This is a genomic window from Streptomyces platensis (assembly GCF_008704855.1).
Taxonomy (GTDB): Bacteria; Actinomycetota; Actinomycetes; order Streptomycetales; family Streptomycetaceae; genus Streptomyces; species Streptomyces platensis.
This window is the reverse complement of record NZ_CP023691.1, coordinates 3,609,980-3,667,650: the sequence shown is the minus strand read 5'-3', so window position 1 is coordinate 3,667,650 and position 57,671 is coordinate 3,609,980. Positions and strand designations below refer to the sequence as shown.

The 57,671-nt window shown below is 71.8% G+C and carries 45 protein-coding genes, 2 tRNA genes and 1 riboswitch (2 of these 48 running past the window's edge); of the genes, 26 read left to right on the top strand and 21 right to left on the bottom strand.

Annotation, left to right across the window (positions count from 1 at the left end):
• The 4 genes from galT to CP981_RS15945 form a co-directional block, all read left to right on the top strand.
• Nucleotides 1-684: the 3' portion of a galactose-1-phosphate uridylyltransferase gene (gene galT / locus CP981_RS15960; protein ID WP_085926444.1), read on the top strand. 387 nt of this gene lie to the left of the window's left edge; only the last 684 of its 1,071 coding nucleotides appear in the window; its start codon lies beyond the left edge, outside the window; it ends in the stop codon at nt 682-684.
• On the top strand, nt 681-1,655 hold the full coding sequence (galE, locus tag CP981_RS15955) for a UDP-glucose 4-epimerase GalE (RefSeq protein WP_085926443.1): 975 nt from the start codon (nt 681-683) through the stop codon (nt 1,653-1,655). The genes galT and galE overlap by 4 nt, the downstream gene beginning before the upstream one ends.
• Nucleotides 1,655-2,851, top strand: a complete 1,197-nt coding sequence (galK, locus tag CP981_RS15950; RefSeq protein WP_085926442.1) for a galactokinase — start codon at nt 1,655-1,657, stop codon at nt 2,849-2,851. Before galE ends, galK begins: the two co-directional genes overlap by 1 nt.
• A gap of 270 nt (nt 2,852-3,121) precedes the next feature.
• Entirely contained in the window at nt 3,122-3,892 is a 771-nt protein-coding gene (locus tag CP981_RS15945) for a response regulator transcription factor (protein ID WP_085926441.1), read from the top strand.
• A gap of 69 nt (nt 3,893-3,961) precedes the next feature.
• On the opposite strand, the gene CP981_RS15940 is transcribed toward CP981_RS15945, so the two are convergent.
• The 3 genes from CP981_RS15940 to CP981_RS15930 form a co-directional block, all read right to left on the bottom strand.
• A complete protein-coding gene (locus CP981_RS15940) occupies nt 3,962-5,986 on the bottom strand; it encodes a beta-galactosidase (RefSeq protein ID WP_085926440.1) in 2,025 nt (674 codons plus the stop codon).
• 88 nt (nt 5,987-6,074) lie between these two features.
• Nucleotides 6,075-6,869 (bottom strand): SDR family NAD(P)-dependent oxidoreductase, encoded by a 795-nt coding sequence (locus CP981_RS15935; RefSeq protein ID WP_085926439.1) that lies wholly within the window; start codon nt 6,867-6,869, stop codon nt 6,075-6,077.
• 183 nt (nt 6,870-7,052) lie between these two features.
• Complete coding sequence (locus CP981_RS15930; protein ID WP_085926438.1) at nt 7,053-7,550, bottom strand: MarR family winged helix-turn-helix transcriptional regulator; 498 nt, start codon at nt 7,548-7,550, stop codon at nt 7,053-7,055.
• Between the two features lie 164 nt (nt 7,551-7,714).
• On the opposite strand from CP981_RS15930, the gene CP981_RS15925 reads away from it, so the two are divergent.
• Nucleotides 7,715-8,539 (top strand): trans-aconitate 2-methyltransferase, encoded by an 825-nt coding sequence (locus tag CP981_RS15925; protein WP_085926494.1) that lies wholly within the window; start codon nt 7,715-7,717, stop codon nt 8,537-8,539.
• A 114-nt stretch (nt 8,540-8,653) separates the two neighbouring features.
• Here CP981_RS15925 and CP981_RS15920 read toward each other — a convergent pair whose 3' ends face one another.
• Together CP981_RS15920 and CP981_RS15915 are read right to left on the bottom strand one after the other, a co-directional pair.
• A complete protein-coding gene (locus tag CP981_RS15920) occupies nt 8,654-9,337 on the bottom strand; it encodes a TetR/AcrR family transcriptional regulator (RefSeq protein ID WP_085926437.1) in 684 nt (227 codons plus the stop codon).
• Nucleotides 9,338-9,358: 21 nt separating this feature from the next.
• Nucleotides 9,359-10,372: an acyl-CoA desaturase gene (locus tag CP981_RS15915; protein ID WP_085926436.1), complete on the bottom strand. Its 1,014-nt coding sequence runs from the start codon at nt 10,370-10,372 to the stop codon at nt 9,359-9,361.
• Nucleotides 10,373-10,675: 303 nt separating this feature from the next.
• On the opposite strand from CP981_RS15915, the gene ppc reads away from it, so the two are divergent.
• A complete protein-coding gene (gene ppc, locus CP981_RS15910) occupies nt 10,676-13,438 on the top strand; it encodes a phosphoenolpyruvate carboxylase (RefSeq protein WP_425282135.1) in 2,763 nt (920 codons plus the stop codon).
• A gap of 73 nt (nt 13,439-13,511) precedes the next feature.
• Here ppc and CP981_RS15905 read toward each other — a convergent pair whose 3' ends face one another.
• The 6 genes from CP981_RS15905 to CP981_RS15880 form a co-directional block, all read right to left on the bottom strand.
• The gene (locus tag CP981_RS15905; RefSeq protein ID WP_085926435.1) at nt 13,512-14,033 is read right to left on the bottom strand and encodes a hypothetical protein; all 522 of its coding nucleotides are present in this window, start codon (nt 14,031-14,033) and stop codon (nt 13,512-13,514) included.
• A gap of 80 nt (nt 14,034-14,113) precedes the next feature.
• Entirely contained in the window at nt 14,114-14,701 is a 588-nt protein-coding gene (pth, locus tag CP981_RS15900) for an aminoacyl-tRNA hydrolase (protein ID WP_085926434.1), read from the bottom strand.
• A gap of 143 nt (nt 14,702-14,844) precedes the next feature.
• On the bottom strand, nt 14,845-15,441 hold the full coding sequence (locus CP981_RS15895; RefSeq protein WP_085926433.1) for a 50S ribosomal protein L25/general stress protein Ctc: 597 nt from the start codon (nt 15,439-15,441) through the stop codon (nt 14,845-14,847).
• 206 nt (nt 15,442-15,647) lie between these two features.
• Nucleotides 15,648-16,622, bottom strand: coding sequence for a ribose-phosphate diphosphokinase (locus CP981_RS15890; RefSeq protein ID WP_018091057.1), 975 nt, complete (start codon nt 16,620-16,622; stop codon nt 15,648-15,650).
• Nucleotides 16,623-16,694: 72 nt separating this feature from the next.
• Nucleotides 16,695-18,152, bottom strand: coding sequence for a bifunctional UDP-N-acetylglucosamine diphosphorylase/glucosamine-1-phosphate N-acetyltransferase GlmU (gene glmU, locus CP981_RS15885; RefSeq protein WP_085926432.1), 1,458 nt, complete (start codon nt 18,150-18,152; stop codon nt 16,695-16,697).
• 132 nt (nt 18,153-18,284) lie between these two features.
• Nucleotides 18,285-18,356 (bottom strand) — tRNA-Gln (locus tag CP981_RS15880).
• A 208-nt stretch (nt 18,357-18,564) separates the two neighbouring features.
• Here CP981_RS15880 and CP981_RS15875 point away from each other — a divergent pair.
• Nucleotides 18,565-20,019, top strand: coding sequence for a sensor histidine kinase (locus tag CP981_RS15875; protein ID WP_244329668.1), 1,455 nt, complete (start codon nt 18,565-18,567; stop codon nt 20,017-20,019).
• 27 nt (nt 20,020-20,046) lie between these two features.
• Here CP981_RS15875 and CP981_RS15870 read toward each other — a convergent pair whose 3' ends face one another.
• Both CP981_RS15870 and CP981_RS15865 read right to left on the bottom strand, forming a co-directional pair.
• Nucleotides 20,047-20,610, bottom strand: a complete 564-nt coding sequence (locus CP981_RS15870; protein WP_085926430.1) for an SUKH-3 domain-containing protein — start codon at nt 20,608-20,610, stop codon at nt 20,047-20,049.
• A gap of 8 nt (nt 20,611-20,618) precedes the next feature.
• Entirely contained in the window at nt 20,619-21,131 is a 513-nt protein-coding gene (locus tag CP981_RS15865; RefSeq protein ID WP_085926429.1) for a YwqJ-related putative deaminase, read from the bottom strand.
• A gap of 320 nt (nt 21,132-21,451) precedes the next feature.
• On the opposite strand from CP981_RS15865, the gene CP981_RS15860 reads away from it, so the two are divergent.
• From CP981_RS15860 to CP981_RS15845, 4 genes are all read left to right on the top strand, one after another.
• Entirely contained in the window at nt 21,452-22,459 is a 1,008-nt protein-coding gene (locus CP981_RS15860; RefSeq protein WP_042156374.1) for an SMI1/KNR4 family protein, read from the top strand.
• Nucleotides 22,460-22,464: 5 nt separating this feature from the next.
• Entirely contained in the window at nt 22,465-25,221 is a 2,757-nt protein-coding gene (locus tag CP981_RS15855) for an SUKH-4 family immunity protein (RefSeq protein WP_208853063.1), read from the top strand.
• A 446-nt stretch (nt 25,222-25,667) separates the two neighbouring features.
• Nucleotides 25,668-26,603, top strand: a complete 936-nt coding sequence (locus CP981_RS15850) for an LCP family protein (protein WP_085926307.1) — start codon at nt 25,668-25,670, stop codon at nt 26,601-26,603.
• A gap of 162 nt (nt 26,604-26,765) precedes the next feature.
• On the top strand, nt 26,766-27,770 hold the full coding sequence (locus CP981_RS15845) for a coiled-coil domain-containing protein (protein ID WP_085926308.1): 1,005 nt from the start codon (nt 26,766-26,768) through the stop codon (nt 27,768-27,770).
• A 73-nt stretch (nt 27,771-27,843) separates the two neighbouring features.
• On the opposite strand, the gene CP981_RS15840 is transcribed toward CP981_RS15845, so the two are convergent.
• Nucleotides 27,844-29,475 carry an MFS transporter gene (locus tag CP981_RS15840; RefSeq protein ID WP_425282134.1) on the bottom strand — a complete coding sequence of 544 codons (1,632 nt, stop codon included), beginning with the start codon at nt 29,473-29,475 and terminating at the stop codon, nt 27,844-27,846.
• Nucleotides 29,476-29,683: 208 nt separating this feature from the next.
• On the opposite strand from CP981_RS15840, the gene mfd reads away from it, so the two are divergent.
• A complete protein-coding gene (gene mfd / locus CP981_RS15835; RefSeq protein WP_085926309.1) occupies nt 29,684-33,256 on the top strand; it encodes a transcription-repair coupling factor in 3,573 nt (1,190 codons plus the stop codon).
• 496 nt (nt 33,257-33,752) lie between these two features.
• Here the strand turns inward: mfd and CP981_RS15830 are convergent, their stop codons facing one another.
• Entirely contained in the window at nt 33,753-35,294 is a 1,542-nt protein-coding gene (locus CP981_RS15830; RefSeq protein WP_085926310.1) for a DUF2079 domain-containing protein, read from the bottom strand.
• Nucleotides 35,295-35,641: 347 nt separating this feature from the next.
• On the opposite strand from CP981_RS15830, the gene CP981_RS15825 reads away from it, so the two are divergent.
• Nucleotides 35,642-36,280, top strand: coding sequence for a SurA N-terminal domain-containing protein (locus CP981_RS15825; protein WP_085926311.1), 639 nt, complete (start codon nt 35,642-35,644; stop codon nt 36,278-36,280).
• A 146-nt stretch (nt 36,281-36,426) separates the two neighbouring features.
• On the top strand, nt 36,427-37,491 hold the full coding sequence (locus tag CP981_RS15820; RefSeq protein WP_425282133.1) for a nucleoside triphosphate pyrophosphohydrolase: 1,065 nt from the start codon (nt 36,427-36,429) through the stop codon (nt 37,489-37,491).
• A 94-nt stretch (nt 37,492-37,585) separates the two neighbouring features.
• Here CP981_RS15820 and CP981_RS15815 read toward each other — a convergent pair whose 3' ends face one another.
• Complete coding sequence (locus CP981_RS15815) at nt 37,586-38,878, bottom strand: MFS transporter (RefSeq protein ID WP_085926313.1); 1,293 nt, start codon at nt 38,876-38,878, stop codon at nt 37,586-37,588.
• A 140-nt stretch (nt 38,879-39,018) separates the two neighbouring features.
• Here CP981_RS15815 and CP981_RS15810 point away from each other — a divergent pair, with 140 nt between their 5' ends.
• The 8 genes from CP981_RS15810 (at nt 39,019) to CP981_RS15775 (ending at nt 47,512) form a co-directional block, all read left to right on the top strand.
• Complete coding sequence (locus CP981_RS15810; RefSeq protein WP_085926314.1) at nt 39,019-39,894, top strand: LysR family transcriptional regulator; 876 nt, start codon at nt 39,019-39,021, stop codon at nt 39,892-39,894.
• A gap of 59 nt (nt 39,895-39,953) precedes the next feature.
• Entirely contained in the window at nt 39,954-41,273 is a 1,320-nt protein-coding gene (locus CP981_RS15805) for a cytochrome P450 family protein (RefSeq protein ID WP_085926315.1), read from the top strand.
• Between the two features lie 254 nt (nt 41,274-41,527).
• On the top strand, nt 41,528-42,580 hold the full coding sequence (locus tag CP981_RS15800) for a LysM peptidoglycan-binding domain-containing protein (protein WP_085926316.1): 1,053 nt from the start codon (nt 41,528-41,530) through the stop codon (nt 42,578-42,580).
• A 251-nt stretch (nt 42,581-42,831) separates the two neighbouring features.
• A riboswitch (cyclic di-AMP (ydaO/yuaA leader) is annotated at nt 42,832-43,001 on the top strand.
• 7 nt (nt 43,002-43,008) lie between these two features.
• Nucleotides 43,009-43,662: a LysM peptidoglycan-binding domain-containing protein gene (locus tag CP981_RS15795; protein WP_280116710.1), complete on the top strand. Its 654-nt coding sequence runs from the start codon at nt 43,009-43,011 to the stop codon at nt 43,660-43,662.
• Between the two features lie 338 nt (nt 43,663-44,000).
• Nucleotides 44,001-45,287 (top strand): phosphopyruvate hydratase, encoded by a 1,287-nt coding sequence (gene eno, locus CP981_RS15790; protein ID WP_244329666.1) that lies wholly within the window; start codon nt 44,001-44,003, stop codon nt 45,285-45,287.
• 157 nt (nt 45,288-45,444) lie between these two features.
• Complete coding sequence (locus CP981_RS15785) at nt 45,445-45,897, top strand: FtsB family cell division protein (RefSeq protein WP_085926318.1); 453 nt, start codon at nt 45,445-45,447, stop codon at nt 45,895-45,897.
• 104 nt (nt 45,898-46,001) lie between these two features.
• Complete coding sequence (locus CP981_RS15780; RefSeq protein ID WP_085926319.1) at nt 46,002-46,562, top strand: DUF501 domain-containing protein; 561 nt, start codon at nt 46,002-46,004, stop codon at nt 46,560-46,562.
• A complete protein-coding gene (locus CP981_RS15775) occupies nt 46,559-47,512 on the top strand; it encodes a Ppx/GppA phosphatase family protein (protein ID WP_085926320.1) in 954 nt (317 codons plus the stop codon). The genes CP981_RS15780 and CP981_RS15775 overlap by 4 nt, the downstream gene beginning before the upstream one ends.
• Before the next feature lie 110 nt (nt 47,513-47,622).
• Here the strand turns inward: CP981_RS15775 and CP981_RS15770 are convergent, their stop codons facing one another.
• Together CP981_RS15770 and CP981_RS15765 are read right to left on the bottom strand one after the other, a co-directional pair.
• Nucleotides 47,623-47,892 carry a type II toxin-antitoxin system RelE family toxin gene (locus CP981_RS15770; protein WP_084771559.1) on the bottom strand — a complete coding sequence of 90 codons (270 nt, stop codon included), beginning with the start codon at nt 47,890-47,892 and terminating at the stop codon, nt 47,623-47,625.
• The gene (locus CP981_RS15765; RefSeq protein WP_084771558.1) at nt 47,889-48,161 is read right to left on the bottom strand and encodes a type II toxin-antitoxin system Phd/YefM family antitoxin; all 273 of its coding nucleotides are present in this window, start codon (nt 48,159-48,161) and stop codon (nt 47,889-47,891) included. The genes CP981_RS15770 and CP981_RS15765 overlap by 4 nt, the downstream gene beginning before the upstream one ends.
• Nucleotides 48,162-48,463: 302 nt before the next feature.
• Here CP981_RS15765 and CP981_RS15760 point away from each other — a divergent pair, with 302 nt between their 5' ends.
• The 3 genes from CP981_RS15760 (at nt 48,464) to CP981_RS15750 (ending at nt 52,475) form a co-directional block, all read left to right on the top strand.
• Nucleotides 48,464-49,090, top strand: coding sequence for a hypothetical protein (locus CP981_RS15760; protein WP_143658957.1), 627 nt, complete (start codon nt 48,464-48,466; stop codon nt 49,088-49,090).
• Nucleotides 49,091-49,576: 486 nt separating this feature from the next.
• Nucleotides 49,577-50,968: an NAD(P)/FAD-dependent oxidoreductase gene (locus CP981_RS15755; RefSeq protein ID WP_085926322.1), complete on the top strand. Its 1,392-nt coding sequence runs from the start codon at nt 49,577-49,579 to the stop codon at nt 50,966-50,968.
• 199 nt (nt 50,969-51,167) lie between these two features.
• Entirely contained in the window at nt 51,168-52,475 is a 1,308-nt protein-coding gene (locus tag CP981_RS15750; protein WP_085926323.1) for an SAM-dependent methyltransferase, read from the top strand.
• Between the two features lie 143 nt (nt 52,476-52,618).
• On the opposite strand, the gene CP981_RS15745 is transcribed toward CP981_RS15750, so the two are convergent.
• Together CP981_RS15745 and CP981_RS15740 are read right to left on the bottom strand one after the other, a co-directional pair.
• Entirely contained in the window at nt 52,619-55,153 is a 2,535-nt protein-coding gene (locus CP981_RS15745; RefSeq protein ID WP_085926324.1) for an ABC transporter permease, read from the bottom strand.
• A 47-nt stretch (nt 55,154-55,200) separates the two neighbouring features.
• Nucleotides 55,201-56,013, bottom strand: a complete 813-nt coding sequence (locus CP981_RS15740; RefSeq protein ID WP_085926325.1) for an ABC transporter ATP-binding protein — start codon at nt 56,011-56,013, stop codon at nt 55,201-55,203.
• Between the two features lie 472 nt (nt 56,014-56,485).
• Here CP981_RS15740 and CP981_RS15735 point away from each other — a divergent pair.
• A tRNA-Leu gene (locus tag CP981_RS15735) sits at nt 56,486-56,566 on the top strand.
• Between the two features lie 89 nt (nt 56,567-56,655).
• Here the strand turns inward: CP981_RS15735 and CP981_RS15730 are convergent.
• Nucleotides 56,656-57,671, bottom strand: the 3' portion of a protein-coding gene (locus tag CP981_RS15730; protein WP_085926326.1) for a glycosyltransferase. Its footprint extends 154 nt past the window's final position; the window shows 1,016 of its 1,170 coding nt (coding positions 155-1,170); the start codon falls outside the window, past its right edge; its stop codon occupies nt 56,656-56,658.

The following is a 57,671-nucleotide window of genomic DNA, read 5'->3' as shown; positions in this document are numbered from 1 at the left end:
CTGGTCCTGGAGGCCTGGACCGACCGCACCGCGGAGCTCTCTCAACTCCCGGGCGTGGAACAGGTCTTCTGCTTCGAGAACCGCGGCGCGGAGATCGGCGTCACCCTCGGCCACCCGCACGGCCAGATCTACGCGTACCCCTTCGTCACCCCGCGCACCGCGCGCATGCTCACCTCGGTGGCCGCGCACCGCGAGGCCACCGGCCGCAACCTCTTCGACGACACGGTCGCCGACGAGCTGGCCGACGGCCGCCGGATCGTCCTGGAGGGCGAGCACTGGGTGGCCTTCGTCCCGTACGCCGCCCACTGGCCCTACGAGGTGCACCTCTACCCCAAGCGCCGGGTCCCCGACCTGCTCGCCCTCGACGACGCCGCGCGCACAGAATTCCCCCAGCTCTATCTGGAAGTCTTGCGGCGCTTCGACCGGATCTTCGAGGGGGCCGGCGGCGGGAGCGGGGAGCCGGCGGCCGCCGCCCGCACGCCGTACATCGCCGCCTGGCACCAGGCGCCGCTGCGCGCCGGGCACCGTGCAGATTTCGCGCTGCACCTCGAGCTTTTCACCATCCGCCGTACTTCCGGCAAGCTGAAGTTTCTCGCGGGTTCCGAATCCGGCATGAACGTGTTCATCAACGACGTGCCGCCGGAGGCCGCGGCCGACCGACTGCGAGAGGTAGCGAGCGAGTGAGCAAGAAGTACCTGGTCACCGGTGGTGCGGGATACGTCGGCAGCGTCGTCGCGGCACATCTGCTCCAGGCCGGCCACGAGGTGACCGTGCTGGACGATCTGTCCACCGGCCACCGCGAGGGCATCCCCGCCGGTGCCCATTTCATCGAGGGCCGCATCCAGGACGCGGCGAAGTGGCTCGACCCCTCCTACGACGCGGTGCTGCACTTCGCCGCCTTCTCGCAGGTGGGCGAGTCCGTCGTGAACCCCGAGAAGTACTGGCGCAACAACGTCGGCGGCACCATGGACCTGCTCGCCGCGATGCGCGACGCCGGCGTCCGCACCCTGGTCTTCTCCTCCACCGCCGCCACCTACGGCGAGCCGAGGTCCACCCCGATCACCGAGTCGGCCGAGACCGCGCCCACCAGCCCGTACGGTGCCAGCAAGCTCGCCGTCGACCACATGATCAGCGGGGAGGCCGCCGCCCACGGTCTGGCCGCCGTCTCGCTGCGCTACTTCAATGTCGCCGGCGCCTACGGCAGCTGCGGTGAGCGCCACGACCCCGAGTCGCACCTGATCCCGCTGGTCCTCCAGGTCGCCCAGGGCAAGCGCGCGGCGATCTCCGTCTTCGGCGAGGACTACCCCACCCCCGACGGCACCTGCGTCCGCGACTACATCCACGTCGCCGACCTCGCCGAGGCCCACCTCCTCGCGCTCGACGCGGCGACCGCCGGTGAGCACCTGATCTGCAACCTCGGCAACGGCAACGGCTTCTCCGTCCGCGAGGTCATCGAGACCGTCCGCAAGGTGACCGGGCACCCCGTCCCGGAGGTGGTCGCCCCGCGCCGCGGCGGCGACCCCGCCGTGCTGGTGGCCTCCGCGCAGACCGCCACCGACCGCCTCGGCTGGCGGCCCGCCCGCGCCGACCTCGCCGGTATCGTCGCCGACGCCTGGGAGTTCGCGCAGCACCTCGACCGGACCAAGGAGTCCTGATGACCGCACACGGAGCCGCCGTCCCGGCCACCGAGCGCCCGCACCGCGCTCAGCACACCGCCGCGCAGTTCGCCGCGGTGTACGGCGCCGCCCCCACGGGCACCTGGGCGGCGCCCGGCCGGGTCAACCTGATCGGTGAACACACCGATTACAACGACGGTTTCGTGATGCCGCTGGCCCTCCCGCACACCACCCTCGCCGCCGCCTCGGCCCGCACCGACGGGGTGCTGCGGCTGCACTCCGGCGGCGCCGACGGCGGCATCGTCGAACTGCGCCTCGACGAGCTCCGGCCCGCTCCCCAGGGAGGCTGGGCCGCCTACCCGGCGGGCGTCGTCTGGGCGATGCGGGAGGCCGGTCTGCCCGTCGGCGGCGCGGATCTGCACTTCGAGAGCACGGTGCCGACCGGCGCCGGACTCTCCTCCTCCGCCGCCCTGGAGGTCGTCACCGCGCTCGCCCTCAACGACCTCTACGCGCTCGGCCAGGAGCCGCAGCGGCTGGCACAGCTCGCCCAGCGCGCCGAGAACGCCTTCGTCGGCGTGCCCTGCGGAATCATGGACCAGACCGCCGCGGCCTGCTGCACCGAGGGCCACGTCCTGTTCCTGGACACCCGCGACCTCACCCGGCGCCAGGTCCCGTTCGACCTGGCGGGGGAGGGGCTGCGGCTTCTCGTGGTCGACACCCGGGTGAAGCATGAGCTGGGGGACGGCGCATACGCGGAGCGGCGCGCCGGCTGCGAGCGTGGCGCGCGGGCGCTCGGGGTGCGTGCCCTGCGCGAGGTGCCCTACGAGCATCTGCCCGAGGCGCTGGCCGGGCTGGCCGGCGAGCCCGACGTCCAGGCCCTCGTCCGGCACATCGTCACCGAGAACCACCGCGTCGAAGAGGTCATCGGCTGCCTCGACGCGGGCCGCACCCGCGCCATCGGCCCGCTGCTGACGGCCGGTCATGCCTCGCTCCGCGACGACTTCAAGATCTCCTGCCGCGAGCTCGATCTCGCCGTCGACTCCGCGCTGGCGGCGGGCGCCCTCGGGGCCCGGATGACCGGCGGCGGCTTCGGCGGCTCGGCCATCGTGCTCGTCGAGGAGGCGGCCGCCCCGGCCGTCGGCGCGGCGGTCACCGAGGCGTTCGCGGCGGCCGGTCATGCCGCCCCGCGGATCTTCGAGGCCGTCGCCGGCGCGGGGGCGCACCGCGTCGCGTAGGGCGCGCCGGACGGCGTGAAGCCGCCGGACAGGCACCGAATGGCCCGGTGGGCGGAGCAGTTTCGTCAATCACCTTCCCTCGCCGCACCCCGTCCGTACGCTGGGAACCTGCACCGGTGGGGGCCGGTGCCGATCAGGGGGCGAGACCGTTCGGGTACGGCGCCCGGGGTGGGGTAGTCATGTCGGCACGGCGGCGGTCGTGCGGCTGAGGCGATCTTCAATCCGGGCGTCGTGCCCGCTATGGTCCGTTCACCGAGACAGGGGGTCTCTGTGCAACGCATCCGGGTTCTGGTGGTCGACGACCACCGCATCTTCGCCGAATCCCTGGCGGCCGCGCTCGCCGCGGAACAGGACGTGGACGTCGCGGCCGCGGGCAGCGCCCCCGCTGCCCTGCGCAATCTGGACCGCGCGGCTACCGACGGCCGCCGCTTCGACGTGCTGCTTGCCGACGCCGACCTCGCCGCGCCGCTGCTCGCGGTGCCCGCCCAGGGAGCGGTCCGCGACGCGGTGCCGCGTGCCGTGCCGCGGGACGGCATCGCGCTGGTCTCCGGCCTGCGCACCAGCCATCCGTATCTGCGCACCGTCGTCCTCGCCGACCGCGACGACCCGCGCCGCGCGGCCGCCGCCCTACAGGCCGGTGCCTCCGGCTGGGTCGCCAAGGACTGCTCGCTCTCCCGGCTGCTGGCCGTGATCCGCGGCGTCCTCCGGGACGAGACGCATCTGCCGCCCGCGCTGCTGACCGGTGTCCTGCGGGAGTTGACGGCCGCCCGCAAGCACCGCTCCGAGAGCGAGCGGCTGGTGGAGTCGCTGACTCCGCGCGAGCGTGAGGTGCTGCGCTGCATGGTGGCGGGCCTGGGCCGCAAGGCGGTCGCCGAGCGGCTGTTCCTCTCCCCGCACACGGTCCGTACCCATATGCAGAACGTGCTCGGCAAGCTCGGCGTGCACTCCACCCTCGCGGCGGTGGCCCTGGCCCGCCGGGCCGGGGTCGGCCCGGTCGAGCTGGAGACGGCGGCCGCGGCGGCGTCGGTGCCGGTGCCGTGACGGGGTGGGGCGGGGCGCGGCGGCGGTGAGGGACGCTCACCGCCCTGGCTCCGGCCCTCGCCCGTCGTCCTAAGGCTCCGTCAGCACGGCCACGCCCCGGGGGCCCAGCGTGATCCGGTCGACGGCATCGGCCCCGGCTCCAATTGCGGCCCCGTCCCCGGCCGCCCCGTCCGCTCCCGCGAGCGCATCCCGCATCGGCGACGGCAGCCCCACCTCGACGGCCTCCGCCCCGTGGTGGAGCAGGAAGAGATAGCGTCCGCCGGTGCCCTCGCGGACGGTGGCCTGGACGCCCGGCGGCAGACCCGGCAGTACGGGGCCCACCCCGGCCGCCGCGCGGACATCGTCCAGCAGGGCCCGCATCAGCGCCGGTTCGAGCCGGGTGCCGACGTACCAGACCGTGCCGCGCCCGTAGGAGTGCCGGGTGACCGCGGGCCGGCCGGCCGGCTCCCCGTCCGTGAAGTGGGCGAGCGCTTCGGCTCCTTCGAGGTCGAGGGCCTCCGACCACAGGTCCGCCCGCCCCGTGTAGGTCCCGCCGCCAACGCCCACCGACCGGCCCTCGTCCAGCGGCCAGAACTCCGCCACCCGCAGCCCCAGCAGCGCCCGCAGCGGCGCCGGGTAGCCGCCGGGGTGCACCCGGTCGTGCTCGTCGACGATGCCGGAGAAGAACGACACCAGCAGCTGCCCGCCGTCGCGTACATAGGCGGCCAGCCGCTCGGCATCCGGTGCGGTGAGCAGATACAGGTTGGGCGCCACGACCAGCCGATAGGCGGACAGGTCGCGTTGCGGCGGGAGCACATCGCAGGCCACGCCCGCCTCGAACAGCGGACGGTAGTGGTCCAGCGCGATACGGGAGTGGTCCAGCGCGGTCGACGGCTTGGAGTCCAGCTCCAGCGCCCACCAGCTGTGCCAGTCCGCCAGCAGCGCCACCTCGGCCCGCGACCGGGTCCCCTCGATTCCCGGCAGCGACGCCAACTCGCGCCCCAGTTCCGTCACTTCGCGGAAGATGCGGGTGTCGGTCCCGCCGTGCGGCAGCATCGCCGAGTGGAACTTCTCCGCGCCGCCCAGCGACTGCCGCCACTGGAAGAACAGCACCGCGTCCGCACCCTGGGCGACGGCCTGCCAGCTCCACAGCCGCATCGCGCCGGGCGGCTTGGGGCCGTTGCGGGGGCGCCAGTTGACCGCGCTGGGTGCCTGTTCCAGCAGCATCCAGGGCTGTCCGGAGCGCGCCGAGCGCATCAGATCGAAGACATAGCCGGCCCGGACGTGGTCGTCGGGCACATAGGGATCCTGGTAGAAGTCCAGCGCCATCGTGTCCATATGGGGCGACCAGGCGAAGGCGTCGACCGGTTTGTGCTGCGGCATCAGATTGGTGGTGGCCGGAATTGCTGGGGTGACCCGTTCGAGCACCTGCTTTTCGGCCAGATAGCAGGTGCGCAGCGCCTCGTCGCCGAAGCGCAGATAGTCCAGCTGCTGGGCGGGGTTGGGGAAGGTGGGCGCGGTGCGGGGCGGCAGCACCTCGTCGAAGTCGCCGTACGCCTGCGACCAGAAGGCCGTCGACCAGGCGGCGTTCAGCGCGCCGACGGTCCCGTACCGCTCACGCAGCCAGCGCCGGAAGTCCGCCGCCGACACGTCGCAGTAGCAGTGGCGGGTGTGGCAGCCGTACTCGTTGCCGATGTGCCACATGGCGAGCGCGGGGTGGCCGCCGTAGCGGTCGGCGAGCTGTTCGACGAGGCGTACGGCGTGGGTGCGGTAGACGGGGCTGGAGGGGCAGTAGTGCTGCCGGCCGCCGGGCCAGCGGCGCCGGCCGTCGGCGTCCTCGGGCAGGATCTCCGGGTGCGCGCGGGAGAGCCACGGCGGTGGTGAGGCGGTCATGGTCGCCAGACAGACGGCGATCCCGGCGCCCGCCAGCCCGTCCATGACGCGGTCGAACCAGCCGAAGTCCCAGGCCCCGGGCCGGGGTTCGACCTTGGCCCAGGAGAAGATCCCGGCGGTGACCATGGTGACATGGGCCGCCTTCATCAGCTTCAGATCCTCGGCCCACACCTCCTCGGGCCACTGCTCGGGGTTGTAGTCGCCGCCGAAATGGATGCCCATGGATTCCCCTACGGATCGATGGATTCCCTACGGATCGAAGCCCGGACGGGGCGCCGCCGCCCCGCCGCCAGCAGCCACGGCGCACGCCTCACGAGGAGTTCTTGTACACGCTCCAGCCGCCGTCGACGACGAGGCTCGCCCCGGTGACGAAGGACGCCTCGGGGGAGAGCAGAAAGGCGATGACCGCGGCGACCTCCTCGGGCCGCCCCAGCCGTCGCGCCGCCGTCTCCGCGGCGCTGGCCTGCCGCTCCTCCTCGCCGATCCCGTCCCAGGCCGCGGTCAGCACGGGACCCGGCAGCACGCTGTTGACCCGCACCTCCGGCCCGTATTCGACGGCCAGTTGACGGCCCAGACCGGTCAGCCCGGCTTTCGCCGCGGCGTAGGCGGGCCGCCCCGGCAGCCCCACCAGGGCGTGCACGGACGAGGTCAGCACCACCGCGCCGCCGCGCGCCCGCAGATCCGGCAGGGCGGCCCGTACGCCGAGGAACGAACCGGTGAGGTTGACCGCCAGCTGCCGGTCCCAGTCCGCGAGCGAGGTGTGGTCGGCGGCCGCCACCTGCGCCAGGAAGGCGTTGCTGACCAGCCCGTCCACCGGGCCGTAGCGCCGCCGCGCCGCCTCGACGGCCCGCCGCCAGTCGTCCTCGGCCGCCACCTCGCAGTGCTCGTACGAGGCATGGCCGCCGGCCGCCCGGATGCGCCGCGCGGTGCGTTCGCCGCGCGCGTCGTCGATGTCCAGCAGCAGCACCCCGGCGCCCTCGGCCGCCAGCCGGTCGGCGGTGGCCGCCCCGATCCCGGCGGCGGCCCCGGTCACCAGGACCGTACGGCCCTCGAACCGCCTGCCGTACGGGCCGTTCGGCGGGTGCGATGCGCGCTGCTGGCTCATGGCGCGATCCAAGCCCACGGGGCGAGCGGCGGGCAAGGGCACGGAGAAGGAGAGGGGCGCACACGGATTCAGGGGGCGCGCGCCACCTTCTTCCGCGCCGCCAAATGCGGTGCGCCAACCGGTCGTACGCCGGTGCGGGAAAGCCCCGCCGGACGCGCCCGGGGCAGCCGGGCCCCTGAGCCGCTAGCCGGGGGTGTTGTCGAACGGGCCGGTCAACTTCCGCAGCAGTCCGGCCAGTTCGCCGCGCTGCTGCCGGGAGAGCTCGGCGAGAATCGCGCGCTCCTGGATCAGCAGTCCGGCCAGCGACCGGTCCGCCTTGTCCCGGCCCTCCGCGGTCAGCCTGACCAGCACGCCGCGCCGGTCACTGGGGTCGGGCAGCCGCTCGACGAGGTTCTTCTTGGCCAGCCGGTCGATGCGGTTGGTCATCGTCCCCGAGGTGACCAGTGTCTGCGTCAGCAGCGCCCCGGGGGAGAGCTGATACGGCGCCCCGGCGCGCCGCAGCGCGGTGAGCACATCGAACTCCCAGGGCTCCAGGCCCACCTCGGAAAAGGCGATACGGCGGGCCCGGTCAAGGTGCCTGGCCAGCCGGGAGACGCGGCTGAGGACCTCAAGCGGCTCCACGTCGAGGTCCGGGCGCTCGCGGCGCCATGCTGCGACCAGTCGGTCGACCTCGTCCTCCATGACGATCAGTGTAGAGGGTCTGTCGACATGAAGTCTCTTGACGTCGAGATATATTTCGCTGGACTATGGGCATCGTCGGCGGGGGCTCGGTTTCCAGCCGAGACGGCCCGAACCAGACCGTGCCAGCCTTGTATCAGCCCTGCATCGGCAAAGGGGTTTCGAACATGCACGACGCACCAACCTGGGATCCGCAGCAATACCTCCGCCACTCCGGGCACCGTACCCGTCCGTTCCACGACCTGCTCAACCGGATACCCGACCTGCCCCGGCAGGACCGCGCCGCCCGCATCGCCGACCTCGGCTGCGGCCCCGGCAACGTCACGGCCCAGCTCACCACCCGCTGGCCCGACGCGCACATCACCGGATACGACAACTCCCCGGAGATGCTCAAAGAGGCCGAGACCTACGCCGGCCCCACCCCCGGCGGCGGCCACCTCGACTTCGCCCCCGCCGATGCCGCCGACTGGACGCCCGAGGAGACCTACGACCTGATCGTCTCCAACGCGGCCCTCCAGTGGGTCCCCAACCACCCGGACTCCTTCGCCCGCTGGATCGAGGCCCTCGCCCCCGGCGGCACCTTCGCCTTCCAGGTCCCCGGCAACTTCACCTCACCCAGCCACGCCCTCCTCGGCGAACTGTGTGACGCCCCCCAGTGGCGCGAGCGGCTCACCACCCACGGCCGCCGCTTCGTCCATGTCCTCGAACCGGCCGACTACCTGGAGCGCCTCGCCGACCTCGGCTGCGCCGCCGACGTCTGGGAAACGACCTACGTCCAGCTCCTGGCGGGCGACGATCCGGTCCTCGACTGGGTCAAGGGCACCGCCCTGCGCCCCGTCCTCACCGCCCTGGAGCACGACCCGGCCGCCCGCGAAGCCTTCCTCGCCGAATACCGCGACGCCCTCCGCAAGGCCTACCCCACCGGCCGCCACGGCACGGTTTTCCCCTTCCGCCGCATCTTCGCCGTCGCCCGGAAGCCGGCCGCCGACTGACGCCTGCTGCCCCCGACGCTCCCCCTCCGAGGTGACCCCACGCCGTGATCACCGGCCTCGACCACTGCCGGCTCGCCGCGCAGAACGCTGGTGGTTCGGGGCCGGTACGGGACCTCAGTTCTTCCGATGCCCTATCAACCGCGGCCTGGCTTCCAGATTGCCCAGACCGTGCCAGGCCAGGTTGACGAGGTGGGCCGCCACCTCGGCCTTCTTCGGCTTGCGGGTGTCCACCCACCACTGGCCGGTCAGGGCGACCATGCCGACGAGGGCCTGCGCGTAGAGCGGGGCCAGCTTCGGGTCGAAGCCGCGGGCCTTGAATTCCAGGCCCAGGATGTCCTCGACCTGGGTGGCGATATCGCTGATGAGAGAGGCGAAGGTGCCCGTCGACTGGGCCACGGGGGAGTCGCGGACCAGGATGCGGAAGCCGTCGGTGAAGGTCTCGATGTAGTCGAGCAGCGCGAAGGCCGCCTGTTCGAGGAGTTCGCGGGGATGGCCGGCGGTCAGTGCGCCCGTCACCATGTCCAGCAGCTGCCGCATCTCGCGGTCCACCACCACCGCGTACAGGCCCTCCTTGCCGCCGAAGTGCTCGTAGACCACCGGCTTGGACACCCCGGCCTTCGCCGCGATCTCCTCCACCGAGGTGCCCTCGTAGCCCCGCTCGGCAAAGAGCGTGCGACCGATGTCCAGCAGCTGCTCCCGGCGCTCCGCTCCGGTCATCCGGACCCTGCGGGCCCGTCGCGTGCCCGCGGAGGAAGACTTGCCCTTGTTGCCGCTGGTACTGCTGTCGTCGATCGCCACCCGTCAATCATGCCTTCCTCGCTACCGCCGGGCGGCACCCCCGGCAGCCTTCTCCGCGCGTCGGGCATCGAGACGGGACGCGTCCGGCCACCGGACGTCATACGCCCAGCCCGCCTTCTCGAACCAGCGGATCAAGCGGGCGCTGGAGTCCAGCTGCCCCTTCATCACCCCGTGCCGGGCGCTGGTCGGGTCCGCGTGGTGCAGGTTGTGCCAGGACTCGCCGCACGAGAGGACGGCCAGCCACCAGACGTTCCCGGAGCGGTCGCGGGACTTGAAGGGGCGCTTGCCGACGGCGTGGCAGATGGAGTTGATCGACCAGGTGACGTGGTGCAGCAGGGCCACCCGGACCAGGGAACCCCAGAAGAACGCGCTCAGCGCGCCCTGCCAGGACCAGGTCACCAGGCCACCCACCAGCGGCGGGATCAGCAGCGACACCGCCGTCCACAGCACGAACTGGCGGGAGACCGCCCGGATCGCCGGATCCTTGATCAGGTCCGGTGCGTACTTCTGCTGCGGCGTCTGCTCCTCGTCGAACATCCAGCCGATGTGCGCCCACCACAGGCCCTTCATCAGGGCGGGCACCGTCTCGCCGAAGCGCCACGGCGAATGCGGGTCGCCCTCGGCGTCGGAGAACTTGTGGTGCTTGCGGTGATCCGCCACCCAGCGCACCAGCGGCCCCTCCACGGCCAGCGACCCCATGATCGCGAGCGCGATCCGCAGCGGCCGCTTCGCCTTGAACGAACCATGCGTGAAGTAACGGTGGAAGCCGATCGTGATGCCGTGGCAGCCGATGTAGTACATCGCCACCATCAGCGCCAGGTCGAGCCAGCTCACCCCCCAGCCCCAGGCGAGTGGCACCGCGGCCACCAGCGCCACGAACGGGACGGTGATGAACAGCAGGAGCGAGATCTGCTCGACCGACCTGCGCTGCTCACCGCCGAGCGTCGCGGACGGGGCCGGCGCACCGGCGGCCGGACCGACGGCGGAATCGGCGGGAATCGGGGGATCTTCTACGGCTTCAGGACCAGCGGTCATGGTGTCCCTCGTCGGGGGCTCGGGGGCACGGCTACGGCTACGGAACCGTAACCTACGGTCTCGTAAGTATGGCAGTGCCGCCGCCCCGGGCAAGGCCGTGACAGGCGCCACACCCGCCCGGCTGTGACGCAGTGCCCACCCTGCGGACGGTGTGATCTGCGGAGACTGGGCAGACCTATCCTGGGGACGTCGGACAGCGCGGTCCGCAACCCGCCCGCATCAGACCTGCCCAACCCGTCGCCCGTTTCGACCCCACCCATGGGTCACGTGCGACGTCCCTGATCGCCGCAAGGAGCCGCACCTGTGAGCAGCGCCGACAACACCCCGGCCGAGATCGTGTCCATCGAAGGCCCCGAAACCGGCCCGAGCGACAACGTCGCCCTGCGTGCCGACATCCGCCGCCTCGGTGATCTGCTCGGCGAGACCCTCGTCCGACAGGAGGGGAAGGAGCTGCTCGACCTGGTCGAGCAGGTACGCGCCCTGACCCGCTCCGACGGCGAAGCCGCGGCCCGGCTCCTCGGCGACACCGACCTGGCCACCGCCGCCAAGCTGGTGCGCGCCTTCTCCACGTACTTCCACCTCGCGAACGTCACCGAGCAGGTCCACCGCGGCCGCGAGCTGGGCGCCCGGCGTGCCGCCGAGGGCAGCATCCTCGCCCGCACCGCCGACATGCTGAAGGACGCCGACCCCGAGCACCTGCGCGCGACCGCCGGCAACCTCGGCGTACGCCCCGTCTTCACCGCGCACCCCACCGAGGCCGCCCGGCGCTCCGTCCTCACCAAGCTCCGCAAGGTCGCCGAGCTGCTGGACAGTCCCGACGGCGAGCGCCGCCGCGCCGACCTCCGCCTGGCCGAGAACATCGACCTCATCTGGCAGACGGACGAGCTGCGCGTCGCCCGCCCGGAGCCCACCGACGAGGCCCGCAACGCCATCTACTACCTCGACGAGCTGGGCCGCGGCGCGGTCGGCGACGTCCTGGAGGACCTCGCCGCCGAGCTGGAGCGGGCCGGCACCGAGCTGCCCGCCGGCACCCGCCCGCTGACCTTCGGCACCTGGATCGGCGGCGACCGCGACGGCAACCCCAACGTCACCCCGCAGGTGACCTGGGACGTCCTGCTGCTCCAGCACGAGCACGGCATCACCGACGCCCTGGAGCACGTGGACGAGCTGCGCGGCGCGCTGTCCAACTCCATCCGCAACTGCGGAGCCACCGACGAGCTGCTGGAGTCCCTCCAGCGCGACCTCGATGTGCTGCCCGAGATCAGCCCCCGCTACAAGCGGCTGAACAGCGAAGAGCCCTACCGCCTCAAGGCCACCTGCATCCGGCAGAAGCTCGTCAACACCCGCGAGCGGCTGGCCGGCGACACCCCCCACGTTCCCGGCCGCGACTACCTCGGCACCGCGGAGCTCCTCGACGACCTCGCCCTGATCCAGACCTCGCTGCGCGAACACCGCGGCGGTCTGGTCGCCGACGGCCGTCTGGAGCGCACCCTGCGCACCATCGCCGCGTTCGGCCTCCAGCTCGCCACCATGGACATCCGCGAGCACGCCGACGCGCACCACCACGCCCTCGGCCAGCTCTTCGACCGCCTCGGCGAGGAATCCTGGCGTTACGTGGACATGCCGCGTGACTACCGCCGCAAGCTCCTCGCCAAGGAACTGCGCTCGCGCCGTCCGCTGGCCCCCACCCCGGCCCCGCTCGACGAGGCCGGCGCCAAGACGCTCGGCGTCTTCCGCACCATCCTCAAGGCCAAGGACACCTTCGGCCCCGAGGTCATCGAGTCCTACATCATCTCGATGTGCCAGGGCTCCGACGACGTCTTCGCGGCCACCGTCCTCGCCCGCGAGGCCGGCCTGATCGACCTGCACGCCGGCTGGGCCAAGGTCGGCATCGTGCCGCTGCTGGAGACCACCGACGAGCTGAAGATCGCTGACCAGCTGCTCGACGAGATGCTCGCCGACCCCTCCTACCGGCGTCTGGTCGCGCTGCGCGGCGACGTCCAGGAGGTCATGCTCGGCTACTCCGACTCCTCCAAGTTCGGCGGCATCACCACCTCCCAGTGGGAGATCCACCGCGCCCAGCGCCTGCTGCGCGACGTCGCCCACCGGCACGGCGTACGGCTGCGCCTCTTCCACGGCCGCGGCGGCACCGTCGGCCGCGGCGGCGGCCCCTCGCACGACGCGATCCTCGCCCAGCCCTACGGCACCCTCGAAGGCGAGATCAAGGTCACCGAGCAGGGCGAGGTCATCTCCGACAAGTACCTGGTGCCGTCGCTGGCGCGGGAGAACCTGGAGCTGACGGTCGCCGCCACCCTCCAGGCCTCCGCCCTGCACACCGAGCCCCGGCAGTCCGACGAGGCGCTGGCCCGCTGGGACGCGGCCATGGAGAGGGTCTCGGAGGCCGCCCACGGCGCCTACCGCCGCCTCGTCGAGGACCCGGACCTGCCCGCGTACTTCTTCGCCGCCACCCCCGTCGACCAGCTCGCCGAGCTCCACCTGGGCTCCCGCCCCTCCCGCCGCCCCGACTCCGGCGCCGGCCTCGACGGACTGCGCGCCATCCCGTGGGTCTTCGGCTGGACCCAGTCCCGCCAGATCGTCCCCGGCTGGTTCGGCGTCGGCACCGGCCTCAAGGCCGCCCGTGAGGCCGGACTCGACAGCGTGCTGGACGAGATGCACGAGTACTGGCACTTCTTCCGCAACTTCCTGTCCAACGTCACCATGACGCTGGCCAAGACCGACCTGCGGATCGCCCAGCACTACGTCGACACCCTGGTCCCCGACGAGCTCAAGCACGTCTTCGACGTCATCAAGGCCGAGCACGAGCTCACCGTCGCCGAGGTCCTGCGCGTCACCGGCGAAAAGGAGCTCCTCGACTCCAACCCGGTCCTCAAGCAGACCTTCCACATCCGCGACGCCTACCTGGACCCGATCTCCTACCTCCAGGTCTCGCTGCTGGACCGCCAGCGCAGCGCCGCCGAACGCGGTGAGGAGGCCGACCCGGTCCTCGCCCGCGCCCTGCTGCTGACCGTCAACGGTGTCGCCGCCGGACTGCGCAACACCGGCTGATCCGGCCCCGGCACCACATACGGCGGCGGCCCGCCCTCCCACCGAGGAGGACGGGCCGCCGCCGTATCAGCTGTCAGAGAGCCGCGAACGCCGCGCCCAGCAACACCGCGCCCAGCAACCCCATCACCCACGCCGTACGCCGCAGCCGCATCCCCCCGGCCACCACCAGCGCCGCCAGCAGCAACGAGCCCGCGAACGGCACCCACGCATGCAGAATCCCGGCCGCCCCGGTCCGCACCGCGTGCGTCGTCCCCGGTTTGACCGTCACCTCGACCCGGGTGCCCTTGTCCGCGGCACCCTCCGCGATCGACACCTTCGCCAGCCGCCGGGTGTCACCCGACGACGGCACATACGGGCCCGTGCACCGCTCACCCGCACAGGCCGACACCGTCATCATGCCGCGGCCCCGCGCCTTGACGAGCATCGCGTACTGCGCCGTCTGCCAGGACGTCCACACCCCCGCCACCAGCAGGAGCGCCGCCAGCAGGCCCATCAACCCCACCCGGGCGACAAGCAGCGCCCCATAGGCACTCTCACCGACCCGCCGGGTACGACTACGTCTGACCGAACGGGTGCGCGTGCTGCTTCTGGGCATGGCGGCGATCCTTGGCCATCCACCAGCACCCGGTCAACCTCCGAAAACGGTTCGTCAGAGCCTGACCGCACCTGTCCCATTCAGGAGTTGTACGTACTCTGCGCCCGTTCCAGACCGTCGACGATCAGCGTCTCCACCGCATCGGCCGCACGGTCCACGAAATAGTCCAACTCCCGCCGCTCCGCCGCGGAAAAGTCCTTCAGCACGAAATCCGCCACCTGCATCCGGCCCGGCGGACGCCCGATGCCGAACCGCACCCGGTGATACTCCGCCCCCAGCGACTTCGTGATCGACTTCAGACCGTTGTGACCGTTGTCACCGCCGCCCAGCTTCAGCCGCAGCGCACCGTAATCGATATCCAACTCATCGTGAATCGCCACGATGTTGGCGACCGGCACCTTGTAGAAATCCCGCAGCGCGGTCGTCGGCCCACCCGACAGATTCATGAAAGTCCCCGGCTTCGCCACCACCACACGACGGCTCGACGGACCCGGCGCACCACAGCGCCCCTCCACCACCTGCGCCCGCGACTTGTGCGCCTTGAAACGGCCGCCCATCCGCTCCGCCAGCAAATCCGCCACCATGAAGCCCACATTGTGGCGATTACGCGCATACTCCGGGCCCGGGTTACCCAGCCCCACCACCAGCCACGGATCAGCGTCCGCCATCTCAGCCACTCCCACATCCGCCGGCCACACCCGCCGGCCCCGACCGCAACTGCCCATGAAACAGCCCAACCGCCACCCCGCGCCCAAAGGCGCGCGGCAGCGGCTGGACAAAGCGCCGAGAACGCGTCTCAGCGAAAAACGACTCAGGCCTCGGAGCCCTCGGCGCCCTCACCCTCGGCGGCCTCCTCGGCCGGCGCCTCCGCCTGCGCGGCGACGACCTGGAGCACCACGGCGTCGTCCTCAACGGCCAGCGACACACCGGTCGGCAGCGCGATGTCCTTCGCCTGCACCGAGTGACCGGCGTCCAGACCCGCGATGGAGACGGTGACCGACTCCGGGATGTGGGTGGCCTCGGCCTCGACCGGCAGGGTGTTCAGCGAGTACTCGAGCAGGTTGCCGCCCGGGGCCAGCTCGCCCTCGGTGTGGATCGGCAGCTCGACGTTGACCTTCTCGCCCTTCTTCACGGCCAGGAAGTCCGCGTGCACCAGGAAGCCACGGATGGCCTCGCGCTGCACGGCCTTGGGGATGACCAGCTCGCTCTTGCCGTCGAACTCCAGACGCAGCAGGGCGTTCGGGGTCTTCAGGGCCATCATCAGCGCGTGGTTGTTGATCGCCACGTGCTGCGGCTCCGCACCGTGACCGTAGATGACCGCGGGAACCAGGTCGGCGCGGCGCGCACGGCGGGCGGCGCCCTTACCGAAGTCGGTACGGACCTGGGCTTCGAGCTTGACCTCAGCCATGACTGCACTCCTCGTATCTCAGAAATATCTGGTGGGCGTCACCCGGCCCACGACAGACCTGCTACGAAGAGCGCGTCGATAACGGACAGCCACCACAAAGGGGCGGCCTCCCTCGCCGAGCAACTCCACGAGTCTACCCGGCCGGAAGGCCGCCCCAAAGTCGATCAGACCCGGACTACCTCACAGGCCCGTCCGATGCCGCTGACTCACTGCTCCTCGAAGAGGCTCGTCACCGAACCGTCCTCGAACACCTCACGCAGCGCACGGGCGATCGTCGGTGCCATCGACAGCACCGTGATCTTGTCCAGCTCCAGCTCCGAAGGCGTCGGCAGCGTATTCGTGAACACGAACTCGCTCACCTTCGAATTCTTCAGCCGGTCCGCCGCCGGACCCGACAGCACACCGTGCGTCGCCGTCACGATGACGTCCGAGGCGCCATTCGCGAACAGCGCGTCCGCCGCCGCGCAGATCGTGCCACCGGTGTCGATCATGTCGTCGACCAGGACACACACCCGGTCCTTCACATCGCCGACGACCTCATGGACCGTGACCTGGTTCGCCACGTCCTTGTCGCGCCGCTTGTGCACGATCGCCAGCGGCGCGCCCAGACGGTCACACCAGCGGTCCGCCACCCGCACCCGGCCCGCGTCCGGCGACACGACCGTCAGCTTCTCGCGGTCCACCTTCGCGCCCACGTAGTCCGCAAGGACCGGCAGCGCGAAAAGGTGATCCACCGGGCCGTCGAAGAAGCCCATGATCTGGTCGGTGTGCAGATCCACCGTCACGACACGGTCCGCACCCGCCGTCTTCATGAGATCCGCGATCAGCCGCGCCGAAATCGGCTCACGGCCACGGTGCTTCTTGTCCTGCCGCGCATAACCGTAGAACGGCACGACCACGGTGATGCTCCGGGCCGAGGCCCGCTTCAGCGCATCAATCATGATCAGCTGTTCCATGATCCACTTATTGATCGGAGCCGTGTGGCTCTGAATCAAAAAGCAGTCCGCGCCACGCGCCGACTCCTGATAGCGGACATAGATCTCGCCATTGGCGAAGTCGAATGCCTTCGTCGGGACCAGGCCCACACCCAGCTGGTGCGCGACCTCCTCGGCAAGCTCGGGGTGGGCGCGGCCGGAGAAGAGCATCAGCTTCTTCTCGCCGGTCGTCTTGATCCCGGTCACAGCAAATCTCCTCGAATCACAGTTTGCGTGCGCTCATCACGGTACGCCCCGCACGGCGTGCCCTCTGCACGATCACCGCTCGCCCTCGGACTCCTGGCGAGCAGCCGAAGCCGCCTGCGCGGCGGCACTTCCAGGCCGCTTGCGCGCGACCCAACCCTCGATATTCCGCTGCTGGCCACGGGCGACCGCCAGCGAACCCGGGGGCACATCCTTGGTGATAACCGAGCCGGCGGCCGTATAAGCGCCGTCCCCGATCGTGACCGGAGCCACAAACATGTTGTCCGACCCCGTCCTGCAATGTGAACCGACCGTCGTGTGGTGCTTTGCCTCACCGTCGTAGTTCACAAAGACACTCGCCGCACCGATATTGGTGAACTCACCAATCGTCGCATCCCCCACATACGAAAGGTGCGGCACCTTCGTACCCTCGCCGATCGATGCGTTCTTCATCTCCACGTACGCACCGGCCTTCGACTTCGGGCCAAGATCCGTTCCCGGACGCAGATAGGCGTAAGGCCCGACATTCGCCCCGTCGCCGATACGCGCACCCTCGGCCACCGTGAAGGACGCCACCGCGCCCGCGCCCACCGACGTATCCGTCAGCCGGGAATGCGGACCCACCTCGGCACCCGACGCGATATGCGTGGCACCCAGCAGCTGCGTCCCCGGATGGACCGTCGCGTCGGGCTCGAACGTCACCGACACATCCACCCACGTCGACGCCGGGTCCACCACCGTCACACCGGCCAGCATCGCCTGCTCCAGCAGCCGGTCGTTCAGCAGCCGCCGCGCCTGTGCCAGCTGCACCCGGTTGTTGATCCCCAGGATCTCCCGGTGATCGCCGGCCACCGCCGCACCGACCCGGTGCCCGGCCTCCCGCACGATGCCCAGCACATCGGTGAGGTACTCCTCGCCCTGGCTGTTGTCCGTACGCACCTTGCCGAGCGCGTCGACCAGCAGCCGGCCGTCGAAGGCGAACACCCCGGAGTTGATCTCCCGGATCGCCCGCTGCGCCACGCTCGCGTCCTTGTGCTCGACGATCGCGGTCACCGCGCCGGAGCTCTCCTCGCGCACGATGCGCCCGTAGCCCGTGGCGTCCGGCACCTCGGCCGACAGCACCGTGACGGCATTGCCGTCCGCGGCGTGCGTGTCACCGAGCAGCCGGAGCGTCCCGCCGGTCAGCAGCGGGGTGTCGCCACAGACGACGATCACCGTGCCGTCGATGGCCACACCGCTCTGGCTCAGCTCCTCCAGAGCCGTACGCACCGCGTGACCGGTGCCGTTCTGCTCGTGCTGCACGGCGGTGCGCACGTCGGGATCGACCTCGGAGAGATGTGCCTGCACCTGTTCACGGGCGTGGCCGACGACCACGACGAGATGCTCGGGGTCCAGCTCACGGGAGGCGGCGACGACATGGCCGACGAGGGAGCGGCCACTGACGGTGTGCAGGACCTTCGGTGTGGCCGACTTCATGCGGGTGCCCTCACCCGCTGCGAGAACGACGACGGCTGCCGGGCGGTTGGCGCTCACGGGGATGCCCTTCGGCTTCTTGGCTACTTCGGGTGGTGGTCATCCGAAGGATACCGGTGCGTATTGCAGCCGAAACGCGGGCGGGTCCTGACGTGGTGGTCAGGACCCGGAAATTCGCCCGTTGTGCATGTGCTCCCCTGCCAGGACTCGAACCCGGACATAAGGCACCAAAAGCCTCAGTGCTGCCAATTACACCACAGGGGATGGTTAAGCGACCCAAACCGGACATCTCGTCAGTCCGGCCGCTTGGCACCCAACACTATGCCGTACCACCAGCCTTCGATGCGACGGTATAGGTCAGCGCATTGCCGCACCCGGAGGAGCGGCCCGGCGCGATCCGGATCCGGTCGGATATCGGGCCCCGCTCGCGCAGCTCGCGGTCCCGGGGGCGGGCGCCCGTAGGCTGGTCGGTATGACCGCGACGGGGGCAAGTGAAGGTGTGGGCGCGCGGGGTGCGCCGGTGACCGGGCCGTGGTGGTGGGCCCGGCGGCGGAGTGCCGTGCTGGACGTGGTGCTGGCGGTGGCGTCCGCGGTGGAGTGCGCGTTCGAGGGCGCGCGGTTCGCCTCGGGGGCGCAGCTGCCCGAGCTGGTCGGCGTGCTGCTCGGCCTGCTGGCGGGGTCGGTGCTGTTGGTGCGCCGGCGCTGGCCGGTGGTGGTGGTGCTGGTCTCGATAGCGGTGATCCCGGCGGAGATGGGCGGGCTGCTGAGCACGGTGGGGCTGTACACGCTCGCCGCGTCGGATGTGCCGCGCCGGATCACGGGGTTGCTGGCGGGGATGACCGTGGCGGGGACGTTGGTGACGACGTTCCTCAGCTTGCGGCAGGACGTGCTGGCGCAGGAGGACTTCCAGCCGCCGATGTGGCTGCTGCCGGCGATGTCGCTGGCGCTGGGGCTGGTGCTGACGGCGCCGCCGGTGCTGTGGGGGCTGTATGTCGGGGCCCGGCGGCGGCTCGTGGAGAGCCTGCGGGAGCGGGCGGACGGGCTGGAGCGCGAGCTGTCGCTGCTGGCGGACCGGGCCGAGGAGCGGGCGGAGTGGGCCCGTAACGAGGAGCGGACGCGGATCGCGCGGGAGATGCACGATGTGGTCGCCCACCGGGTGAGCCTGATGGTGGTGCATGCGGCGGCGTTGCAGGCGGTGGCGCTGAAGGACCCGGAGAAGGCGTCGAAGAACGCGGGGCTGGTCGGCGACATGGGGCGGCAGGCGCTGACCGAGCTGCGGGAGATGCTGGGGGTGCTGCGGACGGCCGACGGGGCGGCGGTGCGGGGCGCCGCGGCGTCCGGTGCGCCGGAGCGGCTGGCGGCGGTGGCTTCCCGGGCCGGGGCGCAGGCGACGGTGCAGGCGCGCTCGCCGGAGGCGGCCGTGGTGGCGGAGACCGCGGGGGACGGCGGTCCTGAGGGCGGTGCGCCGGCGCCGGCTGCCGCCGAGGCGGATTCCGAGGGGCCGTATCTGGCGGAGCTCGGGGATCTGGTGGGCCAGTCCCGGGCGGCCGGGATGGTCGTCGAGCTGACGGTGGACGGGGCCGCCGAGGGGGAGCCGGCGGCTGCCGCCGGGCAGCGGTATGCGCCGCCGGTGGAGCGGACCGTCTACCGGGTGGTGCAGGAGGCGCTCACGAATGTGCACAAGCATGCGCCGGGGGCGCGGGCGCGGGTGCGGCTGGCGCACCGGGAGGGTGAGCTCGCGGTGCAGGTCGAGAACGGCCCCTGCGAGGGCGGCGTGGCCGATGCGGGGCTGCCGAGCGGCGGCAACGGCCTGGTGGGGATGCGGGAGCGGGTGACGGCACTGGGCGGCGTGTTCGTGTCGGGCCCGACGGAGGCCGGTGGCTTCCGGGTGTCGGCGGTGCTGCCGGCGGCCTCCGCGGTGAGCTGACACCGCCGTACGCGGGGCCGCGGCGGCTCAGTCGCCGGTGTGGCCCGCGACGCCCAGCCGTACGGGCCGGGACCCCAGCACGAGGACCCCCAGCGCACTGTCGATGTCCGGTCCCAGGTACCAGTCGCCGGTGTGGTCGAGGCTGTAGACGCGGCCTTCGGTGTCGATGGCGAGGACGGCCTGGCCGTAGGTGTCGCCGTCGTGGGTGGTGAGTTCTTCGCGGCCCAGGGGAGCCACGTCGGTCTCCAGGGCGCGGCCGAGGTCGCCGAGGGTGCGGGCGAGGTGGAGGCCGTGCAGCGGGTCGACGGCGAAGGGGGTGGGGGCGATGTGCCGGCCGGGCCCGGGCCCGGCGATGTGCAGTCCGCCGAATTCGGCCCAGGCCTCGACGGCGGCGGGGAAGACGGTGTGGCGGTGGCCCGCGGGGGAGGTGTGGGCGCGGAGGGTGTCGGCCCAGTGTTCCGCCTGCTTTATGTCCCAGCGGCCGGGATGCCAGCCGGCTTCGTGGAGGGCGACGTCGACGGCGACGGGGAAGCGCGTCGAGTCGGTCCGGTCGTGGGCGGGGGTGCGGGGGCCGGGGGTGGTGGGCGGCATGGTGACGGTCAGCTTCCTGTGGGCGTGGTGCCGCTGATGGGCATGACGCCGAAGTGGGCGAGGAGGGCGTCGCAGGAGCGGCAGGGCGGGGCGTAGCTGCCGTGCTGGGGGTCGCCGTCCTCGCGGATGTGGCGTGCGGTGAGTTTGGAGTGTTTGAGGGAGCGGCGGGCTTCGCCGTTGGTGAGGGGTTTGCGGGAGGCGCGTTTGCCGCGGTTGCCCTCGACGGCGGTGAGGTGCCGGGAGAGCAGGACGGCTTCGGGGCAGCGTCCGGTGAAACGTTCGCGTTGTGCGGTGGCGAGGGTGTCGAGGAAGTCCTGGACGAGGGGGTGCAGGGCGGGGGGCTGTTCGGCCTTGCTCGCGGTACAGGTGAGCGTTTGTCCGCGTACTGACAGGGCGGCGCCGATGGTGGGGAGGATGCCGTCGCGGCGTTGGTGGAGGGCGGGTGCGCCGTCGGCGGTGCCGCTCCAGCCGATGCGGGGGTCGCCGGCGGCTGAGTTGTGGTGGCGTGCAGTGGTGCTCATGGTGGTGCTTTCCCTCCCCGAATCCCCGTGTAGCTGGGGGTCCCCCCGCCGTAGGTGGGGGAGGGTCAGCCTGCCAAATGTGCTGGGTGTTGCGGTAGTCGGGCGGGCTGTCGGTGATCTCACCGCGGGCTGACGGGGCGTCGGTCGTGGGGCAACGGGGCTGGTGGGCGGGGTGGTGCGCGGGGGGCTCGGGGGTGGTGGGGCGGTGGGTGACGTCGGTGTGTCGCGGGGCTGACGGACAGGGGCGGGGGAGGGGGGACGGCGTGGCGGTACGGCTTAGGCTGTGCTCCAAAGCCAGCTTCAGCCAGGGGGCAAGCGCGATGACGACAGGTCGGCAAGGGCTGGGGGCACTCCCCGGCCCCCGGGCGGCGGGACATGCCGCGCCACCGAATTCGGCCTATGCCGGGCAGGTCGTGCATTTTCCGGATCCGGTCCGTGCCGCACGGTACCCCGCCGGTGTGCGGATGGACGAACGGGGATTCCCGGAGTTCTCGCCGTATGCGCGCGCGGCGGCGGAGATCGCCGAGCCGCCGGAGGGTTTCGGCGTCGATGAACTGCGGCTGACGGACTATGTCTCGGCGAACGCGGCCCTGCACGCGCAGGGGCACGAGCTCTGGATAGATGTGCCGGCGGTGGCCACGCCGCACGGCTGGACCTGGCATCACGTGGCCGGCACCCGGCGGATGGAGCTGATCCCGGTCGAGGTGAAGGCGCTGCTGCGGCATCACGGCGGGCTGGCGACGGCCGCCGTGGCGCACGACAAGCGCGGTACCCGCCCGTTGCAGGAGACGCGGCCGGCGCACTTCGGGCTGCCGCACCGTGATCTGTCCGTGGGCGAGGAGCAGTTGGCGCAGGCCGAGGAGGCGCTGGGCTACCGGCTGCCGGGCGCCTACCGGTCGTTTTTGAAGGCGGCGGGCGGGTGTGCGCCCGTGGGCGCGGCGCTGGACGCGGAGTTGGGGCTGCTGGTCGACCAGCCGTTCTTCACGGTGCGCGATGACGCGGCGGTCAACGACCTGCTCTATGTGAACAAGTGCCTGCGGGACCACTTCACCAAGGACTATCTGGGCGTGGCGTTCGTGCAGGGCGGTGTGGTCGCGGTGAAGGTGCGCGGCGAGGCGCTCGGCTCGGTGTGGTTCTGCCCGTACGACGATGCGCGGGACCAGGACGGGTGGACGGTGCAGGAGCGGGTCGAGCGGCTGTTGTTGCCGTGCGGCGCGGATTTCGATGACTTTCTCCAGCGGCTGGCGGGCAATCCGCCGGAGCTGGAGACGGTGGCGGATCTGATGGTCGACGGCGGTTTCGCGTACGCGGTCGCGGTGGGGGGTTGAGCGCGGTGGTGACGTTCGCGCAGGCGCAGGAGCGCGCCGAGCGGTGGGTGAACGGCGAGGTGCCGGCGGCGCTCCACCGTGAGGTGCGGGTGCGGGAGTTCGACCTGGGCTTCGTGGCCTGGGCCGAGGACCGGGAGGGTGGTCCGGCGACCGATGGCGGCCGGGCCCGGCTGGTGATCGCGCGGGACAGCGGGGAGACGACGCTGTGGCCGGGGCTGCCGGTGGGCGAGGTGATCCGGCGTTACGAGGAGGAGTACGGCGCCGCTGCGGACGGCGGCGTGGCCGAGGCGCCGCCGCAGCGGATCGACCTGGAGGCCACCTCGTTCCTGCTGACGCCGCCGGAGTGGTTGCAGGAGGCGGCGGACGCGCGGGGCGTTCCGGAGCAGCGGGGCGCGGGCGGCGAGCAGGCCCCGGCGGCGGCTGTACCGCCGGCCGTTCCCGCTCCTGCGCCCGCGCCCGCGCCCGGGCCCGCGGCGTCGGCGTCCGATGCCTGGGCCGAGGTGAGTGTCAACGGCACGGACGGCGTGGCCGCGCAGAGCGGTGCGCAGGCGGCGGAGACGGGCCCGGGGGCCGGTGCCGCCGGTGTGCCGGCGCCGTGGGCCGACGCGGACACCACCTCCGGCGCGGGGGGTGAGGACCGTTCGGTGGGGCTGCCCGCGACGGTGTTCGCGCCGCCGCTGGCCGGTTTCGACGAGGAGGACGAGGCCCCGTCGGCGCCGCGGGCCCGGCCGGAGGCCAAGACCGAACTTCTGCACGGCGGCAGTCAGTTGCCGCGTACGCAGGTCGCTCCCGCGCTGGATCTGCCGGAGGACGGGGCCCGGCCCGGCGGCGGTCCGCTGCCGCCGCCGATGCCGCCCGCGCCGCCGGCCGCCGCTCCGGCGCCGGATCTGCCGCCGCCGTCGGGCCCGCCGGTCACCGATGTGCCGCCCCCGCCGGGTGCCGGTACGCCCGCCGCGGCCGGGCCGGCTGTGCCGCCTGCCGGTGCGCCGCCCGCACCGCCCGTGGGCGGTGGGGTGCATGCCGCCGCGACGATGCTGGCCGACGGCTCCTCGCTGCCCGGTAACGCCGCCGCGGGCCCGCCCCCGCCGCCCGCCGCGCCCGGTCCGCCGCAGCACGCCGACGGAGGCGACGCCGGGGTGCGCCCGTCCGGCGGCCCCGCGGCGTCCGGCCCCGGTGCGCCCGGAGTGCCGGCCGGTGGTTATGTGCCGACGCAGATGGTCTCGCAACTGGACGCGGCGGAAGTGGATCTCAGCGCGGTGGACGGACCGGGCGGCGCGGACGGGTCCGGCTCCGGTGGCGCGGGTTCCCCCGCGGCCGGCGGCCCCGGGTCCGGCGGGGTGCATGCCGCCGCGACGATGCTCGCCGACGGCGCGTCCCTTCAGGCGCCCCTCGGGGGTGCGGGCGGTGCCGCCGCCGGCCCCGGGGTGCCGCCGCCGCCCTCGCCGCCCGGTGTGCCGGGCGTACCCAAGCCTCCCGGTCCGCCCGGTAAGCCCGGGGTGCCCGCGGACGGCCGGAACTCCGGCGGTCAGGGCGGTCCGCCCCCGCCGCCCGCCCCGCCGCCCGCCGCGGGTGGTGCCGGCGGCGGCGTACACGCGGCGGCCACGATGCTGGCCGGCGGTGCGGCGCTGCCCGACGGCGGTCCCGGCGGGCCGGGTGTCCCCCCGTCGGCCGGTCCCACGGCCCCGCCCGCGGCGCCGCCCGGCCCTCCGCAGGGCCCGCCCGCTGCGCCGGGCCCCGGCGGCGGTGCGTACGGCTACCCGCAGGCGCCGAGCGGTCAGCCGACGGTCGGTCCGGGCTATATGGCCGTGCTGAGCTACCGCGCGCCGGACGGGTCCGAGCAGAAGATCGTGCGCCGTTCCGCGCCCGGTACGCCGCACCCGGAGTGGCAGCTGCTGCACGAGCTGCGCGGGATGAACGTGCCGCCGCAGCAGGTGCTGGAGCTGCACACCGAGCTGGAGTGCTGTGATCTGCCGGGTGGCTACTGCGCCCGGATGATCCGGGACAACTGGCCGCAGGTGCGGATCAGCCACACCGCCGCGTACGGCCGCGACCATGCCTCGCGCCAGCAGGGCGTACGGCATCTCGTCGAGCATCAGGGCGAGTTGCACCAGGTCGCGGACGGTCCGGCGCGGCCGGCGCCGGTGCGGGTGCCGCTGCCGCATCCGTCGCAGGTGCCTCCGGTGCCGCCGGTGCCCCCGCAGGTGATCGGGCAGGAGCTGGAGCAGGCGTTCGGCCCGCAGGCCCTGTTCCGTTTCGATCAGCGGGCGGTCTCCCGGCACGGGGTGCCCGATGTGGTGGCGCAGATGCTGGTCTGGGCCGGGCTGCCGGTCGACTTCGGGCCGTTCTTCTGGGCGCAGGCGCAGCCGCACCGCCCGGTGCCGACGCTGGCGGAGCTGGCGGCGGAGCGGATGGTGCAGCCGGCCGCGGACGCCGGTTCGTATCTGGTGATGGGCAACGACTTCGGCCGTCAGCTGTGTGTGCAGTACGGGACCGCGCACATCGTGGCGGTGCCCATGGAGGCCGGGCCGGGCGGTCAGCCGGCGACACCGCAGTTCGTGAACTCGGGGCTGCCGGAGTTCGTGCGCTGTCTGGCGATGCTGGGACGGATGTGGCGGCTGCGGTACGGGCTGACGCCGGAGCAGGCGGGCCGCTGGACCGTCGACTTCCAGGCGCAGCTGGTCGCCCTGGACCCGCCCGCGCTGGGGTCGCCGGAGACCTGGTGGTCGGTCCTGCTGGAACAGATGTGGGACGGGCTGCTGTAGGGGGTGTCGTTTGGATCATGGCGGGCTCGCGGGGTCTGGCACGCCCGCTCGCGGCGTTGTCGTCACTCTTCCCCAAGCTCTCGACTTCGCTCGAGCAGGGGAGACCCCACCCGCTCCGCGTCGACTCCCTCCTCCGCCTTGCGATCGCACGCACCAGACCCCGCTCCCTGATCCGCCCTGATCCAAACGACACCCCCTAGCGGTGCGTCACCGGCCCGGCGGCGGGTGCTGCCGCCGGGCCGGGTCAGGGCGCTCGACCTGCGGCATGGGCCGGGCGCCCTGACCATGCGTATATGGGCCGTCCGATACCCCCGCTGTCGCAGGCGTCGTCGACGACGCTGTACCGGGCAGGGCGCCCGCGGTGGTGGCACCGCGGGCCGACGGGCCGGCCGCCGCGCAGGCCGGGGCCGCGCCGCCGCCGGCGGGCGTGGCTCACCTGGACCCTGGTGACGCTGCTGGTGCTGGTCGCCCTGGTGGTCGCGGGCGGCGCCTGGCTGTACGTCTCCGCGGGGCGGCAGCTCCAGCACGTCGACGCACTGGGCGACTACGCCGGGCGTCCGGCCGCGGGCAAGGGCACGAACTGGCTGCTGGTCGGTACGGACAGCCGTTCCGCGCTGACCCCGGAGCAGCGCGAGGAGCTGCACGTCGGCAACAACGAGGTGCAGAACACCGACACGATCATGGTGCTGCACTCCGGTGAGCACGGCCCCACGCTGGTCAGCCTGCCGCGCGACAGCTACGTCCCGATACCCGGCCATGGCAGCCGGAAGATCAACGAGGCATATGCGGACGGCGGCCCGCAGCTGCTCACCCGAACGGTGGAGCAGGCGACCGGACTGCGGATCGACCGCTATGCCGAGGTGAACTTCCTGGGGTTCGTCCAGGTCGTGGACGCGGTGGACGGGGTGCGGCTGTGTCTGGACGCGCCGCTGAAGGACGAGAAGTCGGGCGCGGACTTCGCGGCCGGCTGCCATCGGATGAACGGCGCCGAGGCGCTGGCGTTCGTACGGGCCCGGTATGCCGACCCGGAGGGTGACCTCGGACGGGTGAAGCGTCAGCGGCAGTTGCTCGGTGCGGTGGCGGAGGAGATGGCCGCCCCGTCGGTGCTCCTCGACCCGGGCCGGTTCCAGCGCGTGCGGGACGCCTCGCTGGCGGCGCTGGTCGTGGACGACGGCGCGGACATGGCGCGGGTGCTGGATATGGGCTGGTCGATGAAGCAGATCGCCGGGGGCGACGGTACCGCGACGACGGTTCCGGTGAACCGGCCCGGAGTGATGGTCAGTGGTGTCGGGTCGGTGCTGCCGTGGAACGAGAGCGGTGCACGGGAGTTGTTCGGGGCGCTGCGCCACGACGACCGGATTCCGACTTCTGGCACCAAATAACGCATCCTGGTGGGGTGGATGGGGTGAAGTGTCGCGAGGGTGCGATCTCGCACCGATTCCCAGGGAAGTGCGCATAACGGCACAGTCCTGCACGCAACGATGTGAATGAGCGCGAAGGCCGCGGATCGCACGACGGCCGCCGCGGCGGAGAGGGGCTTGAGGATGAGTGCATCGGTTTCGCCTCACGGGTTCGAGACCGTACGAGGGCGTGGCTACCGGCCGGAGGACGTGGACCGCCGCGTCGAGGGGCTCTCGGTCGACCGGGACTCCTGCTGGGAGCGCGCCGCGCGGCTCACGGTCCTGTCCAACGAGATGGCGGCCGAACTCACCGAACTGCAAGAGCGGGTGGCGCAGTTGCCACCGCAGACCTATGCCTCGCTCGGCAGCGAGGCCCGGCTGATCCTGACGACCGCGGAGTCCGAGGCGGCGCGGCTGCGGGCCGGGGCACAGCAGGCGGACGAGGAGATCCGGGACGCGGCCGCGGTGTACGCGGACGAGGTCCGGGAGGCGGCCGACCAGGCGGCGAACGCGCGGCGCGACGAGGCGGAGACCCGGGCCCGCCGCACGGGCGAGGCGGCGCGGGGAGAGGCCACGGAGCTGGTGACCGTGGCGACCGAGGAGGCCGGGAAGCTGCGGGAGGAGGCGGCCGCGGAGCTGGCGGAGGTGCACCGGCGGACCGCGCAGCTGCTGCGCGACCAGGAGAAGCGGCAGGCCGACGAGTGGGACGCGGCCGGGCGGGAGATCGCGGAGCGGGAGGCGGAGACCGACCGCCTCGTCGCGGAGCTGGACGCCCGCGGGAAGACCGCCCGCGCCGACAGCGAGCGGCTCTATGCGGAGGCCGAGGAGGCCGCCCGGCACCGTCAGGAGGACGCCGAGGACCGCGGCGCCGGTCTGCTGGCCCAGGCCGAGGCCGAGGTGGAGCGCATCGAGCGCACCACGGCACGGATCCTGCGGGAACATGACGCGGAGCGCGAAGAGGTCCGCACCCATATGACCCATGTACGCAACAGCCTGGCCGCGCTCACCGGGAAGACGCCGGTACCGGACGAGGAGGACGGGACGCCGGGCCACGGGCGGGAAGCCGCCGCCCCGGAGGCCGCCGGCCCCGACGAGGAGGACACCCTGGAGACGCAGCTGCCCCGCGCGGGCGGCGCGGCGGGCGCCTGACGTACGGCGACCCCGCTGCCCGGGCGCCTGACGTACGGTCACCGCCACCGCCACCGCCCGGACGCCGCTCTTGTCAGGCCCCGGCCTGCCCGCCCTCGCCCGTGCCCGTGCCCTCACCTGCGCCCGTGGTCGTGCCCGTGCCGCCGGTTTCCGTGTGCACCGGGAAGCGCCGCGGTGCCAGCAGCAGGGCGAGCAGCGCGAGCGCGGCGGCCGCGGCGGCGCCGAGGTAGACATGGTCGACCGTGGTGTCGACGGCGCGGCGGAGGTAGTCGGTGGCCTGCGCGGTGAGGCCGGCGGGGTGTGCCAGCGCGCGGGAGACCGCGTCGAGGTCGTCGGGCAGGCCGGGGCGAATGCCCGAAGGGGCGTGCGCGAGGCGGTCGTTGAGGGTGGCGTTGGCGAGGGCGCCGAACAGCGCGGCACCGAGTGACTGCCCGACCTGGCGGCAGAAGAGTATGGAGGCGGTGGCGGTGCCGCGCTCCCGGTAGCCGACGGAGGACTGCACGCCGATGATCAGCGGGAGCTGGAAGAGGCCGAGGGCCGCACCGAGCGTCAGCATGATCAGCGCGGGCTGCCAGGCCGCGCCGGGGTAGGGCAACAGAGGGAAGGCGAGCAGGACCAGACCGGCCGCGCCGATGCCGAGCATCGAGCAGGTGCGGATGCCGACCCGGTTGTAGACCTGGCTGCTGAGGGCGGCCGAGACCGGCCAGCTCAGCATCATCACCGACAGCACGAAGCCGGCCGCGGTCGGGCTCAGGCCCAGCACCGACTGGGCGTAGGTGGGCAGGAACACCGTCGGGGCGACCATCAGCAGGCCCAGGGCGCCCAGTGCGAGGTTGACGGCGGAGATGGTGCGGCGGCGCCACACCCAGCCGGGAATGATCGGCTCCGCGGCCCGGCGCTCGATGAGCACGGTGAGTGCCGCGCACCCCGCGCTGCCGGCGAACAGCAGCAGTGACGGGGTGGAGAGCCAGGCCCAGGCCACCCCGCCCTGGACCAGGGCGGTCAGCAGCAGCCCGCCGCAGGCGAAGATCGCCAGCGCGCCGGGCCAGTCCACCCGGGGGCGGGCGCCGGGTTCCGGCCGGTTCCGCTGCGGCTCGGTGAAGTGCCGCCCGATCAGCCAGAGGGCGACCGCGCCCACCGGCACATTGATCAGGAAGATCCAGCGCCAGTCCGCGTAGGCGGCGAGCAGGCCGCCCAGGGCGGGCCCGGCGACCGCCGAGGTGGCCCAGACGCTGGAGATCCTGGCCTGGATCTTGGGGCGTTCCTTCATCGGGTAGAGGTCGGCGGCGATGGTCTGGACGGTGCCCTGGAGGGCGCCGCCGCCCAGGCCCTGCACCACTCGGAAGGCGATCAGCGAGGCCATGTCCCAGGCGCCGGCGCAGGCCAGCGAGCCGACGAGGAAGAGCACGATGCCGGTGATCAGGACGGCCTTGCGGCCGAAGGTGTCGGAGAGCTTGCCGTAGACCGGCAGGGTGACGGTGACGGCCAGCAGATAGCCGGAGAACAGCCAGGAGAACACCGCGAAGCCGCCGAGGTCGCCGACGATCTGCGGGACGGCGGTGGCGAGGATCGTCGAGTCGAGCGCGGCCAGCGCCATACCGAGCATCAGGGCGGCGACGACGGGGCGGGGCGGCGGGCCCGTGGGCGGCGGGGCCGGTGCGCGCAGCGTGCCCCTGTTTCCGGTACGTCGCGTACTTCCGCTCACCGTGCCCCCTCCTGAGTTCCTTGTAAGGTGCACCCTTCCACGGGAGCGGGGGGTGCGGAACCACGGAGCCAGGTGGCGCGGGGGCACGAAGGTGCCGTCCCGGGCTTCCGGCCCGGACTGTCGGCGGGCGGGCGTACGCTTGGCAACCCCGGCCCGTGAGACGTGTCGGGCTGCTGCGTTGTTCGCCTCGCTGGGACGGAACCCTCACATGAGCCTGACTGGTCTGCTCGACGTCGTCGCAAAGGACCCGGCGCTCGCCGAAGCGGTGCAGGCCGCGACCGACGGGCACCGCCCCCAGGTGGATCTGGTGGGGCCGCCGGCCGCCCGCCCCTTCGCGATCGCCGCGCTCGCCCGGCAGGCCGGCCGCCCGGTGCTCGCGGTCACCGCCACGGGCCGGGAGGCCGAGGACCTCGCCGCCGCGCTGCGCAGCCTGGTGCCGGCCGGCGAGGACAACTCCGTCGTGGAGTTCCCGTCCTGGGAGACCCTGCCGCACGAGCGGCTCTCCCCGCGCTCGGACACCGTCGGCCGCCGCCTCGCGGTGCTGCGCCGGCTCGCCCACCCGCGCGAGGACGACCCCACGGCCGGTCCCGTCTCCGTCGTCGTCGCCCCCATCCGCTCGGTGCTCCAGCCGCAGGTCAAGGGCCTGGGCGACCTGGAGCCGGTGAGTCTGCGCACGGGGCAGACCGCCGACCTCGAAGAGATCGTCGACGGGCTGGCGGCGGCCGCGTACGCACGGGTGGAGCTGGTCGAGAAGCGCGGCGAGTTCGCGGTCCGCGGCGGCATCCTGGACGTCTTCCCGCCGACCGAGGAGCACCCGCTCCGGGTCGAGTTCTGGGGCGACGACGTCGAGGAGATCCGCTACTTCAAGGTCGCCGACCAGCGGTCCCTGGAGGTCGCCGAGCACGGGCTGTGGGCGCCGCCCTGCCGCGAGCTGCTGCTGACCGCTGAGGTGCGGGAGAGGGCCGCGGCGCTCGCCGAGCAGCACCCCGAGCTGGGCGAACTCCTCGGCAAGATCGCCGAGGGGATCGCCGTCGAAGGCATGGAGTCACTGGCTCCGGTCCTGGTGGACGACATGGAGCTGCTGCTGGACGTGCTGCCCAAGGGCTCGATGGCCGTGGTGTGCGACCCGGAGCGGGTACGGACCCGGGCCGCCGATCTGGTGGCCACGAGCCAGGAATTCCTCCAGGCGTCCTGGGCGGCGGCCGCGATGTCCGGCGCGGGCGGCGGGCAGGCCGACGGCGGAGCGGCCCCGATCGATGTCGGCGCGGCCTCCCTGTGGGGCATCGCGGACGTCCGGGACCGGGCGCGCGAGCTGGGGATGATGTGGTGGTCGGTCAGCCCGTTCGCGGCCGATGAGGACCTGGCGGCCGACGGCGACACCCTCAAGCTGGGCATGCACGCCCCCGACACCTACCGCGGTGACACCCAGCGGGCGCTGGCCGACACCAAGCAGTGGCTCGCGGACGGCTGGCGCACGGTCTTCCTCACCGAGGCGCACGGCCCGGCAGCCCGCACGGTCGAGGTCCTCGGCGGCGAGGGCATCCCCGCCCGCCTGGACGCCGAGCTGGCCGACATCGCCCCGGCCCTCGTCCATGTCTCCTGCGGCTCCCTCGACAACGGCTTCATCGCCCCCGGGCTCCGGCTCGCCGTCCTCACCGAGACCGACCTCTCCGGCCAGAAGGCGGCCGGCAAGGACGGTGCCCGGATGCCGGCCCGCCGCCGCAAGACCATCGACCCGCTCACCCTGGAAGCCGGCGACTTCATCGTCCACGAGCAGCACGGGGTGGGCCGCTACATCGAGATGGTGCAGCGCACGGTCCAGGGCGCCACCCGTGAGTACCTCCTCGTCGAGTACGCACCGGCCAAGCGCGGCCAGCCCGGCGACCGCCTCTACATCCCCACCGACCAGCTGGAGCAGGTCACCAAGTACGTCGGTGGCGAGGCCCCGACGCTGCACCGGCTCGGCGGCGCCGACTGGACCAAGACCAAGGCGCGCGCCAAGAAGGCCGTCAAGGAGATCGCCGCCGACCTGATCAAGCTGTACTCCGCGCGGATGGCGGCGCCCGGTCACGTCTTCGGCCCGGACACCCCCTGGCAGCGCGAGCTGGAGGACGCCTTCCCGTACGCGGAGACGCCCGACCAGCTCACCACCATCGCCGAGGTCAAGGAGGACATGGAGAAGTCGGTCCCGATGGACCGGCTGATCTGCGGCGACGTCGGCTACGGCAAGACCGAGATCGCGGTCCGCGCCGCCTTCAAGGCCGTCCAGGACGGCAAGCAGGTCGCCGTCCTCGTGCCGACCACCCTCCTCGTCCAGCAGCACTTCGGCACCTTCACCGAGCGCTACGGCCAGTTCCCGGTCAACGTCCGGGCGCTGTCCCGCTTCCAGACCGACACCGAGGCCAAGGCCGTCCTCGAAGGGCTGCGGGAGGGCTCCGTCGACCTCGTCATCGGCACCCACCGGCTGTTCTCCGCCGAGACCAAGTTCAAGGACCTGGGCCTGGTCATCGTCGACGAGGAGCAGCGGTTCGGCGTCGAGCACAAGGAGCAGCTGAAGAAGCTCCGCGCCAACGTCGACGTCCTCACCATGTCCGCCACCCCCATCCCCCGCACCCTGGAGATGGCGGTCACCGGCATCCGCGAGATGTCCACCATCACCACCCCGCCCGAGGAGCGCCACCCGGTCCTCACCTTCGTCGGCCCCTACGAGCAGAAGCAGATCGGCGCGGCCATCCGCCGTGAACTGCTGCGCGAGGGCCAGGTCTTCTACATCCACAACCGGGTCGAGTCCATCGACAAGGCCGCCGCCCGGCTCCGCGAGATCGTCCCCGAGGCCCGCATCCAGACCGCTCACGGCCAGATGGGCGAGTCCCAACTGGAGCAGGTCGTCGTCGACTTCTGGGAGAAGAAGTTCGACGTCCTGGTCTCGACGACGATCGTCGAGTCCGGCATCGACATCTCCAACGCCAACACCCTGATCGTCGAGCGCGGCGACAACTTCGGTCTCTCCCAGCTCCACCAGCTGCGTGGCCGGGTCGGCCGCGGCCGCGAGCGCGGCTACGCCTACTTCCTCTACCCGCCGGAGAAGCCGCTCACCGAGACCGCCCACGAGCGGCTGGCGACCATCGCCCAGCACACCGAGATGGGCGCCGGTATGTACGTCGCCATGAAGGACCTGGAGATCCGCGGCGCGGGCAACCTCCTCGGCGGCGAGCAGTCCGGCCATATCGCCGGCGTCGGCTTCGACCTCTACGTCCGTATGGTCGGCGAGGCGGTCGCCGACTACCGCGCCTCCCTCGAAGGCGGCGTCGAGGAGGAGCCGCCCCTGGAGGTCAAGATCGAACTCCCGGTGGACGCGCACGTCCCGCACGACTACGCCCCCGGCGAGCGGCTGCGCCTCCAGGCCTACCGCGCCATCGCCTCGGCCACGTCGGAGGAGGACATCGCGGCCGTCCGCGAGGAGCTGACCGACCGCTACGGCAAGCTGCCCGAGCCCGTCGAGAACCTCCTGCTGGTCGCCGGCCTGCGGATGCTGGCCCGCGCCTGCGGGGTCTCCGACATCACGCTCCAGGGCGCCAACGTCCGTTTCGGCCCCGTCGAGTTGCGCGAGTCCCAGGAACTGCGCCTCAAGCGGCTGTATCCCCGTACGGTCCTCAAGCCGGCCACGCAACAAATTCTTGTGCCGCGGCCCACGGCGGGGAAGATCGGCGGCAAGCCGGTGGTTGGACGCGAGCTGCTGGCTTGGACAGGAGAGTTCCTCTCCACCGTTTTGGGCTCGTAGCCCCGCTTCCCACGTTGCGGGTGGCGCCGCCGTGCCTTGTTTTTCGCCTTCGGCGGGGGTGGGTGTGTTTGGGCGGGGGCCGCTTGTTGGTTGTGGTGGGTGCCGGGTGCGGCCCTCCGGGGCCTGTGTTGTGGACTGCTTCGCTTTACGTCCACAACACAGGCCCCTCCGGGCCGCCCCCTCCCGTCCGGTTGGCGGCCTCCGTCCGGTGGGGGAGATGTCAAAGACCAGTAGTGCGGCCGCATCGTGGCGCGGCGGAACTACTGGTCTTTGACAATTCTTCCCACTGGGGTGGGGTCTCTTCTGCCGACGGGAGGGTGTGGGGGCTCCGGGGTGGGTGTTCGGACGTAAAGCGAAGCAGTCCGAACACCCACCCCGGAGGCCGCACACCCGGCACCCACCACATACCGGGGCCCCACCCCTACACACCCCTCCCGCCGAAGGCGAAACAACAGAAGAGGCACGGCGGGCCACCGCCAACGCGGGCGTCAGGGCGTCACTTCGCGGACGTTCGGTGGAACACCAGAAGGTCCGTCGTGTCGCCGAGAACCACATACGTGGAGCGGGGATGCCGGGCCTTGGTCTCCGCCAACACTTGCCGCGGGGTGCGGTCATCACGCAGCTGGACAGCGACGTACTGGGGCGCCAGCCCCCCCGTGTCGCCGATCCAGAAGACCTGGGTGCGGTGGGTGAGGCGGCTCAGCGGGCGGATGTCGGACTCCACGGTCGCGCCGTCGGGTATGCGCTCCAGCAGCTTCTCGTCGGCGGTGACGTTCGGTGGGGTGCGGTAGGTGGCGGCCTCGGTGAGCCGGGCCAGGGGCAGATTGGCGGTCAGCGCGAGGGCCGCGGCCAGGAGGGCGGCCGGCAGATGGTGGGCGTACGAGCGGAGCCAGGGGCGGGCCGAGACCCGTATGCGGGGCAGGGCGTCGATCAGTGCGAGGAAGACGACCGGCATCAGGACGGCGTTGTAGTGCCAGTCGGTGCCCCAGTAGTGCGGCTCGTGGGAGAGGAAGCGCCAGCCGAGGGTGGGCAGCGCGACCAGGAGGAGGGGTGAGCGCAGCGCGAGCAGTCCGGTGGTGGGGAGCAGGACCCACAGGGTGGTGCGGACGGCGTCGTCGAGGGGGATGGTGGCGCCGCCGCCTTCGGCGCCGAACTTGGTCCAGTAGTCGTACGAGCCGGAGCCGTTGAAGCCGGGTATCAGCAGGCCGAGGGTGACGGCGGTGGCGGTGATGCCGAAGGCGACCAGGCCGATGGCCAGGGGGCTGGCCCGGCGGGTGCGTATCAGGGCGAGCGCGCCGATGGTGGCCGCGGTCACCCCGAGGTCTTCCTTGACCAGCACCAGGGGCGCGGCCCAGCAGACCGCCGCGGTCCAGCGTCCGCGCAGCACCGCTTCGAGCGCGAACGCGATCAGCGGCAGGGCGAAGGCGATCTCGTGGAAGTCGAAGTCGACGGCCTTCTGTACACCCCAGGACATGCCGTAGGCGATGCCGACGGCCAGGCCCGGGAGGCGGCCCAGGTGGCGGGCGGCGGCGCGGGTAACCGGCAGCACGGACAGCGCGAACAGCGCGGCCTGCGCGGTCAGCAGGGTCACGGGTGAGGGGAACACCCGGTAGAAGGGGGCGAGCACGATCAGTATGGGGCTGAAGTGGTCGCCGAGGATGTTCGTGCCGGGGCCCTTGAGGTCGACGATCGGCGCCTGGAAGTGCGCGTAGCCCCGTACGGCCTGTTCGAAGATGCCCAGGTCCCAGGAGGAGATGGACATGGTGCGGAACCGGAAGAGGGAGACCAGCGCGAACGCGAGGAAGAAGAAGGCGGCGGTCCAGTAGGGGTCCAGGCGCGGGGTGCGGAGGGGCGCGGTCCGGGTCCGCAGCCGGTCGGCGGTGTGCCGCAGCCGGCCGGGCGGGGCCGGGGGTGGTGCGCCGGTGGTCGTGGTCGCGGCGGCGGCCGGCCCGGCGGTCCGGGGCGGCGGCACCGTGCCGCTGTTCTCTCCCAGAATCCGTCCGGGGGCGCCCCCAGCCGTTGCTGCGGCCGTTTCCATGCGGATCCTCACTCTCCCCGACCCGAAAAGATACTCGAACCGGCTGACCGGTCCGCCCGGTGGCCGCTGCGCTGCGACGGCCGGGCCGGCAGTGGGTCAGACGTGGTCCTGGGGCGGCGCGTTCCCGGGGAGGGACGGCCGCCGGCCCGGCACCGCGACCCCGCGGTGCCGGGCCGGGGTCCGGAGCGGGGCGGGGAGCCAGTGGCTCAGAGAGCCGGCTTGGACAGCGGAGCAGAAACCGACCCCGGCACAGATCGTTGGCCGAAGCAGTGGCCTGGGCCACGCCGACTCCATAGCATCGATCAATCAAGGTCGAGACTCCGTCGCACGATCTGCCGGGAGGCCATGTGTTCCGCCGAAGGACAGCGCTCTCCGTATCCGCCACCGCCGCTCTGCTGGCCGCGACCCCGTTGCTGGCCGCGTGCGGCAACGACGCCCATCCCGGTGCCGCGGCCATCGTGGACGGGAAGCGGATCACCGTCTCGCAGCTTCAGGCGAAGGTGAAGGACGTGCGCGCCGCGCAGGCCAAGTCCCCGCAGGGCGGGCAGCTCGTCATGAACACCGGGCGGCTGAGCCTGGCCACTCTCAACGGCATGATCTTCGATGAGGTGCTGGCGCGCGGTGCGCAGGACGCCGGGGTGACGGTCAGCCGCGGTGACATCCAGAAGTGGCGGGGCCGGGCCGAGAAGCAGGCCGGCAGTGCCGAGCGGCTGAAGGCGATGTGGCTTCAGCAGGGGGTCGCCCCGGACGAGATCGACGCCATGGTCCGCAATCAGCTGCTGCTCGACGGCGTCGCCGAGCATCTGCACGCGGACCGCCGCGCGCCGCAGGGCCAGCAGAAGCTCGCCCGCGCGCTGGCCAAGACCTCCCGGTCCATGGGGATCGACGTCAATCCGCGGTTCGGCAAGTGGGACGACCAGCAGGTCATCCTCGGCGAGACCAAGGACCCGTGGATCACCCGGGAGCCCGCGAAGCAGCAGGCCTGACCGGAAGCCGGGCGGTCGGGCGGTCGGGCGGTGGGTCGGTGGGGCGGTGGGTCGGGCGGTCGGCCCGGGGCCGGAAGCCCACCGCCGGCAGCCCGACCGCCGACCGGCCGCCCGGCCGTCTCGGCCCCACCCGCCCACCGCCACCGATGGGTGTCGGTGCCGTGCGTTACGTTCGAGGCGTGAACGCTGACGCCTCCGCCTCCGCCTCCGCCTCCGCCGCCGGTACCGGCGCCGACGCCCGCCCCGAGGGTGCCGGTACCGGACGCCTGGTTCTGCTCACCACCAGCCACCGGGTCGCCCCCGGGCTCCTGTCCTGGCCCGCATGGCAGATATTGCGGGCGGCCGACCGTGTGGTGAGCGCCGATCCGGATCATCCGCAGCTGCCGTATCTGCGGGAGGCCGGTATCGAGGTGGAGACCGCCGCGCCCGCCGCCCGCGAACTGGTCGACTACTGCGTGCCGGAGGCCCGTACGGCCGTCGTGCTGACCTCGGCGGACGGGGAGAGTGCGCTGACCGACGGCCTGGCGCGGCTGGCCGGTTCCGGGCGGGAGACCATGCCGGATCTTGAGCTGCTGCCCGGCTCCTACGACCTGCCCGGTGCTCGGCTGCTCGATCTCGTCCAGGTCATGGACCAGATCCGCGCCGAGTGCCCCTGGAGCAGCGTCCGTACGCACCGCGATCTTGCCAAGTACGGGATCGAGGAGGCGTATGAGCTGGTCGAGGCCATCGAGGAGGGCGACCGCGCGGAGCTGAGGGAGGAGCTCGGGGATGTGCTTCTCCAGGTCGTCTTCCATGCCCGGATCGCGCAGGACGATCCGGACGAGCCGTTCTCCATCGACGATGTGGCGGGCACGCTCGTGGAGAAGCTGCTGCACCGCCACCCCCATGTCTTCGGGGACGAGGACGCGGCCACCCCGGAGGACGTCAAGGCGCACTGGCTGCGGAAGAAGGCGGAGGAGAAGCAGCGGGAGTCGGTGACGGAGGGAATTCCGCTGGCGCAGCCGGGGCTGGCGCTCGCGGCGAAGCTGGCGTCGCGGGTGCGGACGGCGGGCATCGAGGTCGCGCCGCCGGCCGGCGAGGGCATCGGCTACGAACTGCTGGCGCTCGCCGTACGGGCGGAGGCGGACGGCGTCGACCCGGAGGCCGCCCTGCGCGCGGCGGCCCGGGCCTACCGTGATGCGGTGGTGGCCGCCGAGGGCAGCGCCAGGTAGGCGCTGCCGAACAAGCGGGGCCGCTCAATACAGAGGGCGCGCGCCGGGTGGGCGGGCGCCGCTCAGCCAAGACGTCACCGACGGCCCCGCTCAGTCAGCAGGTGACCGACGGCGTCACCGCCTCGCCTGCCGTGACCGCCGCCTTCCGGCCCCCGCCGGCGGCACGCCGCCGCATGCGTTCCAGCGCCCACAGGGCCACGACCACGGCGGCCAGCAGCGCGCCCAGCACGCACACCCCGTGCCAGCCCGCGGCGCCCCAGACCGCCGAGGTGAGGGCGGAGCCGACCGCGCCGCCCACGAAGTAGCTGGTCATGTAGGCGGAGTTGAGGCGGTTACGGGATTCCGGGCGCACCGCGTAGACCAGGTTCTGGTTGCTGATGTGGACCGCCTGTGCGGACAGGTCCAGGATGATCACCCCGGCGAGCAGGGCGGCCAGGGACCAGGCGCCGCCCGCTCCGCCGAGGGCCAGCAGGCCCCACGAACCCAGCAGCAGGAACGCCGCCGCGCCGGTGACCCGGTGCGCCAGGCCGCGGTCCGCCAGCCGTCCGGCCACCGAGGCGGACAGCGAGCCGGCCGCGCCGACGAGGCCCAGAAGCCCGATGGCCGACTCCTGCCAGCCGTAGGAGGGCCCGGACATCAGGAACGCCAGCGCCGTCCACAGCACGCTGAAGCCCGCGAAGGTCAGGGCGCCCAGCGCGCCCCGCCACCGCAGCACCGGCTCCTGGCGGAACAGTGCCAGCGTGGAGCGCAGCAGCGCCGGATAGCGCAGCCCGGCGGTGGTGCGCAGGGCCGGCAGCCGGAGCCGCAGCAGCACTGCCATGAGCAGCATCAGCGCCGCGTTGACCCAGTACACGGTGCGCCAGCCGCCCAGCTCGGCGAGCAGCCCGGCGGCCGTACGGGCCAGCAGGATGCCGAGCAGCAGCCCGGTCATGACGGTGCCGACGGTCCGGCCGCGCTCGGCGGGCGCCGCGAGGGTCGCCGCGTACGGCACCACGACCTGGGCGGCGACCGAGGCGAGACCGGTCAGGGCGGTGCCGGTGAGCAGGAGGGCGGCGTTGGGCGCGCTCGCCGTGACGGTGAGGAAGACCGCGGTCAGCGCGGTCAGGGTGACGGCCAGCCGGCGCCGCTCCAGCAGATCGCCGAGCGGGACGAGCAGCAGCAGACCGAGGCCGTAGCCGACCTGGGCGACGGTGACGACCAGTGCGGCGGTGGCCGCGGACAGGTGCAGATCGCGGCCGATGACGTCCAGCAGCGGCTGGGCGAAGTAGTTGCCGGCGACGGAGAGTCCGGCGGCGACCGACATCAGCAGCAGGGTGCCGCGGCCCAGGCCCGGTCGCGTCGCGGGGGTGTCCCCGGCGGCCGGCTCCGGTATGTGCTCGGTCTCCATGACCTGACCTCCTCAGTGCGCCCACGGCCACCGCGGCGGCGGGCATGTTCCAGCCTGGGGCCGGGCGATCGATGAGTCCAACACATCGTTGTCATCGCATCGATCGTGGATGCAGATCGATGGCTTTAGGGTCGGTGGGTATGGAGCTTCAGCAGATGCGGTATGTGGTCGCGGTCGCGGAGACCGGCGGGTTCACCCGGGCCGCTGAGCGCTGTCATGTGGTGCAGTCCGCGCTCAGCCATCAGATCGCCCGGCTGGAGAAGGAGCTCGGGGCCCGGCTCTTCGACCGGACCAGCCGCAGTGTCCGGCTGACCGCCGCCGGGGAGGCGTTCGTCCCGGTCGCCCGGCAGGCGCTGGAGGCGGCCGAACGGGCCCGCGCCGAGGTGGCGGCGGCGACCGGGGAGGTGCGCGGCCGGCTCGCGGTCGGCGCGATCACCACCGTCGCGGCCGTGGATCTCGCCCGTGAGCTGGGGGCCTTCCGTACGCGGTGCCCGCAGGTGCGGATCAGTCTCCAGACCGACATGAGCGATGAGCTGATCGAACAGGTGCGGCAGGGCGTGCTGGACGTCGCGTTCGTCGGGCTGGTGCCCGCGGCCCGCACCGTCGGCGTACGGGAGAAGGAGCTGGGGCGCGGCGAGCTGGTCGCCGTCGTGCCGCCGGGCCATCCGCTGGCGGGGCGGGAGTGGACCACGCTGTCGCGGATGGCGCGGGAGACCTTCGTCGACTTCACGGCGGGGTCGGCGGCCCGCCGGCAGCGCGATGACGCGTTCCGGGCGGCGGGGCTGACCTCGGAGGTGGCGTTCGAGGTGACCACGGTCGAGTTCCTGGCGAAGCTGGTGCGGGCGGGCCTGGGCGTCGGCATGGTCCCGGAGGCCATCGCCTCCGAGCTGGCCGGGCTGCACATCGTGCGGGTGCGCCCGGCGCCCGAGCGCACCGAGCGGGTGGTGTGGAGCGGCCTCGGCCCGTCGCCGGCGGCGGTGGCTTTTCTGGCCGGGCTGGGGGTGGAGGTCTCGTAGCCGGGCCCCCGCCCGGTGCGCGGGCGCGCCGTTGTGCGCCCAGCGGTTACGGTCGGAAGGTGCACGACAAGCCCCACACCCCCGCCGCCGACGCCCCGGCGGGCTGCCCCGCCGCCGGGCCCGCCCCCGCGCTGTTCACCTGGGAGTTCGCCGCCGACCCGTACCCCGCGTACGCCTGGCTGCGCGAGCATGCGCCGGTGCACCGGACCGAGCTGCCCAGCGGCGTCGAGGCCTGGCTGGTGACGCGGTACACCGAGGCGCGGCAGGCGCTCGCCGACGCCCGGCTGTCCAAGAACCCGGTCCACCACAGCGAGGCCGCGCACGGCAAGGGCAAGGTCGGCATCCCGGGGGAGCGCAGCGCCAACCTGATGACGCATCTGCTCAATATCGACCCCCCGGACCACACCCGGCTGCGCCGGCTGGTCTCGAAGGCGTTCACCCCGCGCCGGGTCGCCGCCTTCGCCCCGCGGGTCCAGGAGCTGACCGACCAGCTCATCGACGCCATGATCGACAAGCCGGGCGGCGCGGGACAGGCCGATCTGATCCATGAGTTCGCGTTCCCGCTGCCCATCTACGCGATCTGCGATCTGCTGGGGGTGCCGCGCGAGGACCAGGACGACTTCCGGGACTGGGCGGGCATGATGATCCGGCACGGCGGGGGGCCGCGCGGCGGCGTCGCCCGCTCCGTGAAGAAGATGCGCGGCTATCTCGCCGAGCTGATCCACCGCAAGCGCGAGACCCTGGGCGACACCGCCGAGCCGGACGAGGATCTGATCTCCGCCCTGATCAGGGCCTCCGACCACGGTGAGCATCTGACCGAGAACGAGGCCGCCGCGATGGCCTTCATCCTGCTGTTCGCCGGTTTTGAGACCACCGTGAACTTGATCGGCAACGGCCTCTACGCGCTGCTGCGCCACCCCGCCCAGCGGGAGCTGCTCCAGAAGTCGATCGCGGCGGGTGACACCGAGCTGCTCACCACCGGCATCGAGGAACTGCTCCGCTACGACGGTCCCGTGGAGCTGGCGACCTGGCGGTTCGCGACCGAGGAGCTGACGCTCGGCGGGCAGCGGATCGCCGAGGGGGACCCGGTCCTGGTGGTGCTGGCCGCCGCCGACCGCGACCCGGCGCGCTTCGACGAGCCGGATGTGCTCGATCTGACCCGGCGTGACAACCAGCATCTGGGATACGGGCACGGCATCCACTACTGCCTGGGCGCGCCGCTCGCCCGGCTCGAAGGACAGACCGCGCTGGCGACCCTGCTGGCCCGGCTCCCGGACATCCGGCTTGCGGCGGAACCGGATGATTTGCGCTGGCGCGGCGGACTCATCATGCGCGGACTGCGTTCACTTCCGGTGGAGTTCACTCCGGATCGGCTCTGACCAGCGACAAGGCCATATGTGACGCAGAGTCAACTGCGTGACCTTTACGTGATCTCCGCTACACCGACTTGTGACTACCCGTGACCCCGGCTACCTTTCGACCCTACGATCGACAGGCTTCACTCGATCGGTCGAAGCGGTGATGTGGGGGACCGTTGTAACGGTGCCGCTCGCGTGCGTCGGCCGGCCGGAAGCCTCGTCGAGCAGCTCGAAGAGCTCGTCGACAACTCAACCGCCGCGCGAAAGGCATCCGCATGCGTTCCGGGAACGGCCGACATCGTCGCCCCCGTCAGGCACCGGCCATCTTTGTCACGGCGGGAGTGACCGGCGCCGGCTTCGCCCTCCCCCTCCTCGGGGCGAGCGGCGCACACGCCGCCGACACCGCGACCTGGGACAAGGTCGCCCAGTGCGAGAGCGCAGGCGTGTGGAGCGCCGCCTCGGGCAACGGCTACTACGGCGGCCTCCAGCTGACCCAGGAAATGTGGGACAACTACGGCGGCTCGGCCTACGCCTCGCGCCCCGACTACGCCAGTCGCTCCCAGCAGATCGCCGTGGCCGAGTCGATCCTCGACGACCGCGGGCCGGACGCCTGGCCGAGCTGTGCCGTGAACGCGGGGCTGACCGGCGACGGCAAGGCCCCGGAGGTCGACCCGGGCGGCACCAGCACCCCCGAGCCCGACCCGTCGGACTCCCAGGGTTCCCTCGACCCCTGGGGCACCTCCGGTTCCCACGACCACGGGGACTCCGCCGGCAAGGACGACGAGCCGAGCGGGCAGCCGTCCGACGCGACGCCGTCGCCCGACGCCTCGGACTCCGGTGAGCCCGGCGACGCGTCCACGAGCCCGGAGCCGTCCGACCCGGCGACGCCCGGCGACCGGGACGACGATCACGACCCGTCGCAGTCCGCCGACCCGTCCGACGATGCCCCGTCCGACGGCGACGCGTCCGGCAGCCCCTCCACGGACCCGTCCGAGGACGGCAGCCGCACGGACAGCACCGGCACGCCGCGTGAGGTGCCCGCCAAGGGCAAGCACCGCGGCGAGGCGGGCGACGGGGGCGCCAAGGGTGACGACGGCAGGTCCGGCGGCCGGCACGCCTCGCGGGGCGATGACGCGCACCGTACGGGCCCGGCGGCCGGCGGCGACTACACGGTGCGCCCGGGTGACAGCCTGTCAGCCATCGCCGCGGCCCACCGGCTGCCCGGCGGATGGCCCGCGCTCTACGACCGCAACGAGGGCGTCATCGGCACCGACGCGGACCTGATCCAGCCCGGTCAGCAGCTCGATCTCGGGCGGAACGCAGGGTAGTTCGGCACCCTTCGCCCTCTTTTGGGAAAGTGAGACAAGGGTCTCGTTGACTCTCGTGGGGTCCGGTGTGCGCAACACCGGCATACCGGGCCTCACCTGCGGATATGTAACCAACCCGTGATCAAAAACGGTCAACTTGGTTCAGATGGTGGGGTTTGAACCCCAAGGGCATTACTGCTTAACGTCAGGATCGCTCGCCAAAGCGAGCCCCTCGATCACACGCCGAATCCTGCCGGTGGTCGAAGGCACTTGACGCGCAAGCGCCGAAGGCAGGAGCGGGGGACCCAAGGTAAGTGCCGGCCCCGCCCGTGAAAACGGGTCAACCGGCTTGGGGTGAAGCCAGGTGCGCTTGCGTACCCGGCCGGGCGACTCATCAGCCCGAACCCGACAGCTCACCTCGTAGGCGTCGGTGAGGAAACGAACGAACCATGCTGATCTTCAAGGGCAAGCACCGTCGTCCCTCCAAGGCCGTCCGCGTCGCCACCCTCGCCGGTGTCGCCGGTGCCGCCGTGGCCGTCCCGATGATGGGTGCCACCTCCGCCTCCGCCGCCTCCGTCGCCACCTGGGACAAGGTCGCCCAGTGCGAGTCCGGCGGCAACTGGTCGATCAACACCGGTAACGGCTACTACGGTGGCCTCCAGTTCTCCAACTCCAGCTGGGCCGCCGCCGGTGGCACCAAGTACGCGCCGCGCGCCGACCTGGCCAGCAAGGCCCAGCAGATCTCCGCCGCCGAGAAGCTCCTCGCCATCCAGGGCCCGGGCGCCTGGTCCTGCGCCGGTGCGGGCAACCTGACCGCCGGCGGTCCGTCCCCCGACGTCGACACCTCCGCGCAGACCAAGTCCGCGCCGAAGCAGGAGTCCGCCAAGCCGGAGGTCAAGAAGGCCCCGTCCCAGGACCGTGCCTCGCGCTCCGCCGAGCGCAAGTCCACCGGCCACGGCAACTACACCGTCAAGGCGGGCGACACCCTCGCCAAGATCGCCAAGGCCCACGGCACCAACTGGAAGTCGGTCTACGAGGCCAACAAGTCGGTCATCGGCGGCAACCCGAACCTGATCATCCCGGGTCAGCAGCTCAACGTCTGAGCCGGAGCTCACCGGGGCTCCTGAGGGCCCGAGCGGCGGGCCCCCTTTCCCTCCGTGAGACCGCCCCGTCACGGCGCGCCCTTCCCCCCAGCGCGCCGTGGCGGGGCTTCTCATGTTCCGGGCCGCACCCGGCCCGCCCGGCCGTCGGCAGGCCGCTGACCGGCGCCGTTCCGCGACTTTTCCCGTTCGGCGAACAATGTGCCAAACGTCCCGCGTACTGGGCCTTTGGGCAGGTTTTCGGGGGTGTTCCGTCCCACGGAGCGGGCCAAGGGCAGGCGGACGAGCCCGGGGCCGTTAGGCTCATGCGCAGAACGCCAGACACCCACGAAGGAGACAACGTGCCGTCGATCGACGTCGTCGTAGCCCGCGAAATTCTCGACTCGCGAGGTAATCCCACGGTCGAGGTCGAGGTCGGCCTCGACGACGGCAGCACCGGCCGTGCCGCCGTCCCGTCCGGCGCCTCCACCGGCGCCTTCGAGGCCATCGAGCTCCGCGACGGCGACCCGAACCGCTACCTCGGCAAGGGCGTCGAGAAGGCCGTCCTGGCCGTCATCGAGCAGATCGGCCCGGAGCTCGTCGGCTACGACGCGACCGAGCAGCGGCTGATCGACCAGGCGATGTTCGACCTGGACGCCACCGACAACAAGGGCTCGCTCGGCGCCAACGCCATCCTCGGCGTCTCCCTCGCCGTCGCGCACGCCGCCTCCGAGGCCAGCGACCTCCCGCTGTTCCGCTACCTCGGCGGCCCGAACGCGCACGTCCTGCCCGTCCCGATGATGAACATCCTCAACGGTGGGTCGCACGCCGACTCCAACGTGGACATCCAGGAGTTCATGATCGCCCCGATCGGCGCGGAGTCCTTCTCCGAGGCGCTGCGCTGGGGTACCGAGGTCTACCACACCCTCAAGAAGGTCCTGAAGGAGCGCGGCCTGTCCACCGGTCTCGGTGACGAGGGTGGCTTCGCCCCGAACCTGGGCTCCAACCGTGAGGCCCTCGACCTCATCCTGGAGGCCATCAAGCAGGCCGGTTACGCCCCCGGCCAGGACATCGCGCTCGCGCTGGACGTCGCCGCCTCCGAGTTCTACAAGGACGGCAAGTACCAGTTCGAGGGCAAGGACCGCTCGGCCGCCGAGATGACCGAGTACTACGAGGAGCTGGTGGCGGCCTACCCGCTGGTCTCCATCGAGGACCCGCTGTTCGAGGACGACTGGGCCGGCTGGAAGGTCATCACCGACAAGCTCGGCGCCAAGGTCCAGCTGGTCGGCGACGACCTGTTCGTCACCAACCCCGAGCGCCTGGCCCGCGGCATCGAGGAGGGCTCCGCCAACGCGCTGCTGGTGAAGGTCAACCAGATCGGCTCGCTGACCGAGACCCTGGACGCCGTCGAGCTGGCCCAGCGCAACGGCTTCAAGTGCATGATGTCGCACCGCTCCGGTGAGACCGAGGACGTCACCATCGCCGACCTCGCCGTCGCCACCAACTGCGGCCAGATCAAGACCGGCGCCCCGGCCCGCTCCGAGCGCGTCGCCAAGTACAACCAGCTGCTGCGCATCGAGGAGATCCTCGACGACGCCGCGGTCTACGCCGGCCGCTCCGCCTTCCCGCGCTTCCGCCACGGCAGCTGACGAAGACGGCCCGCTGCCAGGCCGGACAGGGCAGCAGGGGCTGAACGGGCGAGGCAATCGCCCCGCGCCCCGTACGTCCCCGGCGACGGTCCCGTACCGTTGCCGGGGACGTACCTGCTTGAAGCAGTCAGGCGTCCGTCAGTGAAGGGGAGACGACGTGCCCGCGGACCGGTTCTCGACCGCGACCCGACTCAAGGCGCTCGGCGAGCAGGCCGCCGCCCGCGTCTACCGCGCCCGGCCGCCCCGCCGCAACCGCCTCACCGGCCGTGCCGCCCTGCTGGCGCTGGTGATGTGCTCCCTGGTCGTCGCGCTCGCGTATCCCATAAGGCAGTACGTCTCCCAGCGCTCCGACATCGCCGAGCAGCGCCGCAGGGCCCAGGACGCCGGTGCGGCGCTGGACCGGCTGCGGGAGCAGAAGGCCCGCTGGCAGGACCCCGCGTTCGTACGCCAGCAGGCCCGCCGGCATCTGCACTACGTCATGCCGGGCGAGGCCGGATATATCGTCCCGGACGGTTCCGGCACCGGCCCGGCACCCAAGGGGGCGCGGGCGGCGCAGCGCCCCTGGTACGAGAATCTGTGGGACGCCGTCGACGCCGCCGACAAGCGGTGACGCCGGCCCGTACCGCTCGCGGGCGGCAGCCCGTACCGTCGACAGCGGACGGTCCGCCGCGCCGCACCGTCCCCTCCACACCACTCACCTCATCGAAAGCGCACATGGACACGCCCCCGCCCCAGACCGAGCCCACCGAGCCCACCGCCGCGGACATCGCCGCCTTCAAGGAGCAGCTGGGCCGCCCGCCCCGCGGGCTGCGCGCCATCGCGCACCGCTGCCCCTGCGGCCAGCCGGATGTCGTCGAGACGGCGCCGCGCCTGGAGGACGGCACGCCCTTCCCCACGCTCTACTACCTCACCTGCCCGCGCGCGGCCTCCGCGATCGGCACGCTGGAGGCCAACGGCGTGATGAAGGAGATGTCCGAACGGCTGGCGACCGACCCGGAGCTTGCCGCCGCCTATCGCGCGGCGCACGAGGACTACATCCGGCGGCGGGACGCCATCGAGGTGCTGGCGGGCTTCCCGAGCGCGGGCGGTATGCCCGACCGGGTCAAGTGCCTGCATGTCCTCGTCGGCCATTCGCTGGCGGCCGGGCCGGGCGTCAACCCGCTCGGTGACGAGGCCCTCGCGATGCTGCCGGAGTGGTGGAAGAAGGGGCCGTGCGTGACCCCGTGCCAGGACACCACCGAAGACCGGGACGCCCCCGAAGGAGACGCCACGTGAAGCGGGTCGCCGCCATCGACTGCGGTACGAACTCCATCCGGCTGCTGGTCGCGGACTGCGACCCGGCGACCGGCGAGCTGAAGGACCTCGACCGTCGGATGCAGATCGTCCGGCTGGGCCAGGGCGTGGACCGCACCGGGCGGCTGGCGCCCGAGGCGCTGGAGCGCACCTTCGCGGCCTGCCGGGAGTACGCCGCGGTGATCAAGGGCCTGGGCGCCGAACAGGTCCGCTTCGTGGCGACCTCCGCCTCCCGGGACGCGGAGAACCGCGACGACTTCGTCCGCGGCGTGGTGGACATCCTCGGGGTGGAGCCCGAGGTGATCACCGGCGACCAGGAGGCCGAGTTCTCCTTCAACGGCGCCACCAAGGAGCTCCTCGGCCGCGCCGATCTGGCGCGGCCGTTCCTGGTGGTGGACATCGGTGGCGGCTCGACCGAGTTCGTCCTCGGCGCCGACTCGGTCCGCGCCGCCCGCTCGGTCGACGTCGGCTGCGTACGGATGACGGAGCGGCATCTGGTGCACGAGGGCGAGATCAGCGACCCGCCCACCGAGGGCCAGATCGCCGCGATAAAGGCCGATGTCGCCACGGCGCTGGACCAAGCCGAGGAGACCGTCCCGCTGCGCGAGGCGGCCACCTTGGTGGGCCTGGCCGGCTCGGTGACCACGCTCGCCGCGATCGCGCTGGGCCTTGACCGGTACGAGTCCGAGGCCATTCACCACTCCCGGATCTCCCTGGCGCAGGTCCGCGAGATCACCGACCGGCTGCTGTCCTCCACCCACGCCGAGCGCGCGGCCATCCCCGTCATGCACCCGGGCCGGGTCGACGTGATCGCCGCGGGTGCGCTGGTGCTGCTGTCGATCATGGAGCGGACCGGCGCCGCGGAGGTCGTCGTCAGCGAGCACGACATCCTGGACGGCATCGCTTGGAAAGTGGCAGAGGACCTGGAGTAGCACTTTGGAGGCCATGCCCGACGGCATCGCCTGGCACGCCGCACTCGACGACGAGTGACCCTCCAGATGTGGAGGCAGCCCGGATCCTTCGGGCTCCGGGCTGTCTGTTCTCAGATGTTGCGGTAGACGTCGCGCCGGTCACCGACCTTGACGACGAGGATGATGAGCTCGCCGTCTTCGACCTGGTAGGCGATCCGGTAGTTGCCGACCCGGAGCCGATAGAGGCCCGACGGGCCGGTGAGTTTCTTGATGTCGGCGTCCTCGCGGTACGGATCGTCGCCGAGTGCGGTCAGCGCGGCCAGGATGCGCATGGCGGCAGGCCGGTCGATGGCTCGAAGCTGCCGCTGCGCCGCTGTGGTGAACCGGAACGCGTACTTCACGCCGCGTCTTCGGACGGCTCGGCGAACAGGTCTGCCAGCAGCTCGGCCATGGTCACGGTCGGGCCGCCCTGGGCCAGGACTGCTTCCGCCTGCCGGGCCAGCAACACGTCGGCTGCTTCCTCCAGCGCGTCGAAGTCCTCGATCGGCACGACGGCCGCGACGGGCACGCCGTTGCGGGTGATCACCGTGGGTGTGCCTTCCTCGGCACGATTGATGTGGTCCGCCAGGTGCGCACGGGCTTCCCGTACGGTCACAGTGCTCTCAGCCATACGGGAAGTGTACGCGCCTTTGTGTACACGCGCGTGGTGAAGTGAATGACGCTTTGAAGGTGATGCCCGACGGCATCGCCTGGAGTCTCGCCGGCTGAGACGGCGAAAGGCAGCGCTGCCCTGTGCTGCTGCGGAGCGTCAGGCGTCTCCGGCCGGCCTCCGCATGAACCTGCGGAACTAACCTGGTCGGTATCCGGGGGCACTCCACAGGAGGTGAAGACACCATGTGGGATGTGATCAAGCGCAAGCGGCGCACGCGCCATCCGGAACCGGAACGCACGCGCCCTCAGGAACCGGAAGCAGTGGAACAAGCAACGGACATCGTGTGTGACCGTTGCCGGCGGACCCTGCGCGGTGCGGATGACGGCTGGAACGTCGTCATGGACAGCGGGTACGCGGTCGGGTACCTGTGTCCGGACTGCCAGACGGCGGAGGAGAACGCCGAGGCCGAGGTGCACCAGGCGACCCTCGACTACAACGCAGGCCAGGTGGATGAGCACGGCCGTGTCCGGTGGCCGAAGAGGGGCGCCTGCAACAGCATCTCGGTCGGAGGCCACGCGGCGATGCGGGCGAACAAGGCCATCCACATGATGGTCTCCGCGGATCCCCCCGTGCTGCGCGTCGCCGTCGGACCGCAGTCGGACGCCCGGCTGAGCGAGCTGTTCGGACACGAGACGTGCAAGAAAGCCGTCCAGGACGAGATGTCGAGCAAGGGAGCGCAGCCCGGGACCCGGGACCTCGCATACCTGGTGGACAGCGACATGGACGCCACCGACGTCTGGGTGGTGGAGGACCAGGAGATGGCGGTCGGCGGGACCAGCACGCACAAGCTTCTGGTCATCTACTCTCCGGACATCGACCCCCACATCCTCGAAGTGTTCGCGCCGGAGTACGCCGACTCGATGCGCGAGGCGATTCACGCGCCATGACGCCCGGCGCCATGGTCAGGGCCGCGGCCCCCGGCTCTGCACGAGGTCGGCAACGGCCTCTGCCGTCCGGCTTTTTGAGCGGGCCGGCTGCCCGGCTGAGCGGCTTTCAGGGCGCTTCGGCGGGCTTCACGGAGGGGTCCGGGAAGAAAGTTCGTGAAATCCTTCACATGAAAAAGCCTGTTGTTGGACGCGCAATCTCAGCGTTCGGCCCTCATTCGAAGGTCCTAGGCCTTCTCGACCCGGTGAATGCGCGGTTCCGTAAGCCGCGCCGACGCGCCCGTGGAGACGGTGGTTCAGCCGCCCGACGGGCCGTGAGGCCGGAACAACGCCTGATCAACGCGGGTATCCAACGCCTTGTGGTGCAGAGTGGTTCCGCTTTGGACTATGGCGTCGGTCACGAAGCCGGCGGAGTGTAGCAGATGCCCCTCCGGTGCTTGTGAAGGGGCTCACGAGCGACCCCCCATGTGGGGGTGGATACTCGATTGCATGAGCACCACGGAGCGTCCCAGGATCCTCGTTGTAGGCGGTGGGTACGTAGGCCTGTACGCGGCACGCCGCATCCTCAAGCAGATGCGGTACGGCGAGGCGACCGTCACGGTCGTCGACCCGCGCTCGTACATGACGTACCAGCCCTTCCTCCCCGAAGCTGCTGCCGGCAGCATCTCCCCCCGCCACGTCGTGGTGCCGCTGCGACGCGTGCTCCCCAAGGCGGAGGTCCTCACCGGCCGGGTCACCACCATCGACCAGGACCGCAAGGTCGCCACGATCGCCCCGCTGGTCGGCGAGGCGTACGAGCTGCCTTTCGACTACCTGGTCATCGCGATGGGCGCGGTCTCCCGCACCTTCCCGATCCCCGGCCTGGCCGAGAACGGCATCGGCATGAAGGGCGTGGAAGAGGCCATCGGCCTGCGCAACCACGTGCTGGAGCAGCTGGACAAGGCCGACTCCACGACCGACGAGGAGGTCCGCCGCAAGGCGCTGACCTTCGTCTTCGTCGGCGGTGGCTTCGCGGGTGCGGAGACCATCGGTGAGGTCGAGGACATGGCCCGCGACGCCGCGAAGTACTACAACAACGTGAAGCGCGAGGACATGCGCTTCCTGCTGGTCGACGTCGCCGACAAGATCCTCCCCGAGGTCGGCCCGAAGCTCGGTGCGTACGGCAAGGAGCACCTGGAGAGCCGCGGCGTCGAGGTCTACCTCAAGACCGGCATGGACTCCTGCGTCGACGGCCACGTGAAGCTCAACAACGGCCTCGAGGTCGACTCCAACACCATCGTGTGGACCGCGGGCGTCAAGCCCAACCCGGCGCTGGCCCGCTTCGGTCTGCCGCTCGGCCCGCGCGGCCATGTCGACACCGGCACCACCCTCCAGGTGCAGGGCACCGACTACATCTGGGCCGCGGGCGACAACGCCCAGGTCCCGGACATGGTCGGCCGCAAGAACGGCAACGAGAACGCCTGGTGCCCGCCGAACGCGCAGCACGCGCTGCGGCAGGCCAAGGTCCTCGGCGACAACGTGCTCTCCGGTATGCGGGGCTTCCCGCAGAAGGAGTACAGCCACGCCAACAAGGGTGCGGTCGCCGGTCTGGGCCTGCACAAGGGCGTCGCGATGATCGTCATGGGCAAGATGAAGATCAAGCTCAAGGGCCGTCTCGCCTGGTACATGCACCGCGCGTACCACGGCATGGCGATGCCGACGTTCAACCGCAAGATCCGGGTCTTCGCCGACTGGACGCTGGCCATGTTCCTCAAGCGCGAGGTCGTCTCGCTCGGCGCCATGGAGAACCCCCGCGAGGAGTTCTACGAGGCCGCCAAGCCGGCGCCGGCCCCGCCGACCGCCGCCGAGGCCGGGGACAAGACCAAGGCCAAGGCTTCCTGAATTCCCGGTCGGCTACTCCGACCAGCCCGAAGGGCGTCCGCCATCCGTGGGGCGGGCGCCCTTTGGCGTGTCCACTCTGGCGCAAAGCGGGCGGTGTGCGGTTCTCTTACGTGTGAACGGGACTAACTGGGCGCCCCATTGGCGTTTACGTGGTGGGTGAATCTTCTTCGCCCGACTCGTCAACACGGAGGTGTGCGACATGGCCGATGCCGCTGGACGGCTCACCAAGCTCGCCGAGGAGGTACTGGGAGCACCGCTCCCGGTACGCATCCGCGCCTGGGACCGCAGCGAGTCCGGCCCGCCGGGGGCCCCCACCCTCGTCATCCGCCATCGCCGGGCCCTGCGCCGGCTGCTGTTCAAGCCGGGCGAACTCGGTCTGGCCCGCGCCTGGGTGGCCGGCGACCTCGACATCGACGGTGATCTCTACGAGGCGCTCGACCGGCTCGCCGGGCTGATCTGGGAACGCAGCGACGCCCCCAAACCGCCGCGCGCCGCCCTCGTACGCGCCCTGGCCCGCCCGGAGATCCGCGCCGCCGCCCGGGAAATGCTCGCCCTGGCCGGCGCCCCGGTCCCGCCGACGCCGCCCGCGGAAGAGCTCAGACGCCGCCGCGGACCGCTGCACACCCTGCGGCGCGACAAGGAAGCCATCAGCCACCACTACGACGTCGGCAACGACTTCTACGCCCTGGTGCTCGGCCCGTCCATGGTCTACTCCTGCGCCTACTGGGAGAGCCCCCAGGCCACGCTGGAGGACGCCCAGCGCGACAAGCTCGACCTGATCTGCCGCAAGCTCGGCCTCCGCGAGGGGCAGCGGCTGCTGGACGTGGGCTGCGGCTGGGGCTCGATGGTGCTGCACGCCGCCCGCGAGTACGACGTCCGGGCGGTCGGTATCACCCTCTCCGAGGAGCAGGCCGGCTTCGCCCGTAAGCGGATCGCCGAGGCAGGGCTCGCCGACCGGATCGAGATCCGGGTACAGGACTACCGCGAGATCCACGACGAGCCGTTCGACGCGATCTCCTCGGTCGGAATGGCCGAGCACGTCGGCCGCACCCAGTACGCGGAGTACGCCGACGCCCTGTACTCCCTGCTCAAGCCCGGCGGGCGGCTGCTCAACCATCAGATCGCCCGGCGGCCGGTCGTGGACGAGGAGGCGTATCACGTCGATGAGTTCATCGACCGGTATGTGTTCCCGGACGGTGAGCTGGCGCCGGTGGGCCGGACCGTCGGCCAGCTGGAGGAGGCCGGGTTCGAGGTCCGGGACGTGGAGGCGATCCGGGAGCACTACGCGCTGACGCTGCGCAGCTGGGTCGACAACCTGGAGCGGCACTGGGACGAGGCGGCGCGGCTCACCTCGCCCGGCCGGGCCCGGGTGTGGCGGCTCTACATGGCCGCGTCGGCGCTGTCCTTCGAGCGCAACCGGATAGGAGTCAACCAGGTGCTGGCGGTCCGGACCCCGGAGCCCGGGGACGCGGGGGTGCCGCTGCGGGCGCGGGACTGGACCGGCTGACACCCCCCCACCCCACCCACACACCCTCCCCCGCCCCCACCGGCCCTCCCCCCGAAGGGGGGAGGGCCGGTGGCGGGGGGTGGGGGCGGGGGCGGAAGAGGCCGCCGCGGCGGCGCCCCGCCGCGGCCGCCTGAACCGGGCGGCTAGTCGGCCTTGATCGCGGTCAGCATGTTCAGCCGGGCCGCGCGGCGGGCCGGCCACAGGGCGGCCAGCACTCCGACGAGCGCGGCCAGGCCGAGGAAGAGGCCCAACCGCCCCCACGGCAGCACCAGTTCGTAGCTCTTCATCTGCGCGCCGATCAGCTCACCGGCCGCCCAGCCGAAGAACACGCCCAGGCCGACGCCGAGCACCCCGCCGAAGAGCGAGATCACCAGCGACTCCAGCCGCACCATGCGCTTGACCCCGCGGCGGTCCAGGCCGATGGCGCGCAGCATGCCGATCTCCTGGGAGCGTTCGAAGACCGACATCGCCAGGGTGTTGACGACACCGAGGACCGCGACGATCACTGCCATGGCCAGCAGGCCGTAGAGCATGTTCAGCATCATCGTGACCGACTGGGAGATGCCCTCGGACACGTCCTTCTTGTCGGCGACGAGGATGGCCGGGTTGTCGCCGAGCGCCTTGGCCAGGGTCTCCTTGTTGCCGTCGGTGGCCCCGTCGGCCATCTTGACCAGGATCTGGTCGTCGGCGAGGTGCTTCTGGTGCGGCGCCAGGGTGGCGTTGTCGAGGATGAGGCCGCGGAACATGTCGTTGCCCTCGTAGACGCCGGAGACGGTCAGCGTGGCCTTCTTGCCGTCGGGGAACGTCACCGGGACACGGGAGCCGGCCTTCCAGTGCTTGATCTTCGCGGTGTCGCCGTCCACGACGGCCCGGTTGCCGCGCAGTTCGCCGAGCGCGCCCTCGGTGAAGGGCAGTTGGGTCAGGGCGCCGAACTCCCGGCCGTCGACGCCGTTCAGCATCTCGGGCTCGTTGCCGCTCTCGGCCATCACCTTGCGCAGCGGGCTGCTGGCCACCACCCCGTCCACGGCGCCGACCGCCTTCTCCAGCCGGGGGGAGAGCGGCTGCCGGCTGTCCATGGAGATGACGTAGTCGGCCTTCAGCGACTCGGTGGCCAGCTTGTCGACGCCCTTCTGCACACTGGTCGCGATCACCGTCAGACCGGTGATCAGGGTCAGTCCGACCATCAGCGCCGAGGCGGTGGTGGCGGTACGGCGCGGATTGCGGAGCGCGTTCTGCCGGGCGAGGGTGCCGGCGGTGCCGAACGCCCGCAGGACGGGGGCGGCCAGCGCGATCAGCGGACGGGAGAGCAGCGGCGTCAGGATGAACACGCCGATCAGCAGCAGCACCGCTCCGGCGCCCATGGTGCTGCGGCCGTCGTCCATACCGGTGGCGGCCAGCACACCGGCGATTCCGAGGCCCGCGAAGACCGCGCCGATGCTGTTGCGGACCACCAGCGACTTGGTGGTGGCGGGGAGGTGCACGCTGTTCATCGCGGCGACCGGCGGAATCTTCGCGGCGCGCCGGCCCGGCAGCCAGGCGGCCAGCACCGTGACGACGACGCCCACGGCCAGCGCGGTCAGCACCGTGGTGGGCTCGACCACCAGCGGTCCGTCCGGCAGCTTCCCGGTGGTGCTGCTGATCAGCGCGCGCAGGCCCGCGCCGACACCGATACCGGCCACCAGGCCGGTCGCCCCGGCGATGGCGCCGACCAGGAACGCCTCGATCAGTACCGAGCGGGTGACCTGGCGGCGGGCGGCGCCGACCGCCCGCAGCAGCGCCAGTTCCCTGGTGCGCTGGGCGACCAGCATGGTGAAGGTGTTGGCGATGAGGAAGATGCCGACGAAGAGCGAGATACCGGCGAAGACCATCAGCCCGGTCTTCATGCCGGACATGCTCTCCTCGATCATGTCGGCCTGCTGGTCGGCGAGGTGCTTCCCGGTCTCGACGGTGGCGCTGCCCGGGGGCAGCGCCCGCTCGATCGCGTGCTGCAGGGCGGTCTGGGACGTCCCCGCCGCGGCGGTCACCTGGACCACGTTGTATCCGCCGGGCATCCGGAACAGCTTCTGGGCGGTCTCGGTGTCGAACAGCGTGAGGGTGCCGCCGGCCGCGGCCCGGTCGTCGTCGGTGGTGAAGATGCCGGCCAGCTTCGGCTCCCGGACCGGCCCGTCGACGGAGATCCGTACGGTGTCGCCGACCCGATAGCCGGCCTTGTCGGCGGTGCGGGAGTCCAGCGCGATCTGGTCCGGGCCCTTGGGGGCGGCGCCGTCCCGCATCGGGTAGCGCGCGTCCTTGCCGTCCTTGCCCGGGAAGTAGTTGCTGCCGCGGGTCGAGAGGCCCGCGCCGAGCAGCTTGCCGTGCTTGTCGGCGACGCCGGTGTAGCCGGAGACGAGGCCGGTGGTGGCCGCGACGCCGGGCACCCGGTTCACCTTGTCGAGCAGCTTCCGGTCGATCTGCGGGGTATCTTCGGGGCTCCCGGGGCCCGCGTCGGACTGCGGCGGCTCAACGGCCACGTCGACGTGTTCGAGGCTCTTCTGGGAGCTGTTGCGGAAGGCCTCGGAGAGGGTCGAGGTGAAGACCAGGGTGCCGGAGACGAAGGCCACGCCGAGCATCACGGCGAGCACGGTCATCAGCAGCCGGGCCTTGTGCGCAAGCACATTGCGCAAGGCGGTGCGGAACATGAGTCAGTCCTGGAGGAGTGGTCCGGAGTGCGGGTGGCTGCCGGGAATCAGCTGGTGCGGGCCGTGGCGTCGGAGCCGGGGGTCCGGGGGGCGCCCCCGGAGAGGTTCCGCATGCGTTCCAGCACGCTGTCGGCGGTCGGGCCGGCGATGTCGTCGACGATCCGGCCGTCGGCGAGGAAGACCACCCGGTCCGCGTAGGAGGCGGCGACCGGGTCGTGGGTCACCATCACCACGGTCTGGCCCAGTTCGCGTACGGAGTTGCGCAGAAAGCCCAGGACCTCGGCGCCGGAGCGCGAGTCGAGGTTGCCGGTGGGCTCGTCGGCGAAGATGATCTCGGGCCGGGAGGCGAGCGCGCGGGCGACCGCGACGCGCTGCTGCTGGCCGCCGGAGAGCTGGCTGGGGCGGTGCTTGAGGCGGTCGGCCAGGCCGACGGTCTGCACGACGCGGTCCAGCCAAGCGCGGTCCGGCTTACGGCCCGCGATGTCCATGGGCAGGGTGATGTTCTCCAGGGCGGTCAGGGTCGGCAGCAGGTTGAACGCCTGGAAGATGAAGCCGATCTTGTCGCGCCGGAGCTGGGTGAGCTTCTTGTCCTTGAGGCCGTTCAGTTCGGTGTCGCCGATCCGGGCGGAGCCGCCGGAGATCGCGTCCAGCCCGGCCATGCAGTGCATCAGCGTCGACTTGCCGGATCCCGAGGGGCCCATGATCGCGGTGAACTGGGCCTGCCGGAACTCGACGGAGACCGCGTCCAGGGCGACCACCTGGGTCTCGCCCTGTCCGTAGACCTTGGTGAGGTCCATGGCGCGGGCGGCCGCCGTGGTGGCGCGGGGGGCGGTGGCGACGCCGGAGTGGTGGGTGGTCACGGGAGGGTGCTCCTGTCGTACGAGGGATCAGGCCCGCGGCGGCCCCGGGGACTCGGGGGGCGGACGGACCGCGGACGTTCTCCATCGTGGGCCCGGGGGAGGGGTGGGCACGTCAACCCCTGTGGTCGCCTTCGACCACCCCTGGGACGTATCAGGGGTCCGCCCGTCATCCCTGCGGAGGAGGCGACTCCAGATGCTGTTGCCTTGCTCACGGCCGCCGGAGGGGTGCCCGGGCGGGGGTGACGGTCACGCCGGCGAGGCATCGAGTTTCCGTCAATTCGGGCATGAAAATGCGCCGGGGGGCTTCCCACCGAAGGTGGGCTTCAGGCATGTGCCGAAGGCCTGTACCGGTCGCTGATGCTCACTCAGTTGCCAATAAAATAAGACAACCTCGGGAAGAGCGGCCGATGGGGGTCGTGCACTGCGGGCTACGCTCGTGCTGCCCTCTTTGAGGTGGCATGGGGGATCCCAGGCCCGGATGGTGGAATGCAGACACGGCGAGCTTAAACCTCGCTGGCCTACGGCCGTGCCGGTTCAAGTCCGGCTCCGGGCACTCCGCACGCAGCGGAGCTTAACTGAATTTTCAACGAGAAGGGCCGCCGGGGAAAGCCGGCGGCCCTTCTCGCATTGTGAGTTGTCGGCTCAGCGCTCCACGAGCGCGAACAAGCTCTCCCAGCGGCCGACAATCTCCTCCGTGGAGAACCGCTGGATGTTCTCCCGGGCGGCTTCGCCCATCGTGTCCCGGAGCTCCTTGTCGGACATCAGGGCGTCGAGATGCCGGGCGAATTCGGTGATATTGCCCGGCGGGGCGAGGAAACCGTCCACGCCGTCCGTGATGATCTCGTGGACACCGGGCGCCACATCGAACGCCACACACGGCACGGCCGTCGCCATCGCCTCCATGGGTGCCAGCGGGAAGCCCTCGCCCCGCGAACTGAGCGCGAACACCGCACTCTTGCGCAGCGCCCCCGGCACATCGCCGGTCCGGCCCATCCACTCGACCGTGGTGGTGATCCCCAGCTCCGCGGCCTGCTTGCGCAGCGCCTCCTCTTCCTCACCGGAGCCGTAAACGCGCAGCGTCCAGTCGGGGTGCTGCGGGGAGACCCTGGCCCAGGCCTCCAACAGCAGGTCCACGCCCTTCTCTTCGTGCAGCCGGCCGATGCTGACCACGCACTTGCCGGAGCGGTCCGAGGGCACCTCGGGGAAGAAGGGCAGCGGGTTCGGCATGAAGCCGACGTTGTCCATCCGCTGCCGGATCCAGCGGTCCGCGTCCTCCCGGGTGAGCGTCAGCATTCGGTCGACGTCCTGGTAAAACCGCTTGACCCGGGCGAACCGGGAGGACTTGCGGCAGGTGTCGAAGGACTCATGGCTCATCCCGAACACCGTCAGCCCCGCCGTATCGGCCAGCGCGACCCACTCCATGGCCCACACCTGAGTGACGATCACCACCCCGTCCGGCTTCGCCGCCCGGAACAGCGCGCTCAACTTGGCCGCCTGCTCCCGCATTCCGGCTTCCCGGGCCGCCCGGCGGCGCTGCTCGACGAGGTTGAGCTTGTCCTTGAGGCCGCGTACCGGGGTCACGGCCGGCGGGTGCTCGGCGTACAGCGTGGTGGTCCGGAACGGCACGTCGGGGGCCAGCTCCTGGACCCGTCCCTCGG

What these genes read in the sequence shown, in the direction of transcription:
- CP981_RS15750 (WP_085926323.1), top strand. Translation starts at nt 51,168, where the DNA reads ATGGCCGATGCCGCTGGACGGCTCACCAAGCTCGCCGAGGAGGTACTG.
- CP981_RS15870 (WP_085926430.1), bottom strand. Translation starts at nt 20,610, where the DNA reads ATGCCGCCCACCACCCCCGGCCCCCGCACCCCCGCCCACGACCGGACC.
- CP981_RS15905 (WP_085926435.1), bottom strand. Translation starts at nt 14,033, where the DNA reads ATGCCCAGAAGCAGCACGCGCACCCGTTCGGTCAGACGTAGTCGTACC.
- CP981_RS15865 (WP_085926429.1), bottom strand. Translation starts at nt 21,131, where the DNA reads ATGAGCACCACTGCACGCCACCACAACTCAGCCGCCGGCGACCCCCGC.
- CP981_RS15895 (WP_085926433.1), bottom strand. Translation starts at nt 15,441, where the DNA reads ATGGCTGAGGTCAAGCTCGAAGCCCAGGTCCGTACCGACTTCGGTAAG.
- pth (WP_085926434.1), bottom strand. Translation starts at nt 14,701, where the DNA reads ATGGCGGACGCTGATCCGTGGCTGGTGGTGGGGCTGGGTAACCCGGGC.
- CP981_RS15815 (WP_085926313.1), bottom strand. Translation starts at nt 38,878, where the DNA reads ATGGAGACCGAGCACATACCGGAGCCGGCCGCCGGGGACACCCCCGCG.
- galK (WP_085926442.1), top strand. Translation starts at nt 1,655, where the DNA reads ATGACCGCACACGGAGCCGCCGTCCCGGCCACCGAGCGCCCGCACCGC.
- CP981_RS15810 (WP_085926314.1), top strand. Translation starts at nt 39,019, where the DNA reads ATGGAGCTTCAGCAGATGCGGTATGTGGTCGCGGTCGCGGAGACCGGC.
- CP981_RS15930 (WP_085926438.1), bottom strand. Translation starts at nt 7,550, where the DNA reads ATGGAGGACGAGGTCGACCGACTGGTCGCAGCATGGCGCCGCGAGCGC.
- CP981_RS15765 (WP_084771558.1), bottom strand. Translation starts at nt 48,161, where the DNA reads ATGGCTGAGAGCACTGTGACCGTACGGGAAGCCCGTGCGCACCTGGCG.
- CP981_RS15875 (WP_244329668.1), top strand. Translation starts at nt 18,565, where the DNA reads ATGACCGCGACGGGGGCAAGTGAAGGTGTGGGCGCGCGGGGTGCGCCG.
- mfd (WP_085926309.1), top strand. Translation starts at nt 29,684, where the DNA reads ATGAGCCTGACTGGTCTGCTCGACGTCGTCGCAAAGGACCCGGCGCTC.
- CP981_RS15845 (WP_085926308.1), top strand. Translation starts at nt 26,766, where the DNA reads ATGAGTGCATCGGTTTCGCCTCACGGGTTCGAGACCGTACGAGGGCGT.
- CP981_RS15935 (WP_085926439.1), bottom strand. Translation starts at nt 6,869, where the DNA reads ATGAGCCAGCAGCGCGCATCGCACCCGCCGAACGGCCCGTACGGCAGG.
- CP981_RS15745 (WP_085926324.1), bottom strand. Translation starts at nt 55,153, where the DNA reads ATGTTCCGCACCGCCTTGCGCAATGTGCTTGCGCACAAGGCCCGGCTG.
- CP981_RS15830 (WP_085926310.1), bottom strand. Translation starts at nt 35,294, where the DNA reads ATGGAAACGGCCGCAGCAACGGCTGGGGGCGCCCCCGGACGGATTCTG.
- CP981_RS15940 (WP_085926440.1), bottom strand. Translation starts at nt 5,986, where the DNA reads ATGGGCATCCATTTCGGCGGCGACTACAACCCCGAGCAGTGGCCCGAG.
- CP981_RS15915 (WP_085926436.1), bottom strand. Translation starts at nt 10,372, where the DNA reads ATGACCGCTGGTCCTGAAGCCGTAGAAGATCCCCCGATTCCCGCCGAT.
- CP981_RS15780 (WP_085926319.1), top strand. Translation starts at nt 46,002, where the DNA reads ATGGACACGCCCCCGCCCCAGACCGAGCCCACCGAGCCCACCGCCGCG.
- CP981_RS15795 (WP_280116710.1), top strand. Translation starts at nt 43,009, where the DNA reads ATGCTGATCTTCAAGGGCAAGCACCGTCGTCCCTCCAAGGCCGTCCGC.
- CP981_RS15755 (WP_085926322.1), top strand. Translation starts at nt 49,577, where the DNA reads ATGAGCACCACGGAGCGTCCCAGGATCCTCGTTGTAGGCGGTGGGTAC.
- CP981_RS15860 (WP_042156374.1), top strand. Translation starts at nt 21,452, where the DNA reads ATGACGACAGGTCGGCAAGGGCTGGGGGCACTCCCCGGCCCCCGGGCG.
- CP981_RS15820 (WP_425282133.1), top strand. Translation starts at nt 36,427, where the DNA reads ATGGGTGTCGGTGCCGTGCGTTACGTTCGAGGCGTGAACGCTGACGCC.
- CP981_RS15925 (WP_085926494.1), top strand. Translation starts at nt 7,715, where the DNA reads ATGCACGACGCACCAACCTGGGATCCGCAGCAATACCTCCGCCACTCC.
- CP981_RS15800 (WP_085926316.1), top strand. Translation starts at nt 41,528, where the DNA reads ATGCGTTCCGGGAACGGCCGACATCGTCGCCCCCGTCAGGCACCGGCC.